Genomic DNA, 57,671 nt, shown 5'->3' on the forward strand with positions numbered 1-57,671 from the left:
ACAGGACTGTTCACTCCGCCCGGCATCAGCCCTTGAGCTTCTGCGAAGGCCTTGCCTGATTTTTCATAACTGCGCATTTGACTTCTCCTCCTGCGATTAGTGTTGTTCCTTCAGCCAGCGTGCACAATCCTTGGCATGATACGTCAAGATCATATCCACGCCTGCGCGTTTCATGCTGATCATCATTTCCATCACGATTGCCTTTTCATCGACCCAGCCGTTTTGTGCGGCTGCCTTGATCATGGCATATTCCCCGCTTACGTTATAGGCAACAATCGGCACGTTAAAGTTATTTTTCACATCGCGGATGATATCAAGGTAAGACAGGGCAGGTTTCACAATCAGGAAGTCCGCCCCTTCCATCATGTCCGATTCTGCTTCTCTGAGCGCTTCAAGGCGGTTTGCAGGATCCATCTGATACGTTTTGCGGTCTCCAAACTGCGGAGTGCTGTGGGCAGCATCCCTGAACGGACCGTAAAAGGCGCTTGAGTATTTAATTCCGTATGACATAATCGGCACATCTTCAAATCCCGCTTCATCCAGGCCATGGCGGATAGCAGCCACAAACCCGTCCATCATGTTTGAAGGCGCGATAACATCGGCACCCGCTCTTGCCTGGCTGACCGCAGTGCGCGCCAGCAGATCAAGCGTCGGGTCATTGAGGACTTTTCCCTCTTTCACAATTCCGCAGTGGCCGTGGTCTGTATACTGACAAAGACACGTATCGGCAATCACAACAAGCTCAGGGAAATTTTCTTTGATCTGTGCAATCGCACGCTGAACGATGCCGTGGTCATGGTAAGCCTGTGTGCCAAGCTCATCCTTATGATCAGGCACTCCAAAGACGATAACGGATTTGATGCCGAGATCGCTTACTTCCTGCATTTCTGCATTCAGGTAATCAAGCGAAATCTGTTCAACGCCGGGCATTGATTTTACCTCATTGCGTTTTTGCTCGCCTTCAACAACGAAGATCGGATAAATAAAGTCTTCTGCGTGCAGATGTGTTTCGCGGACGAGTGACCTCATGCTGCCTGTGCTCCGGAGTCTGCGGTGTCTGTTAAATTGAATGTCCATAGCTTATTCCTGCCTTTCAGCGTGTGTTTGGATACGGTCAATCATGGCATCGATGGTGTACGGATCTGACACAATGCCGTCATAGCCGTACTTCTTAAGCGTTTTATGTGTGATCGGTCCAATGCTCACAAGCGTAACGCCCTTGAGCAGAGTATCCAGATTTTTGTTTTTCATGACCTTCATAAAGGCATCAACAGTGGATGAGGAGGTAAAGGTAATGTAATCGAGTTTTTGCTCCTCAAGCAGCTGCTCAATCCTGTTTCCATCCTCTGTATTATGTATTGTTTCATATAGCGTAAGGTCTGTCACGGAGAAGCCCTTGAGAGTCAATTCTTTCATGAGAATTTCCCTGGCAAGATTCCCCCTGAAGAGATAAATATGCTGGGACGGCCTGATGCTCCCCGCGATTTCTTCAGCAAGCCTTTCAGCTACATACTCCTTCGGCATGATTCTGACCGTATAGCCCCTGTCTTCAATCAGCTGCCTTGTTTTCCGCCCCACGGCGGCAAATGTGCAGTGCGACAGGAAATCAGAAGGGAAGCCGTGCTCTTTCAGAAAATCAAAAAAGAAAAGCACCCCGTTCATGCTCGTAAAGACGAGGCAGTCTTCAGCCTTAATACCTCGAACTGCCTCTTTAAGTTTATGTATATCCTTCGCTTTTTCAAAGGAAATCAGCGGAGCAGCAACAGGAACTCCGCCGGCTTTTTTAATTTTCGCTGCAAAAGTGGTTGCCTGTGTTTCTTCTCTCGTAATCAGAATGGTCTTTCCTGAGAGACCGCCGGCCATTAAAGGTCTAGCTCCTCTTTTACCTTGTCGATCAGCTGCTTTGCTCCCTGCGCAATCAGTCTTTCAGACACTTCTTTTCCCATGGCTACGGGATCTTTGCCTGTGATTCTTTCTTTATAAATCTCTTTTCCGTCAGGAGAGGCAATCAGTGCGGTAAGCGAAATTTCTTTGTCAAAAGCGACTTCTGCATACCCTGCAATCGGTACCTGGCATCCTCCCTCCATCACGTGAAGGAAGGTGCGCTCCGCCTGAACGGCAAGCTGTGTCGCTTCATCTGTAAAATGAGAAAGCAGCTCAAGTAGCTCATGATCGTCTGCGCGGCATTCGATGGAAAGCGCTCCCTGGCCGACTGCCGGAACGCAGTCTTTCACATCAAGAAACTCTGTCACAACGTCCTGGCTCCAGCCCATTCTCGCAAGACCCGCTGCAGCAAGGATGATCGCATCGTAATCTTCGTGCTGAAGTTTTGCCAGGCGCGTGTCGATATTGCCTCTGATCCACTTGATATCAAGATCAGGCCTCATGGCAAGGAGCTGTGCGCTTCTTCTTAAACTGCTTGTTCCCACCACTGCACCCGCAGGCAGATCAGCAAGACTGACGTGATTTTTAGAAATAAAAGCATCCCGCGGATCTTCACGGTGCGGAATGCAGCCAATTGTCAGCCCTTCCGGCAGAACAGCAGGCATATCCTTCATGCTGTGAACAGCCATATCAATCTCGCCGTCAAGCATGGCCTGTTCAATCTCTTTTACAAAAAGACCTTTTCCTCCCACTTTCGAGAGGGTGACATCAAGAATCTGATCGCCCTTTGTCACGATTTCCCGGACTTCAAAGTCAAAAGGCAGCCCGATTTTTTTAAGCTGGTCAATCACCCAATTCGTCTGGGTCAAAGCCAGTTTGCTACGTCTGGATCCTACAATGATTTTGCGCATAATGAGTTCCTCCAACTAGGATGTATCTTGCATTAAGAGTCCCAAATATGAAACCTTGAAAGGCTTCCGAATAAAAAGAAATTAATTAATAAAATTAAAAAGGCTGCTGCGTTATAATAAGCAACCTGTTTTCCATGCCATTCCTTCACGATCCGGCTGTATAAATAATAGCCGTACACAAGGAGCATCATGAACGAACCGGTTACCTTCGCGTCGTACCAGTGGAAGTTCGGGATTTTTAAATATGCCCAGATCATCCCGAGTATTAAGCTCAATAACAGCATCGGTACACCGATCACATTTAATACATATGACATGTGATCAAGCTTGGTCAGGTCGTCAATCCGGATAAGCTGCTTGCCCCATTTTTTCTTCTTCAGCAAATTGTACTGAATCAAATACAGAATGGAAAAAACGAAAGACAGGGTAAAAGCCCCGTAAGACAGGATGGCCATTGTGATGTGTATAAACAAAAGCTCCGAAATCAGCTGTCCGGAAACCGCTGCCGATTCATATTGTGATGGCGCGAATGTGTGGATGCTGAGCATGATAAATCCGAGCACATTTGTGAAAAAGATGATAAAATCCGCTTTCAAAAAACGGTTTAAGACGACTGACAGCGTCACAAGCACCCACGAATAAAAATAAAGCCCTTCTGATATGTTCAGGACTGGAAATCTGCCGGTCTCAAACATTTGATAAAACAAAAAAATTGTTTGCAGCAGCCAAACAATAGAAAGCAACCAGAAGGCAATTTTGTTAGCCTTCCGGTTGTTATGAATAAAATCTATGAAAAAAAAGAGAACACTGAATGCATAAAGAATAATAATCAGTTCATTAATTCTAGGTAAACTCATTTCTGGCATACATCAAATTCCTCTCACTTACGTTTGAAGTGAAGCTCTTGCCTGCCCAGGCAGTGCCTGAGAGCTGCTTAAAGAAACCGAGTTTTCTCTGCGTTTTTGCTCTTCAACTGCTTCTTCAATATCAAAGATCTTCATGAAAAGCTCCAGATTTTGTTCTGCGTCCGAATCAGCAGCAAGCTCTTTCACCTTAAGAATCGGATCGCGGAGCATCTGGTTAATAATGCTTTTGGTGTGCTTGTTCAGAAGCTTCAGTTCACGGTCAGTCAGATTAGGCATTTTGCGCTCGAGGCTTTGCATCGTTTCCGCCTGAATGCCAAGCGCTTTTTCGCGAAGCGCGGAAATGACAGGAACAACTCCGAGTGTGCCAAGCCATTGCTTGAAAGCGACAATTTCCGCCTCTAGCATTAATCCGATTTCCTCAGCTGCTTTTTGGCGCTCCTGAAGGTTGGCGTCCACAATTCCCTGAAGATCGTCAATATCATACAGAAACACACTTTCAAGTTCATCTAGAGCAGGGTCAAGGTCGCGGGGAACCGCAATATCCACCATAAACAGCGGCTTGCCCTTTCTCATTTTTTCAGCAGGAGCCATCATCTCTTTTGTGATGACAAAATCGCTTGAACCGGTTGAGCTGATCAGAATATCAGCTTCAACAAGCGCGCACTGAAGCTCATTTATCCCTTTTGCATGGCCGCTGAATTTCCTTGCCAGAACCTCTGCTTTTTCAAACGTGCGGTTAACAACCGTCACTTTGCGCACTCCGCTGCCATGAAGGTTCTGTGCAGCAAGCTCGCCCATTTTGCCGGCACCGAGAATAAGCACATGCTTGTTCGTCAGGTCGCCGAATATTTTCTTCGCAAGTTCAACAGCCGCATAGCTGACAGAAACTGCGTTAGCTCCGATATCAGTCTCAGAGTGTGCTTTTTTGGCAAGAGTCACTGCCTGCTTAAACAGATGGTTAAATACCGTTCCGATCGTACCTTCTGTTTGTCCGAGCATGAAGCTTGTACGCACCTGGCCGAGAATCTGTGTTTCTCCGAGGACCATTGAATCCAGTCCGCATGAAACACTGAAAAGATGCTCAATGGCACCATCATTTTCATACATAGTTAAAAAAGGAGAAAAGGAATCCTTATCAAGGCCGAACCACTCGGCTAAAAATGCTTTAATATAATAACGGCCAGTATGAAGCTGGTCCACAACCGTATAAATCTCTGTCCGGTTACATGTCGAAACAATGATGTTTTCAAGAATGCTCTTCTGCTCTTTCAGTGCTTTCATGGCATCTCCGAGTTCATTCGGCTGAAAGGTCAGTTTTTCACGGATTTCGACAGGGGCAGTTTTATAATTTAAGCCTACAGCTAAGATATGCATAATGTCATACACCCCACATACAAGAATTCTATTACTATTATACCATGTCTCTGTTTTTTCTCTTTTTACAAATGTGAACAGTTCTTGAAAGCTTGCCGGACTGTGATATCATACTAGTTAAACAGCCGGCATGATTCCGCATGACAATGCGGATTCGTGCTGATTTGTATTTTAAACAGCAAAAGCTGCAGCAAATTCGTCCACCTTGAACAATACCAAAAAAAGTGCTTACAATCAAGGTAATCGTCTTAATTCAGAGGTGACTGAAATGAAAAAATCGACAAACTTTTCTGCCTATGCCCTGCTTGCGATCGGTTTTTACTATGCTCTGGAAACCTTTCAGATCAAGCTTTTTGACCAGCAGCAGTCATGGCAGACACTGCTCATTCTTTTTGGGCTCGCTTTTCTGATCGGAGGCCATTTTGATCAGGATGAAAATGCCATACTTCCAGGCATTTTGCTTGGAGGACTCGGCGTGCACTTTCTTTGCTTCGGGCAGTTCCCCGACTGGCCTGAACACGCGCCTGCCATCACCTTTATCATCGGACTCGGCATCATACTCCGGTCGGCCAAAACAAAAACAGGATCCATACAAGGAATCATTCTACTCCTGCTCGCCGCATTTCTCCACTTTTTCGACTCGATCATTAACGGTCTCGGGTGGGTCGAACAAGGCGTTCAGGTCGTCCAGAAATTCTGGCCTGTTCTGTTAATTCTTGGCGGTTTTTACTTATTGTTTCTGAAAAAGAAGTAAATATGTAAGAAAATCCTTATAAAAGGGAAAGGAGTTTCATCTCCTTTCCCTTTTGTGTGTTTTCCAAACAAGTTCACACTGCACGCATCCAGAACATATACTAAGGTATTACAGCAGGAGAAATGGAGGATTGGATTGTGCCGGTATCTGTCGTATTCAATATGATCAATGTTGTAAGCATGGCTGCAAATTCCATCATTTCTTCGGGGCAGAACAGCCAGCCGGACTGGAATGCCCAGGGGAAATTCAATTCAGGAAACGGGAACTTCATCAATTCGGGTGCAATTGGCTGCACAAATATTATCAACGATCAGGATCTGGCCGATATGGCGATTGCCCAGCCTGAAAATATCAACCCTCAGCCTGTTTCACAGATTTAGATGAAAAGTTTATCTATACAGTTCACCAATATAAATGTGACCTCCCTTTCCGGAAACTCCGGAATTTTCACAGGGACGAATACTCAATATGACTGGACAGTGAGCATGAAGAGCAATTATGGATTCGGGAAAATCATGGGTGCGAATAATCTGGCGGTAGATACAGTGAATATTATTCATGATGATGATTTTATGGATTCGGATTTTACCCAGAATCAGGGTTCCAATGATCAGCCTGTCTATCAGAGCTGACTGAAAACCACCGCAAACGGTGGTTTTCTTTATGCCGCGGTCATACTTCACCGGAGATTCTATATACATGTAATAGGGGAAAATCGTGTGCAGAGTTTGAGAGAGGGGCCCGGAATTGGCAAACATCCATTTTCATTCAATAAATGTCTACCAGATAAAGCATAGCTCAGGCATGTTTTATGGAGAGAACTTTCAGTACAAATGGACAAATCGCTCCGGCGCCCATGAGGGATTTGGACGAGTACGCGGAAATTCCAATACCATTCATCATACAATCACATTGGCAAACGTTCAGAAAAAGAAAACAGACGGCGAACAGAATTAGGGCGCCCCGCTTCCTTTGTCCGTCTGCTGAGACCCTTTTTCTTTTTTTACATGCTCATGCAGGACAAGATGTATCGTATGGGCGATTTCATTTTCATTGCCGGAGATTCTGCCGAAACCGGAGTAACTGCCTGCCGCAGTATTCCACTTGACCTGCCTGTTTCTTCCTATAAAAACACCAGAGTTGTTAGCTATTTCAAGAACGTTAAGGTCCGAAAAAGATATTTTAGAGGATCTGATTTTCATTGCATCTGCCTCCAATCAAAATTCCGGTTTGCCTCCTATTTTATTCACCAGTCAGGCGAACGTGCTAAAGGGGTGAAACGGTATGACGCTTGAGGATGAGTCTTTCCTGACACTTCTTCGCAAAATTGAAAAAAGGCTGCATGCATTAGAGGAAGCGGTTAACGCTCAAAACCTCAGCCGCCAAACCTTTCACATAGACCGGGTACAAACTATGAATGTTCATGAGCTTGTTTACAGGCTTGAAAATATAGATGTAAAGCAAGTGAACGGAACGATGAATATAGGAAATACCTTTCTTTCAAAATCACGTCAGCAGCCAAAGCGGGAAAATGATATTTCCATTATCGTTAATGGAAAACACATTCCTTACGAAATAAACGAAAAGAAAAGCAGTCAGCCTCTGCCTGATCATGATCAGGCCCTGTCCTCATCTTTTAGAATCGGAGATATACACATCGGCACAGTGGAAGGTGCCTCAGCCGTGAACTTCGGCAATAACTTTCCTTCCAATTTCAAAAACAGCAGCAAGCTGAATCAGGGGTTTGGCAACATCCTTGGAAACGGAAATGATATCCACGATATCTTTTCGCATCAGGATGAAAGGGATACAATTAAAGTTTTCAGCGAGGGCCCCGATCAGCCTCAGCCAGAATGGCTGAAATCGCTGAAAGAGGTGCAGAATGATGACACCGATGATGAGAAAGAGGCAGAAAAATAAAAAAACCTGTGCAGATTGTTCTGCACAGGTTTTTGCGTTTAGACTCCAGTGTACTGTCTGATGACAGCCCAGGATTCTTCTTTGCCGAGCCCTGTTTCGGATGAGAAGCAGATCATCGGGTCTTCAGGGTCCTTATTCAGCGTTTCTCTTACGACTTTCATGTGTTTTTGCCATTTGCCTTTAGGGATTTTATCTGCCTTTGTGGCAACGACCATGACAGGAATATCATAATGCTTCAAAAACTCATACATCATGACATCGTCTTTTGACGGTGCGTGGCGCAGGTCGACAAGAAGGACGGCTGCACGGAGCTGTCTTCTTTTCGTAAAATATGTTTCGATCATTTTTCCCCAGGCTTCGCGCTCGGTTTTTGAAACCTTTGCATATCCGTAGCCGGGCACATCCACAAAATGCATGATTTCATTGATGATGTAGAAGTTCAGGGTCTGGGTTTTGCCGGGCTTTGATGACGTTCTGGCAAGGTTCTTCCTGTTAAGCAATTTGTTGATAAACGATGATTTTCCTACGTTTGAGCGTCCTGCCAGTGCAATTTCAGGCAAATCAAGATCAGGGTACTGATCCGGCTTTACTGCACTGATGACGATCTCGGAACTTGTGACTTTCATTTACTCTCTCCCGTTAATGCATGCTGCAGCACTTCATCAAGATGTGATACAGGCACAAAAGTTAATTCACTCCGTACACTTTCCGGAATATCTTCAATATCCCGTTCATTGTCTTTTGGCAGGATGATTTTTGTCAGCCCTGCACGGTGAGCGCTTAGCGTTTTTTCTTTTAATCCGCCGATAGGCAGCACTCTGCCTCTAAGGGTAATTTCCCCTGTCATGCCTACTTCTTTTCTGACCGCCCGTCCGGTGAGTGCTGAAATTAAGGCAGTTGCCATGGTAATCCCTGCAGATGGCCCATCCTTCGGCACAGCGCCCTCCGGCACATGAATATGAATATCATTTTTCTCGTGAAAATTCTCATCAATGTTCATTTCTTTAGCGCGCGAACGGATAAAGCTGAAGGCTGCCTGTGCAGATTCTTTCATCACATCGCCAAGCTTTCCGGTCAAAATCAGCTTTCCTTTGCCCGGTGAAAGCGACACTTCTATTGAAAGGGTATCTCCGCCGACAGTCGTATAGGCAAGGCCTGTCGCTACTCCAACCTGATCCTCAAGTTCTGCCTGCCCATACCTGAATTTATTCTTGCCGAGATAATCAGACAGGTTTTTGTCAGTGATGATCAACTTCTTTTTCTCTTCAGATACAATTTGCTTCGCAGCTTTTCTGCAGATCGATGCAAGCTGGCGTTCAAGGCTGCGGACTCCCGCCTCGCGCGTATGATAGCGCACGATGTTGCGGATCGCAGACTCTCTTATTTGAAGATGTGATTTTTTCAGCCCGTGATCTTTCAGTTGCTTTTGCAGCAGATGATCTTTGGCAATGTGAATTTTCTCAAGCTCTGTGTATCCGGCGATAGTGATAATCTCCATCCGGTCACGAAGCGGGCCCGGTATCGTGGCAAGATTATTGGCTGTTGCAATGAACATGACCTTCGACAGATCATACGTCTCTTCAATGTAATGATCGCTGAATGTATGGTTTTGTTCAGGGTCAAGCACTTCCAGCAGGGCTGAAGAAGGGTCTCCCCTGAAATCATTGGACATTTTATCGATTTCATCAAGCAAAAAGACCGGATTAATCGTTCCCGCTTTTTTCATGCCCTGAATAATGCGACCCGGCATTGCCCCTACGTAGGTTCTGCGGTGGCCGCGAATTTCTGATTCGTCTCTCACTCCGCCGAGGGAAATGCGGACAAAATGACGGTCAAGTGATTTTGCCACTGACTTTGCCAAAGATGTTTTTCCCACTCCGGGAGGTCCTGACAGACAAAGAATCGGACCTTTAAGCGAATTGGTCAGTTTTTGGACGGCAAGGTATTCAAGTACGCGGTCTTTTACTTTTTCAAGGCCGTAATGGTCTTCATCAAGAATTTTCTCGGCGCGCTTTAAATCAAGACGGTCCTCTGTCGCATTTGACCACGGCAGGGAAATGAGCCAGTCGAGATAATTACGGATAACCGAGCTCTCAGCAGAAGTTGAAGGCACTTTTTCGTACCTCTCAAGCTCTTTAAGTGCTGTAAGCTTTACATGGTCAGGCATTCCCGCTTCCTCAATCCTGCTGTTCAGGATGTCCACTTCTCCGGTTTTGCCTTCTTTATCGCCAAGCTCTTTTTGGATGGCTTTCATTTGTTCGCGGAGATAGTATTCCTTTTGCGTCCGTTCCATTGACCTTTTAACACGCTGGCCGATCTTCTTTTCAAGCTGAAGAACTTCTTTTTCATTGTGAATAATCTCAATGACCTTGTTCAGCCGCTCTTTAATGTCCAGGGTTTCAAGCACTTCCTGCTTTTCTTTGAGCTTAAGCGGCAGGTGGGAAGCAATGATGTCAGCCATTCTGCCGGGTTCATCAATATCAGAAACGGTCGAGAGCGTTTCTCCGGAGATTTTTTTTGACAGCTTTATGTACTGATCGAAATGATCAAGCAATGTTCGCATCAGCGCTTCATCTTCAGCATCCTTGCTGTCTCTTTCATCCAAAGGAAGAGCGGTTACCGAAAAATAGTCGCCTTCATCTGTATATTTGGTCATTTCTCCGCGCTGCATGCCTTCAACCAGGACTCTGATTGTCCCATTAGGGAGCTTCAGCATCTGTTTTATTTTCGTGAGCGTACCTACTTTGAAGATATCCTCTTCAGAAGGTTCATCAATAGAAATATCCCGTTGTGTCGTTAAAAAGATTATGTGATCATCCATCATCGCTTTCTCAAGCGCCTGAACGGATTTTTCGCGTCCTACATCAAGGTGAAGTACCATTGTCGGGTACACTAACAATCCTCTAAGAGGTAGGAGGGGGACGATTTTCTCTTCTTTTTTCGCCAACTTTAAAAGCACCTCCATGACTAAGTATCAATCATTATAATATAAGAGCTTCGTTCTTGTACAATCCTATTCTGCAGGCAGAGTCATCTGTAAAGCATATAGGTTTACCTTATGTAGTATACCCTTTCCGTGACCAGAAGACTAAAGAAATTACTTCTTAATGACAAATTAGCATATGTTCAAATCGTACCCGTTCCCTTTCGCTCCAGTCACAAGATTACCGCGGGGAGAACCGGGAGCCTCCTCACTGCGTTTGCGGGGTCTCCCGTGCCCTCTTCATCCCGCAGGAGTCAAGTGCCTTCCGCTGCAGTCCACTGGAATTTTATAGGGTGAACACGAAATACTCAGCATATTTTCCCCATAAAAAAACCCCGAGATATTACCCGAGGTCCTGTTTTATAAGTGTAACCGGGTTTTCCTGCTCAGTTGGCGGGTTGACGAATGCAAGGTCAAAGACTTCCTGCAAGTGAGCGACCGGTATGATGCTGATGCCTTCAATGGTCTTTAAAATAGACTGCATGTTTTCAGCAGGAATAATTACGGTTTTTGCGCCTGCAAGCTTGGCTGCTTTAATCTTAGGCACTACTCCGCCAATCGGCTTTACACTTCCGTGAATGCTGATTTCCCCTGTCATGGCTACTGTGTGATCGACCGGTATTTTATGAATGGCTGAGAAAATTCCCGTAGCCATCGCTATGCCGGCTGATGGACCGTCAACAGGAATGCCGCCTGGGAAATTGACATGAATGTCATAGTCATTGGCGTTGATGCCCATTGAGCGAAGGACCGTTATGACATTTTCAATCGATCCTTTTGCCATACTTTTTCTTCTGACGGATTTTCCTCTGTCGCCGATGCTTTCTTCTTCAACAATGCCTGTAATGTTTATTGTGCCTTTATCCTTTGCATAAATAACGGTTACCTCGATTTCAAGCAGTGAGCCTGAATTTGGACCGTGCACAGCAAGTCCGTTTACAAGACCGACCCTGGCGTCTTCATAGATTTTTTTATCATGCCGCGGCGTCAGCTGGCTTGAACTGACAACCCATTCAATATCCTGCATGGTGATTTCGCTGCGGTCTTCCGTCATGGCCATCCCGGCTGCAATCTGCATCATATTGACAACTTCGCGGCCGTTCCGCACATAAGACGTCAATGTGGCAATGCTCTTGTCGCTGACGTTCATATTCACTTTTACTGCTGCTTTTTTAGCAACAATGGCCAGTTCCTCTGACTCCAAATCCCTGAAAAAGACCTCAAGACATCTTGAGCGGATGGCCGGCGGAATTTCGTTCGGTGTTCTTGTTGTCGCACCGATCAGCCGGAAATCAGCAGGCAGTCCATTTTGAAAAATGTCATGAATATGGTTTGGAATTTGTGTGTTTTCTTCGCTGTAATAAGCACTCTCTAAAAAGACTTTTCTGTCTTCAAGCACTTTTAGAAGTTTGTTCATCTGTATAGGATGAAGCTCTCCGATTTCATCAATGAACAGCACACCGCCATGTGCATTCGTGACGGCTCCTTGCTTCGGCTGGGGAATCCCCGCTTGTCCCATGGCTCCTGCTCCCTGATAAATAGGGTCATGAACAGAACCGATTAAAGGATCTGCAATGCCCCTTTCATCAAATCTCGCCGTTGTGGCATCAAGTTCAATAAAGACTGCCGAAGGCTTAAATGGGGACTTGGCATTGCGTCTTGCTTCTTCTAGAACCAATCTCGCAGCCGCGGTTTTCCCCACTCCGGGCGGACCATATATAATCACGTGCTGCGGGTTGGGTCCGCACAGGGCGGCTTTAAGGGCCTTAATGCCGTCCTCCTGCCCCACGATATCTGTAAAGCTTTTAGGACGCACTCTCTCAGATAAAGGCTCTGATAACTTAATTGATCTCATTTTCTTCAGCTGTTCCATTTCTTTTCGTGATTCGCGGTCAATTGAAACTTTCTGCGTACGCTGATTTTTTAATAAGTTCCAAAAGTACAAGCCAATGATGACCCCGAAAAAAAGTTGTACAAACAAGGCAATGCCAGTCCAGCTCATAGTGGTCCCTCCTACTGCGATGTCATTTTATCCCGCATAAACGTGCAGTAATCACCCGCCGGCTTTCCTGTCCGCACATGCCCGGTCTGTTCCACTCGTCATCTATTGATGAAAGTTTCACTGTACAAGCTAGTATCTCCGAGGGGTAATTTTAATAAACGTAAATATGCCAACTATAATTGCTCCGTTTATGTATAAAAACAATTGAAAACGAGAAAGGAAATAACAGCAAAAACCCCTGGAATACAAATTCCAGGGGTGTAAAATACAGGTTATGCAGATGTTTTGGTATCTTCGACGATAACCGTTCCATCTGTCAGCACTAGCTTAGGAGGAACTTTGTCTGTTACCGTTTCTGCCGTAATGACACACTTCGTAATATCGTCGCGGGACGGCAGCTCAAACATTACTTCAAGCATGATTCCCTCAATAATCGAACGGAGTCCGCGTGCGCCTGTTTTGCGTTCAATCGCCTTTTTGGATATTTCCATAAGGGCATTGTCTTCAAATTCAAGCTCTACGCCGTCAAGATCAAGCATTTTTTGATACTGCTTAACAAGCGCATTTTTAGGCTTTGTCAGAATTTCAACAAGGGCTTCTTCATCAAGCGGCTGAAGGCTTGCAATAACCGGCAGACGGCCAATGAACTCCGGAATAAGCCCGAAGCGGAGAAGATCCTCCGGAAGTACTTTAGACAGAAGCATTTTTTGGTCCAGATCATCATCCTTCTTATCGGATCCAAAGCCGATGACCTTCTGGCCAAGACGGCGTTTTACGATTTGCTCGATGCCGTCAAACGCTCCGCCGCAGATAAAGAGAATGTTTGTTGTATCGATCTGGATGAATTCCTGATGCGGATGCTTGCGTCCGCCCTGCGGCGGAACACTTGCAACGGTTCCTTCAAGAATTTTAAGAAGGGCCTGCTGCACACCTTCACCTGACACATCGCGAGTGATGGACGGGTTTTCGGATTTGCGGGCCACTTTATCGATTTCATCGATATAGATGATCCCTTTTTCAGCCTTTTCTACATCGTAATCAGCAGCCTGGATCAGTTTTAGAAGGATGTTTTCAACATCTTCCCCGACATATCCGGCTTCTGTAAGCGATGTTGCGTCGGCAATCGCAAACGGTACATTCAGGATGCGCGCCAGGGTCTGGGCAAGAAGGGTTTTACCGCTTCCCGTAGGCCCGATCATGGCGATGTTGCTTTTTGAAAGCTCAACTTCATCAATTTTGCTGTTGGAGTTGATGCGTTTATAGTGATTATAAACCGCAACTGCCAGGCTTTTCTTGGCCTGTTCCTGACCGATGACATATTCGTCAAGAATTTCACGAATCTCTTTCGGCTTTGGAACATCCTTAAATTCTACTTCTTCCTCTGTTCCAAGTTCCTCTTCAACGATCTCTGTGCACAGCTCTATGCACTCGTCACATATATAGACACCCGGTCCAGCAACTAATTTACGGACTTGGTCTTGTGTTTTACCGCAAAACGAACACTTAAGCTGACCTTTTTCGTCGTTAAATTTAAACATGTCTTCACCCCTTATTTCTTTGTATCATCAGCGGGCCACACCTTTACCGGACGGGACAGCAGCATCATGCATGCTTATCCTCAGGCAGAAAGGAAATGGGGATGACGATTGCGCAACTGACTTGCCGCAAGAAGCGGAAAAAGTCTGAAAAAATTGGTATGTATTGCATTGTACCATAAGTATGTAGACTACTGGAAATAAAACAGCTTTACCTAAAAGAGGAGTATATTATAGTATTCGCTCTTCCCGGCCAAAATCCTTGCTGGGGTAAAAAATGAGTTCATTTCTTACCTCTATATGTATGTAGCATGCAGTAATTATATAGTACCCAAAGAGCGGAAAAATAAATCCGGACGGGCACATCGATTTGCGCCGAATCGCCTCATAGCTCTTTATTTTGCAAAACAAGGCACGAATGAACTCGCGCCTTGTTTCATTTTATCATTATTAAGCTGCTTCTTTGCTGTTTTCAACAAGGAAGTCGATTGCTTTGCGTACTTTAAGATCTTCTTTCAGTCCTTCAAGAGATCCAAGAGCCTGCTTGATGTTTTCAACCGGCATGTTGTACATTTCTGCCATTTTAGCAATTTCAGCTTCCACTTCTTCATCAGTAGCTTCGATGTTTTCAGCTTTTGCGATTGCTTCAAGAGTCAGATTGTACTTCACGCGTTTAGATGCATCTTCTTTCATTTGCTCTTTAAGTGCATCTTCGTCCTGACCTGAGAACTGGAAGTAAAGTTCAAGGTTCATGCCCTGAGCTTGAAGACGCTGCTCAAACTCCTGCATCATGCGGTTTACTTCATTGTCGATAAGCACTTGTGGGATGTCAACTTCTGCATTGTCAGAAGCTTTGTCAACAAGTGTGTCGCGAAGTGTATTTTCAGCTTCTGCTTTTTTAGCTTCTTCTAAGCGAGTTCTTGTTTTAGCTTTAAGAGCTTCAAGGCTTTCAACTTCTTCGTCCACATCTTTAGCGAACTCATCGTCAAGAGCTGGAAGTTCTTTCGCTTTGATTTCGTGAAGCTTCACTTTGAATGTTGCAGGCTTTCCTGCAAGGTTTTCAGCGTGATATTCTTCAGGGAATGTTACTTCAACATCCTTTTCGCCGCCAGCTTCCAAACCTACAAGCTGATCTTCAAAGCCAGGGATGAATGAACCTGAGCCGATTTCAAGCGTGTAGTTTTCAGCAGTGCCGCCTTCGAATGCTTCGCCGTCAGCGAATCCTTCGAAATCAATAACAACTGTGTCGCCGTTTTCAACAGTGCCTTCTTCTTTCACAACAAGCTCTGCGTGACGCTCTTGAAGTGTTTTAAGTTCTGCATCAACATCTTCATCAGATACAGATGCGTCCATTTTTTCAACTTCAAGGCCTTTGTATTCGCCAAGTTTCACTTCAGGCTTTACAACCACTTTTGCAGTGAAAATAAGGTTTTTGCCTTTTTCGATTTGCTCAACGTCGATCTCCGGACGGTCGATCGGATCGATTCCCGCTTCTTCAACCGCTTGAGGATAAACCTCAGGAAGAAGGATATCAAGCGCATCCTGGTATAGTGATTCGATGCCAAAGCGCTGTTCGAACATTGCGCGAGGCACTTTCCCTTTACGGAATCCAGGTATATTTACTTGCTTTGATACTTTTTTGAATGCTTCGTCAAGGGCTTGGCCGAACTTTTCAGCTTCAACTTCTACTGTAAGAACGCCTTGGTTGCCCTCAAGCTTTTCCCATTTTGCAGACATTAGTTTCCCTCCAAAAAATCTATTTGAAATAGTGACATAATCTAGGTTAGGTTTTGACAGAGGATACCTGTCCATTGTTGACAAACAGCTTCTCTGCTATACCCCTATGTAGATGACTTACTAAATCGTCCAGTGTATGGCTGATGTCTGCACGCACAGGGATGTGTTCCCTCTTGTACGGCTGATCATCAATTTACAACCATTTCATTATAACATAGAAAAAATTCCTTTCAACATATACGTTAGATTTGCAAATAAGAAATTTCTTCTATTTCGTAGATTTTTTTCACAGCCTGCACTAGCTCATCCTGCGCGATATCATATGAATCACATACCTCTTCTGCAGGTGCCGAGATCCCGTGCATCTCATAGCCTGTATAATGAAGGGCAGCGGCCCATAGCCTTGCTTCTGACGGTTCCGGCAAAAATGGAAACAGCACATACAGGTGCCTGATCCAGATTTCTTTCACCGCTTCATACAGCGACGGGTTTTCCTGTCCGAGAATGTCATCAAGGGCATTCAGCACTTTTTTCGTAAAAGGCATCTCGGATAAGTCCTCGAGCTCTGACGGAACAACCGCCATCATGTGGCCGAATTTTGCAACTTTCACTTCTTTTGCTGTCTCATTTTCCATAAGAAGATGCAGGATCATGGACTGTACGACAGGATGGCTTTCAGGATTCTTCAGAATCGTCTGCAGCTTCTGCATATGCCTTGAAACATTCCTGTCCTTCAGCGACTGTATATAAGCCACCTGCTGGTTTATCGTATCAAGCAGCAGTTTAGGTTCACCGGGTTCGCTTTCATCATCATCCTCTTCAAAAATGGACCCTTCATCTTCATTCATTTTCCTGCTGAAATCAAGAAGCTTGTAAAAATGCTCCGCCTGATCGTGGGGAAGATGATTCTCCTGAAGGACAGCCTCGATTGTCTGCTGCACTTCCTCGTACTGTCTCAGCTGAATTAAGATGGTCAAGTAGACCTGCAGGACCGTAAAATAGTCTCCGATATCTTCATGAAGCATTTTTTTGCAGACCGTCTTTGCTTCATCCAGATCGCCAAGCTCCATCAGACAGAGCGCAATGCCAAGATGAATTTCCGCTCTGTCCTCGCCAAGCTCAAGCACTTCATAAAAGAGAGGCAGCGCCTCTTTGAACCGTTTATTTTTTAAAGCGTCCAGTCCTTTATCAACCAAGCGCTCACTTAAGTTAGGGAATGGAATGACTTTTCTCTGTTTCTTCTCGCTCATTCAATCATCTCCGCTGTGCATTTGCCTTCAAGTTTACCAATGCAATGAAAAGAACACAAGAAAAGCCTGGACTATCTTAACCAGGCTTTTCTTGTGTTTTCGAAATTTGAAATCTGCTCTTCATACATAAAGGTGAGGGAAATTTCATCGTGGCCGTTTAAAAGCATATCCTTCCAGTATGGGTCAATGTCAAAATGGCAAAGAACATTTTCACCTTCGCGGATTTCCTGCTTTTCAAGATCCACCGTACACTCGAAGGCTCCCTTTTCAACCAGCTGCTGATGAATCTTTTCTTCTACTTTAATAGGAAGAAGACCGTTCTTCAGACAATTCTGATGGAAGATATCGGCGAAAGAAGGAGCAATAATCACTCTGAATCCGAAATCTGAAAGCGCCCACGGTGCATGCTCTCTTGAAGATCCGCATCCGAAGTTCTCCCCTGCAATCAGAACGCTTGCCCCCTTTGCCTCAGGCTTGTTCAGTTCAAACTCAGGATTTTCAGTATGATCGCTTGTATAACGCCAGTCAAAAAAAGCGAAGCGTCCGTATCCAGTGCGTTCTATTCGTTTCAGAAACTGTTTGGGGATAATCTGATCGGTGTCCACATTTGATCTGTTCAGTACCGCTGTTTTACCCTTGTGCACTTGAAATGCTTCCACTTGCAGCCCCTCCTATCCATTCTCTTACATCAACAAATTTCCCGTTAAGCGCCGCTGCTGCAGCCATTGCAGGACTGACAAGGTGCGTTCTTGCTCCTTTTCCCTGACGGCCTTCAAAGTTCCGGTTGGAGGTAGAAGCACAGCGCTTTCCTTCCGGCACGACATCATCATTCATGCTCAGGCACATGCTGCACCCTGATTCCCGCCACTCAAAGCCCGCTTCTTTAAACGTATGGTGAAGCCCTTCAGCTTCCGCCTGGAGCTTTACATTTTGCGAACCGGGAACAACGATTGCCCTTACGGAAGGATTCACTTTATGGCCTCTGATTACTTCTGCCGCCTGACGCAGGTCTGTGAGTCTCGAGTTTGTGCAGGAGCCAATAAAGACATAGTCTATTTCTATCTCTTTTATCGCGGTATCCGGCTCCAGGCCCATATAAAAATAAGCCCGCTCTGCCTCCTGTTTTTCCTCCTGTTTTGAGAACATGCCTGTGTTCGGCACTCTCTCATCTATTGACACAGCCATTCCGGGATTTGTTCCCCATGTGACCATCGGGGCAATGTCAGATGCCAAAACGATAATCTGATCATCATATTCCGCACCCGGGTCGCTGTGGAGTGTGCGCCAGTATGCAACAGCTTCTTCAAATTCCTCTCCCTTTGGAGCATAAGGTCTTCCCTCAATGTACTTGAACGTTGTTTCATCAGGTGCAATCAGTCCAGCTCTGGCGCCTGCTTCAATTGACATGTTGCAGACCGTCATTCTCTCATCCATCGACATATTTTCAATGGCTTCACCTGTAAATTCGATCACATACCCTGTGCCGAATCTCACTCCGAAGGAACCGATAATGGAGAGAATGACATCTTTAGCCGTCACGCCTTTTTTCAGGGATCCCTTAATGTGAACATTTAATGTTTTCGGCTTCTGCTGCCAAAGCGTTTGAGTGGCGAGGACATGCTCTACTTCACTTGTTCCGATGCCGAATGCCAGAGCTCCGAATGCTCCGTGTGTCGATGTATGGCTGTCTCCGCATACGATGGTTTTGCCCGGCTGTGTCAGGCCAAGTTCCGGTCCGATGACGTGAACAATTCCCTGATCTGAGCTGTTAAGGTCAGCAAGCCTGATGCCGAATTCTCTGCAGTTTGTTTCAAGGGCGCTTACCTGGAGCCGCGCTGTTTCGTCTTTAATATCAAACCGGTTGACGGTCGGAATGTTATGATCCATTGTGGCAAAAGTGTTTTCAGGCTTTCTCACCTTTCTCCCATTTTGTCTTAAGCCCTCAAACGCCTGGGGAGACGTTACTTCATGAATCAGGTGCAAATCAATATATAATAGGTCCGGCTGATGATCTTTTCTGTATACTACATGATCATCCCAAATTTTTTCGACGATTGTTCTTGCTTTCAAGACTGATACCTCCCTGCACGTATTTATATAGAAGGAAAAGAGGGGCGCTTTTCATCGAAATGAAAAGCGCCGGTTTTTTATGCGTAAGCTTCCATAATGTTAAAGATGGCGTGGTCGTCAGCCAAAGCAGCTTTCACTTCTTCAACCAGAGCCGTTGTAGAAAGAGGAGCTTCTCCTTTTTTCGCAAGGTCTGCTGTGCGCTTCCCTGAATCAAGCACATGTTTTACGGCATTTTCAACAGCTTCTGCCTCTTCATTCATACCAAAGGAATGTCTGAGCATCATCGCGGCGGATAAAATCATCGCCACTGGATTTGCTTTATCTTCTCCTGCAATGTCAGGTGCAGAACCATGGACCGGTTCATACAGATGGAGACCGGTTGAGCTCAGGCTTGCCGATGGCAGCATGCCGAGCGAGCCCGTCAGCATTGAAGCTTCGTCACTTAAAATGTCGCCGAACATGTTCTCTGTTACGATGACATCAAACTGTTTTGGATTATGAATGAGGGCCATGGCTGCATGGTCGACAAGCATGTGCTGCAGTTCAACATCCGGATACCTTGCAGCTACCTCTTCAGCGACTTCCCTCCACATTCGGCTCGATTCTAAAACATTTGCCTTATCAACTGACGTCACCTTTTTCTGCCTGCCCTGGGCAAGCTCAAATGCCTGTTCAATGATCCGCACCATCTCATCACGCTTATAAAATAGGGTATCGACAACCGTCTCTTCACCGCCGTAAACCTTGCGCTCGCTCGGTTTTCCAAAGTAAAGGCCACCCGTAAGCTCTCTTACAATCATGAAGTCGACGCCTTCCACAAACTCCCGCTTCAAAGGGGAAGAATCAAGGAGACTTTCCACTGTCTCTACAGGACGAAGATTTGCATACAGATCAAGCTCCTTCCTGAGAGCCAGAAGCCCCCTTTCAGGCCTTAAATGCGAAGGATTCTGGTCCCATTTCGGGCCTCCTACAGATCCGAGCAGGACTGCATCAGCCTCTTTGCACATGTTCAGCGTTTGTTCAGGAAGCGGAGAATTGGTTTCATCAATTGCCGCCCCGCCGATCAGTCCATACTGAAAGTGAAAACGATGGTAGTAATGCTCTTCAATGGCCTTCAGAATCTCTACAGCACCGTTCATCACTTCTAATCCGATGCCGTCTCCCGGCAATAATGCAATTTTCTTCTCCATTTTTTCTGCCTCCTTCATGATTTTTAATCTGGTTTTTCTTCTATTAGACAGTCGCCTTTAATTGTTCCTGTGCCTGTGCATTCAGAATGAGAATCCGGTTGACAGCGTTCAGGTAGGCTTTCGCTGATGCTTCAAGAACATCCTGCGCCATACCCCTTCCGCTTGATTCCACCCCGCCAACAGTGACTCTGACAAAAACCTGTGCAAGAGCATCCCGGCCGCTCGAATTAGACTGGATCCGGTAGTCAAGAAGTTTAATAGTAAAGCCGGTACAGCGCTCAAGCGTATTGTAGATCGCCTCTACACTTCCTCCTCCGGTAGCAGCCTCCTGTACAAGGACCTGCTCCTGGTTTTTTAGAGTTACAGTGGCAGTCGGCACTTGTGAGGTTCCGTACTGAACTTGAAGCGATACAAGTTCAAACATATCCTCGCTCTTTTCCACTTTTTCCTCTATGACAAGTGCTGCAATATCCTCATCCGTAAATTCTTTCTTTCTCTCAGAAAGGGTTTTGAATGTTTTAAAGATTTTATGTGTCTCTTCTTCAGTTACATTGAAGCCAAGCTCAGCCACTTTGCTCTTGAAAGCATGGCGGCCTGAATGTTTGCCGAGCACCATCGCATTGGATCCGACCCCGACCAGTTCTGGAGAAATAATTTCATAGGTTGTTTTTTCTTTCAAAACGCCGTCCTGGTGAATGCCTGATTCGTGCGCGAATGCATTTTTCCCTACAACCGCTTTGTTTGGAGGAATCATCATGCCGGTCAGTTTGCTGACCAGATCACTCGTTTTTTTGATTTCATCAAGCTTCATGTTTGTTTTGGCCCCAAAATAATCTGAACGGATGTGAAGCGCAACGCCGATTTCTTCAAGTGAAGCATTTCCTGCCCGCTCTCCGATTCCGTTGATCGTTCCCTCAATCTGTCCCGCCCCGTTTTCAATGGCAGCAAGAGAATTGGCTGTTGCCATTCCAAGGTCATCGTGGCAATGGGCGGATAGAATGACATTTTCTATCCCTTTTACATTTGATTTTAAGTACTGAAAGATCTCCCCGTATTCCTTCGGGTTAATATAGCCGACCGTGTCGGGAATGTTGATGACATTTGCTCCAGCTGCTATGACCCGCTCAACAATCTTGGCCAGAAACGGCAATTCGCTCCTGCAGGCATCCTCTGCAGACCACTGAATAAGCGGAAAGAATTTAGATGCGTATTTGACTGATTCGACCGCTGTCTCAATAACCTGGTCCGGAGTCTGTTTCAATTTGTATTGCATGTGAATCGGTGATGTTGCCAAAAACACATGCAGCCTTGGATTTGCACCGTCTTTCAAAGCTTCCCACGCTGCATCAATATCTGTTTTGACCGAACGCGCAAGACCTGTGACGGAGCAGTTTTTAATGGTTCGTGCAATCTCCTGCACGGCTGAAAAATCACCCTTTGAGGAAGCCGGGAAACCGGCCTCCATAATATCAACGCCAAGACGTTCAAGCTGAAGGGCAATCTGCAGTTTTTCCTTTGCATTCAAATTCACTCCGGCTGATTGTTCCCCGTCTCTCAGTGTTGTATCAAAAAGGTTAATTTTTCGCACTGGCGACCACTTCTTTCCGTTTTGGTTTTACAAATGGCATCATTTCGCGCAGCTTTCTGCCGACTGTTTCAATCTGATGCTCACTTTCTCTGTTGTTGATTGCGTTGAACTGCGGGCGGTTCACCTGATTTTCTACGATCCAGTCTTTAGCGAATTTTCCTGATTGAATGTCATTGAGCACTTCTTTCATGGATTCTTTTACTCTTGCATCTACTACTCTAGGTCCTGACACAAAGTCTCCCCACTGGGCTGTATCAGAGATGGAGTATCTCATGCCCGCCATGCCGTCTTCATACATAAGGTCTACGATGAGCTTCAGTTCGTGCAGACATTCGAAGTAGGCAAGTTCCGGCTGATATCCCGCTTCCACCAGTGTTTCAAACCCTGCTTTCACAAGGGAAGTAAGTCCACCGCACAGAACAGCCTGTTCTCCAAATAGATCTGTTTCGGTTTCTTCTTTAAATGTTGTTTCAAGAACTCCCGCACGCGCTCCTCCGATTGCCTTTGCGTATGCAAGAGCAAGATCTTTCGCCTGGCCAGTAACATCCTGATAGACCGCAAACAATGCTGGAACACCGGCACCGTCTTCGAAGGTTCTTCTTACAAGGTGACCCGGTCCTTTAGGAGCTACAAGAAATACGTCAACAAATTCCGGAGGAACGATCTGGTTAAAGTGAACATTAAATCCGTGTGCAAAAACCAGCGCATTTCCCGGTTGAAGCTGATCTTTGATTTCTTCTTCGTATACCTTCTGCTGCTGCTCATCCGGCAGAAGCACCATCACGACATCAGCCTGTGCTGCAGCTTCTTTAACTGTTGTTACCTCTACTCCGTCTGATGCTGCTTTATTGAAGGATTTTCCTTTGCGGACGCCTACTACAACATCTGCTCCGCTTTCTTTTAAGTTCAGTGCATGTGCATGGCCCTGTGAGCCGTAGCCGATTACTGCGATCTTTTTGCCTGATAGTACTTCCTCATTTACATCACCGTTATAATAAACTTTTACCATGTTCATTCTCTCCTTTTAATTTCCATTTTTTATTTGATTTGTAATTGTATACGTTCCATCCGTTCATTGCCATCTTCTCTTTATACAATTGAATATGTTTTCGAGCTTGACGGCCGCTGTGTTCCTCTTGGGAACGCTGTTGTGCCGGTTCTGGCTATTTCTTTGATGCCATAGGGTCTGAGGAGATCGATGATGGCTTCTATTTTGTCAGATTCCCCCGTTACTTGAACGACCAGGCTGTCACGGCTGACATCTATGATGGCGGCCCGGAACGGTTCAATGACGCCCTGCACTTCCATTCTGACTGCCGGTGCAGCGATCACTTTGATCAGCGCTAGCTCTCTTGCAACAATTGATTGATTGGTAATGTCCTGAACCTTCAGTACATCGATTTGCTTGTTGAGCTGTTTTGTAATTTGTTCTACTTCTTTTTCGTCTTCAACATGAATGACGAATGTCATGCGGGATATGCCTTCAATCTCTGCATGCCCGACTGTGATGCTTTCAATGTTATAGTGTCTTTTCGTAAACAGTCCGGTAATTCGGTTGAGTACGCCGGACCGGTTGTTTACGGTTAATGTCAATATTCGCTTCATTCCTTAACACCCACCATTTCATGCAGTCCTTTTCCTGGCGCAATCATTGGATACACATTTTCCATCTGGCTTACATTTACGGAAATCAGGACTGGTTCTCTGGATTTAAGCGCTTCTTTAAAGGCCGGGAAATCACTTTCAGTCTGAATATTCAGTCCTTTCATGCCGTACGCTTCCGCAAGTTTCACGAAATCAGGCTGTGATTGAAAGACCGACTGGGAATATCTTTCTTCATAGAAGATTTCCTGCCACTGCCTTACCATTCCAAGCACGCCGTTGTTTAAAATAATGACCTTAACAGGAAGGTTCAGTTCGTGAATAACAGAAAGCTCCTGAAGGGTCATTTGGAATCCGCCATCACCAAGGATCGCCGCGACAGTCGCGTCTTTTTCAGCAAGCTGCGCCCCAATCGCCGCCGGAAGTCCAAAGCCCATTGTTCCAAGACCGCCGGATGTGACCCATCTGTTCGGCCGCTGCATCCGGTAATACTGAGCCGCCCACATTTGATGCTGTCCGACATCAGTTGTTACGATCGCTTCTCCATCCGTCCATTCATGGATCAATTCAACCATGTGCTGCGGCTTCAGCTCTTCATTTGAAGGCTTATACCAGAGAGGCAGCGTCTTTTTGTTTGTTTGAAGAGCTGCATACCACTCATCATGCTCGCTTCTTTTCCCGTTTTGATGAATGAGCTGTTCAAGAACCAGCTTCGCATCCCCGACAACCGGAATCTGCGTTTCGACCACCTTGCCGATTTCGGCTGGATCAATGTCGATATGAGCAATGACAGCCTTCTTAGCAAAGTGATTTAAGTTCCCTGTCACCCTGTCGTCAAAGCGCGCTCCCACGCTGATCAGCAAATCACAGTCATACAGCGACATATTGGCGGTATACGTTCCGTGCATCCCTGCCATTCCGAGGAACAGCGGATGATCTGCCGGGAAACTGCCAAGCCCGAGAAGGGTGCTTGCAACCGGAATTTGCTGCTGTTCTGCATATTCTTTCAGCTTGTCGCTTCCTTTAGCGTGAATAACACCTGCACCAGCGAGAATCACTGGTTTTTTAGCACGGCTTACAGCTTCTACAAGCTTTCTGATTTGGAGGTAATTCGGCTCTGTCTTCGGCTGATATCCAGGAAGGTGTACAGGTTCGTCATAGTTGAAAATCCCTTCAGCTACAGCGATATCCTTCGGCACATCTATCAGTACTGGTCCCGGTCTGCCGGTTGTTGCAATATGGAATGCTTCTTTGATGATGCGCGGAAAGTCGTTGACATCCCTTACTTGATAGTTGTGCTTTGTAATCGGCATTGTGATTCCGAGTATATCTGCTTCCTGAAAAGCATCGGTTCCAATCACAGAAGTCGCAACCTGTCCGGTAAAGACAACGAGCGGAAGGGAATCAATCATCGCGTCTGTGAGTCCGGTAATTAAGTTTGTAGCTCCCGGTCCAGAGGTGGCGATTACGACTCCAGGTTTACCTGAAACCCTTGCATAGCCTTCTGCTGCATGAATGCCTCCCTGTTCGTGTCTCGTCAAAACGTGAAACATGCCTGAGCTGTACAGCTTGTCGTAAATCGGAAGGACAGCTCCTCCGGGATAGCCGAAAATCACCTCTGTGTTTTCCCGTCTTAGAGCTTCAATCATCATCATGGCACCGGACATCGTTTTCGTACACTTGGCAGAATCAGCGTCCAATTGTACCTTCATATTCATCGATTTTTGCCTCCTTTTTTCCCGCTATCATCTAAAAAGCCCTGCTTCTCTAGTTACTATTGAAGCTTTATCCAGCGCAAGACTGGTCTTTTTGCCTTAAAATCCACATAAAAAACCTTCCCGCCCCAATATTGCCCACTAGTTGTGAGTCAAAGGGGCGAAAAGGTTTGAAAACACTTTTCGCGGTACCACCCTTGTTCATGGCCTGAAATCAGGCCACCTTATGAAAGCTTAAAGCTTTCTTTTGGTAACGGGTGGTGTGAAAAATAGCACCCGGCTGATCCTACTTCATTTCAAATCAGCACTCAGAGGCGAGTTCACGCTGGAAGGGAACACCGGCTTTCAGCAGCCGCCGGCTCTCTGTGGATCCTTGTTTCCATTGCTACTTATCCTCTTCAAAGTTTTCACTTATTAACTTACACTTAAGCTTGAATTGCCTGTTTCAACTTTCACGCCGTCTTCAATGACTTTTTTCCTGAATTGCTCAAGCAGGCGGTTTGTGTGCTCGCCCGGCTTGCCGTCACCGATTTCCCTGCCGTCTACCTTTACAACGGCAATGACTTCTGCTGCTGTTCCTGTCAGGAAAACCTCATCAGCTGTATACACATCGTGGCGGGTAAATGGTTCTTCCCGCACATCATAGCCAAGTTCTGCCGCGATTTCGATGATGACGTTTCGCGTCACTCCTTCAAGGGCGCCAAGATATCCCGGCGGAGTCAGGAGTTTGTTATTTTTATAGATAAAGACGTTGTCTGCAGATCCTTCTGCGACATAGCCCTGATCATTCAGCATGAGCGCTTCGCTTACATTTGCCAGATGAGCTTCAATTTTTACAAGAACGTTATTTAAATAGTTGAGTGATTTTACTTTCGGACTGAGAACGTCTGGACGGTTCCGTCTTGTAGGGACTGTCACAATATCAATTCCTGTTTCATAAAGATGTTTAGGAAAGATTGAGAGCGGCTCTACTATAATGACGACATTTGCCTCTTTGCATTTATATGGATCAAGCCCAAGATCTCCTACTCCTCTTGAGACTACCAGTCTGATATAAGCATCATCCAGTCCGTTTTTTTCAACCGTTTTCACCGTCAGGTCTGTAAGCTCTTCCTGGGTGTACGGCATAGTGAGCAAAATGGATCTCGCTGATTCATACAGTCTTTTCATGTGCTCTTTTAAACGGAAGATGTTGCCGCTGTAGACTCTGATTCCTTCGAAAATCCCGTCTCCATACAAGAATCCGTGATCATACACCGAAATCTTCGCATCTTCTTTTCTTACAAATTCCTTGTTCAAAAAAATCCATTGGTCACCCATAAAGAGCACACCTTTCTTTTAAAGTCTAAACGCGTTAATCAGCTGAATTCCAGTGTGTAAAAAAAATCCTTATAACGTTAGTTATGGACTCTTTTAAAAGATATAAAGTGATCTTGCTGCCGCAGCTAAACGGCCTGTTATATTTTTCTTTTAATGAACCTCACATGTTCATGTAACTTATATTTGAGCCTATCTTACGCCCATTAAAAAGCGGTGTCAACCGTCTTTTTTCGAATTGTTAGATAATTTAGATTTGTTTGTTAATTTGTATACGCTTACATGCCTGTCATTATAGGAATTGTGTTTTTAAAAAATTTTTTTTGAAGTTTTTTTCTGTGAGATTGTCTGACAGGGTTTTGGGTGATTTCAACTGGGGAAAAGGAACTTTTCGAGGGTGGATCCGGAAAGAGATTCTTGATGAAAACGCGTAAGGTGCTGAGGGAAAATTATGAACATTTTTTGAACAAATGGGAGATGGCACATTTACCCGTTCCCTTTCGCTCCAGGAACTTGCTTTCCGCGGGGAGGGCCGGGAGCTTCCTCGCTGCGCTTGCGGGATCTTCAGTGCCCTCTTTATCCCCCAGAAAAGCGGAAGCGCCCGTTTTGCTCCGGCAGTCAGAACAAAATCCCCCAAAAAGTCCGGGTTTGACTTTTTGGGGGATTTTGTTCTGACAGAGGAGTTGGGCGCTGCAGCTGGACATGGAGTCAAGTGCCTTCCGCTTCAGTCCACTGTTGTTTTACGCATAAGTCAGCGAAATACAGAAAACAACAAAATCAAACAAAAAAACTTCTTTCATTTTCAGAAAGAAGTTTGTATGTATAAAGTATGGCGTCCCAGGAGAGATTCGAACTCCCGACCAACGGCTTAGAAGGCCGTTGCTCTATCCACTGAGCTACTGGGACATGTTTTTTGTGACAATCGCGATTATGTATCAGCGACATTTTTTATTATATGTGCGATCAGCTATAAAGTCAATAACTTTTTCTAAAAAGTTTTGAAAGAGGGAAGAAATTCCCCCTTTCCTTTTTAAGACAGCTCAAACCTCTGCGCCATGCCTTTTACAGGCGTTCCGTCCTGCTGATAAAATGTTACAGCTGCCGACCCGTTTTGTATTTCTAATATAACATATGTTTTTTCGGTGCGCATCCTCGGCAGCCTGATGCTGCCAGGATTAATGAAGAGGATGCCGCCGGCAGATTCTGCGCCTGCAACATGGGAATGCCCGAAACAGACAATCTTTGCACCGTGGTCCTCTGCGGCATATTTCAAGTTCATCAGTGTGGACTTCACATTATGCATATGGCCATGCGCAATGAAAAAACGAAACCCGCCTGCTTCTTCAATCAGTTCCTCCGCATATTTCTGTTCATAATCGCAGTTTCCCCGGACTGAAACAAAGCCCTGCATAGAAGGGTGATCAGCAGGCAGTTCTGAATCGCCGCAGTGAAACATTGCTTCTGTTTCGGATTCATGCCTGTTTCTGATCTCCTGAAGCTCGTCTGTCAGCCCGTGACTGTCGCTGATAATTAGAACCTTCATGACTCAAAACTCCCTGTAATCAGGCTTGGAGCAGCTCAGACAGCTTCTTTAGAGCCGCTGCCCTGTGACTGATTTTGTTTTTCTCTTCTTTCGACAGCTCGGCCATTGTTTTTGCTTTATCCTTGACGAGAAAAATCGGGTCATATCCGAACCCGTTTTCTCCAGCCGGCTCTTCTGTTATATACCCTTCGACAGATCCTTCAACCGTTACCGTTTCGCGTCCGGGCTCAGCAAGTGCAAGTGCGCAGCGGAATCTCGCGGTGCGCTCTTCCTTTTCTGCGTGCTTCAGCTCTGCCAGCACCTTTTGGATATTGGCTGCGTCATCTTTCTCCGGACCTGCATATCTTGCTGAAAAAATACCCGGCTCTCCGTTCAGGTAATCAATCGACAATCCTGAGTCGTCAGCAATCGCCATTTTTCCGTAAAGCTTCGATATTGCCTCCGCTTTTAAAATGGCATTCTCTTCAAATGTCGAACCGGTTTCATCTACATCAGGTGCATCGTCAATATCAAGCAGCGAGATGCAAGTCAAATCGTATGCAGATAGAATCGTCTGAAAATCAAGAAGCTTTCCTGCATTCTTTGTAGCAATAATGACTTCCTTCATCAGGTTCATCCCTTTCCGTTTTTTTGATCCATAATTTTAAGAGCCAAATCACCCAGCGCTTCCATTTGGATCGTAACCAAAGACTGAATTCCTTTTTCTGCAAGATTTAAAAGTTCATTCAGCTCTTCGCGTGAGAATGTTGCTTCTTCTCCTGTTCCCTGCAGCTCTACAAATCGTCCTGAGCCTGTCATGATGACATTCATGTCCACTTCTGCCGATGAATCTTCAATATAGTTTAAATCGAGAATCTCGCCAAGCTTTGAATCCATGCCGACAGACGTTGCGGCAAGGAAATCTGTGATTGGCAGCGAACTGATTTTCTTTTCTGACAGAAGTTTTCCAAGAGCAATCGTCATGGCCACAAATGCACCTGTAATGGATGCTGTTCTTGTACCGCCGTCCGCCTGAATCACATCACAGTCGATCCAGATCGTACGCTCGCCAAGCTTGTCCAGGTCTACCACTGCACGGAGAGCTCGTCCAATCAGGCGCTGAATTTCCATTGTTCTGCCGGTAATTTTCCCTTTTGACGATTCTCTGATCGTTCTTTGTTCAGTTGCCCGGGGCAGCATCGAGTATTCTGCTGTAATCCAGCCTTTTCCTTCTCCGCGCATAAACGGCGGCACACGGTCTTCAATGCTGGCATTGCAGATGACCTTTGTATCTCCCACACAGATCAGAACAGATCCTTCCGGGTGTTTCACATAATCTGTAACTATTTCTACTCGTCTGATTTCATCTTGCTTTCGTCCGTCATGTCTCATTATGATTCCTCCGATCATTCCTGATCCTGATTGATTTGCTTTTTCGTTATATGTATAGGGCTTGTCCCGGCTTTATTCAAAAAAGACATAAGGTCCGGAGGCAATAAAGAAGAGGCAGTGCTAAAGACTACCTCTTCGTTTCACTTTATAGTATATCAAAAATCACCGATTAAAAACTACCTGTGTTGACATTCACTGGACGCGCAACAGGTTCTGTCATCTTTTTGCCGTCCTCGTTTACAAGGTCTGCCTTGCCGTCCACTGTCAGCACAACGTTTTCAATTCCCGCCTGCTCAGTCAGAGACAGAACAAGTGAATTTACGACGTGGGAGGATACCATCTTTTTCTCTTCATCCGCACTTCCGTAAATGGATTCGTTAAAATTAAGCGTAACAGTTCCGTCTTCAAGCTTAGGCTCTTCAAGCAGTTTTACATCTTGTGAAAAATCACTGAGGAGCGCAGTATTTGCGGACGGCCCTTCTGTCAGTTTTTTAACAACAGCGGCAATCGGATCTTCTTCATCATTGCTCACACGTGTTGTAACAGGCACATAATACGTCTTGTCATCGTGCTGCGCTGTATAATAAACCGTAAGCGGTTTTGTATCTGTAATATCCATGACACCTGCAGTATCCAGGTTGATGCCGTCAGCTCTGCTCAGCTCGCTGCTGATCGGCGTGCCCCCGACAGGCATTTCGTTTTGCTCATGGCCGTTAATCATGATTTTGACCGTTTTGACTGAATCAAACTGAGTAAGCGTCCATGTGATTGACTGAAGAATCTTCAGCTCATCTTCTTTTTGATAATTTTTAAATTCTTTTGAAAAATCAACAACGGCAACGCCGTCTTTCACATTGACGCTGACCTGAGTATCCTGCGGAATAACCGCTCTGAATCCGTCAGGCAGCATATTTGTCACAGGCCCGCCTTCAACAAGGTAGTCAAGAACCTGCTTTGCTACACCTTCCTGTTTTGGCAGATCAAATGTCTGGGCGACGACAAGTCCATTGCTGTCAATTAAATATAACTGCCTGGAGTATGTTTGTGCCGCCTCTTCCCCTTTTTTCCCTTCTGCTGTTGTTTTCTCCTCTTTTACTGTTTCTTCAGCAGCTTTATCTCCTTCATCCACATACGATACGTCTTGTGGAGGATCGATTTCCTTGGCCTTCTCCCCGCCGAACAATCCGCAGCCGGACAATAACAGCGCCGAAGTCATTACAGTAGCAGCAATCTTCACGTTTCTCTTTTGAGACATACATTTCCCTCCTAAGGCAGTTTGTACTACTATGTATACGAGCTGTTAATTGAATTAGACCGAAATCAGGAAGAAATTTTTAATAGAGCGTGAGAGGAAAGAAATTGACTGCTGTAAAACAAGTTCTTGATGAAATGAATGTAAAACAAAGAGGCTGGGTAAAAACATGTTAGTAAGGTTAGAGTCGGAAGATTAATAAAAAACATTTTTTGATGTCATTTCTTGAGACAACGCCACAAATATGGATTCAGCCCTCATAAAAGTGGCAGCACTCAGGTGAATGGCGCCACAAATGTGGATCAACTTCCGATTAAAGTGGCACCACTCTGGAGAATGACGCCACAAATGTGGATCAACTTCCGATTAAAGTGGCACCACTCTGGCGAATGACGCCACTAATGTAGATCAACTTCCGAATAAAGTGGCACCACTCTGGCGAATGACACCACTAATGTGGATCCACTTCCGATAAAAGTGGTACCACTCTGGCGAATGATGCCACAAATGTGGACTTACCTCTTATAAAAGTGGCAGCACTCCGTCTGTATCAGCAAAATTAAGTATCTATTTCTAATTCCAGTTGTATGGTCCAACACCATAAAAAAAACCGAACTAGTTATACCCTAGTTCGGTTTTAGATGGCTAACATATTTATGTCACAGCCTCTGCCTTAATTAAAGCGCAATAGACTGAACATTTTTCACCGGCTCTTCAAACAGCTGCGAAGCGATGCGCTGGAAGAGATCCTTCGATCCGGTTGTCAGGAAGAGGTGATGATTTTCCTCCTGCGATTCATTCAATGCTTTCTTATATGACAGGATCGTACTTACCTCACGGGCAGTTTCGTCTCCTGAACTGATAATCTTTACTTTTGGTCCCATATAGTTCTCGATCAGGTCTTTAAGAACCGGATAATGCGTGCAGCCGAGAATCAGTGTATCGATCGGATGGTCCTTCAGCGGAAAAAGGGAATCCTCTACAATTGAAACCGCATAGTCATTATCAAAGTCCCCGCTTTCAACAAGCGGAACAAATGCCGGACAGGCAAGGCTTTCAACCGTCACTGACTTCTTGATGGTCTTCAGAGCCTTTTCGTACGCGCCGCTTGAGACCGTGTTGACCGTTCCAATGACGCCGATGCGGTTGTTTCTTGTCACTTTAATGGCTGTGCGGGCACCCGGGAACACAACGCCGACAACAGGAATATCAAGCTCATCCTGAATTTCCTGAAGGGCAATGGCTGTTGCCGTATTGCACGCAATCACAAGCATTTTAATATGATGGTTAGAGACGAGGTAATTCGTCATCTGCCATGTAAAAGCCCGAACCTCTTCAATCGGTCTTGGACCATAGGGACATCTTGCTGTATCACCTAAATAGATGATGTCTTCATTTGGTAGCTGCCTCATAATTTCCCGTGCAACGGTCAGGCCGCCGACACCGGAATCAATGACGCCGATTGCTCTGTTCAAAAAATCGCCTCATTCTTCTCTCATTTCTAGGTGCAGTTTCGTCAATGAGCTTTCAAGCTGAATTATTTCCTGCATATCATAATTTCTGATTACGTTTTTTAAGTATTCTTGCCGCTTATGAATGACTTCTTCAATAATGCGCTGCCCTTCTGCCAGAAGGTGCACTCTTACCACTCTGCGGTCATTTGGATCTTTCACGCGCACGACAAGTTTGTTTTTCTCCATCCGGTCAACCAGATCAGTCGTAGTGCTGCATGCTAGGTACAATTTGTTGGATAATTCACCGACTGTCATGTCGCCGTGTTCAGAAAGCCATTGCAGCGCCACAAACTGGGGCGGTGTAATCGGGAATTGACTCAGGATCTCCCGGCCTCTCTGCTTCACCATCACAGAAATATGCCTCAAGGATTTTTCCAGGTCAGCCACCATTTTATCACTTAATACATCATTATGAACTGTCATCAGCAACCCTCACTCATTCAATCTGACCGCACGGAGCAGAATGTACACTAGTATTGTGCGTATCATATCCATTTTCTATGTTTTCACACAAAAATGCAAGTTTGATATTTTAGCTGACAGTCATTTCAGGAAAAAATCCCGGCAGAAATAATAACCGGCCAGCCTAGAATAAGGTCAGCCGGTACGTATTAGAGCTCAAGTTCACCCATACGAAGAAGCTCAACAACTGCCTGTGATCTTCCTTTTACTCCAAGCTTTTGCATCGCATTGGAAATATGGTTCCGAACTGTTTTTTCACTAATGAAGAGCTCGCCCGCTATTTCTTTCGTCGTTTTATCCTGTACTAATAATTCGAAAACTTCTCTCTCTCTTTTCGTGAGTAGTGGCTTTGATTGAAACTCTTTCTCTTTCAAGAATGGTAACCCTCCTTGCTAGGTGCGAGCCGGTCTAACGAATGGGTATAAGATTAGTCAACATATAGTATGTGCACTCTGTATTGGCGGTGACTGTTACTTTAGCTGATTCGTGAAATTCGGTGTCTATTTTTTTATGTGGCAAAGACCTCAGAACCTATGAGCATTTTCTTTTCCGCATTCAGAAATGGTACACTTTTTCCATTGTATTTCGATATCTGCACAACGGTTCCTCGTCCTGTAAAGCAGACTTCCCTTTTTTTATTTACCGCGCAGTAATGGAGCTCGGCAGACGAATTTCCAACAGATGCAGCTTTGACAAACAGCAAAAGCTCCTCATCAAAAAACACCTGCCTGATGTAATCGCACTGGATGTCGGCCACAACAGGAATCAGTTCCCCGTCCTTCTTCAGCCAGTTCTCCATCAGACCTGCATGTTTAAAGAACTCGATCCTCGCTTCTTCAAAATATGCAATTGGAGCTGTGTTGTTCATATGCCCGAACATATCTGTTTCGGAAAAGCGAACCTTTAAAGGATGATGAAAAGCAAATGTATCCTTCCACTCCTGAAGAGGCATTGTGATATATGGAATTTTGTTCATGGCTGTTCCTCTTTTCTTTAATGATTTTGATGATATGTAAAAAAACACCTCTTATTTAAAGAGGTGTTTTCCTTCTTACTGCTTAGACTTGATCGCTTCCGAAGAAATTGCGGAATGCCTGGAACGTTGTATCTCTGTTCAGCGCAGCAATAGAAGTCGTTAAAGGAATTCCTTTAGGACATGATTGCACGCAGTTTTGAGAGTTTCCGCAGTTTGCAAGTCCTCCGTCACCCATAATCGCTTCAAGACGCTCGGATTTGTTCAATGAACCCGTTGGATGGGCGTTAAACAAGCGAACCTGTGAAAGAGGAGCCGGTCCGATGAAATCAGAATTGCTGTTAACGTTCGGGCATGCCTCTAGGCAAACTCCGCACGTCATGCATTTTGAAAGCTCATATGCCCATTGGCGTTTTTTCTCAGGCATACGGGGGCCAGGTCCAAGGTCGTATGTTCCGTCAATCGGAATCCACGCTTTTACCTTCTTAAGGGAATCAAACATTCTGCTGCGGTCAACCTGAAGGTCGCGCACAACAGGGAATGTCTTCATCGGCTGAAGGCGGATCGGCTGTTCAAGCTGGTCGACAAGTGCTGTACATGACTGGCGCGGCTTGCCGTTAATCACCATAGAACAGGCTCCGCATACCTCTTCAAGACAGTTCATATCCCAAGTGATCGGCGTTGTTTCTCTACCCTCAGAATTCACAGGATTCCTTCTGATCTCCATCAGCGCGGAGATCACGTTCATATTCGGACGGTAAGGAATTTCAAATGTTTCATCATAAGGGGCGGCACCGGGCTCATCTTGGCGAGTAATAATAAAACGAACTACTTTCTTTTCACTGTTCATTTCTTATTCCCCCTTTTTCTTCTTCGAGTAGTCGCGTTTGCGCGGTTCGATTAAGCTGACGTCCACTTCTTCGTAGTGGAACTTAGGAGCAGCAGTCAGACCGGCAAACGTAGCCATCGTCGTTTTAAGGAAGTCTTCATCATTTCGTTCAGGGAATTCAGGCTTGTAATGCGCTCCGCGGCTTTCGTTGCGGTTATAGGCGCCCAATGTCACGACGCGGGACATTTGAAGCATGTTCTGAAGCTGGCGGGTAAACGTAGCACCCTGGTTGCTCCATTTCGCCGTATCATTAATATTGATATTCTGATAGCGTTCAATCAGCTCTTGGATTTTCTCATCGGTTTTCAGAAGCTTGTCGTTGTAGCGGACAACCGTTACATTGTCAGTCATCCATTCGCCAAGCTCTTTATGAAGCACGTAGGCATTTTCAGTTCCGTCAAGGTTCATGATGTTCTGCCATTTTTCTTCTTCCTGCTTCACATGAGCGTCATATACAGCAGATGAAAGATCTTCAGCAGAAGCATCTAAGCCGCTGATATAGTCAACCGCTTTCGGACCTGCCACCATTCCGCCGTAGATGGCTGAAAGAAGGGAGTTCGCACCAAGACGGTTTGCGCCGTGCATGGAGTAATCACATTCTCCCGCAGCAAATAAGCCGGGAATATTCGTCATCTGATTATAGTCAACCCACAGACCGCCCATTGAGTAATGAACAGCAGGGAAGATTTTCATTGGAAGCTTGCGCGGGTCATCACCCATGAATTTTTCATAAATTTCGATGATGCCTCCAAGCTTAATGTCAAGCTCTTTCGGATCTTTATGAGACAGATCAAGATAGACCATGTTCTCGCCATTGATGCCGAGCTTTTGAGAGACGCACACGTCGAAAATTTCGCGTGTTGCGATATCACGCGGAACAAGGTTTCCGTATGCCGGATATTTTTCCTCAAGGAAATACCATGGCTTCCCGTCTTTATACGTCCAGACGCGTCCGCCTTCTCCGCGGGCTGATTCACTCATCAGGCGAAGCTTGTCATCTCCCGGAATAGCTGTCGGGTGAATCTGAATGAACTCGCCATTTGCATAGTGAACGCCCTGCTGATAGACGATGGAAGCTGCTGATCCCGTGTTGATGACAGAGTTTGTTGATTTTCCGAAGATGATTCCAGGTCCGCCCGTTGCCATGATGACAGCGTCGGAACGGAATGACTTGATTTCCATGCTTGTTAAATCCTGACCGGTGATACCTCTGCATACACCATCGTCATCGACAACGGCTCCAAGGAATTCCCAGCCCTCGTACTTTGTAACAAGACCTGCCACTTCATAGCGGCGGACCTGCTCATCAAGCGCATACAGAAGCTGCTGACCTGTTGTTGCACCGGCAAATGCCGTGCGGTGATGCTGCGTTCCTCCAAAACGGCGGAAGTCAAGAAGCCCTTCCGGTGTACGGTTGAACATGACACCCATGCGGTCAAGCAAGTGAATGATTGACGGAGCCGCCTCGCACATCGCTTTTACAGGAGGCTGGTTGGCAAGGAAATCCCCGCCGTAAACGGTATCATCAAAATGCTCCCACGGAGAATCGCCTTCTCCTTTTGTATTTACAGCGCCGTTGATTCCGCCCTGTGCACAAACGGAATGAGAGCGCTTAACTGGTACTAACGAAAATAAATCTACATGAACGCCGGATTCTGCTGCTTTGATGGTTGCCATCAGGCCTGCCAAACCGCCTCCGACGACAATAATTCTACCTTTACTCATCTGGCCCACTCCCTTTGATTCTAGTACTCATCAAACAAATGCAAAAATAGTGCTGACTCCAACGTAGGACAGTGCAAGGAAAAGTGCGATTGTCACGTAAGTGGAGATCAATTGTGATCTAGGAGTGACTGTAATTCCCCAGCTCACAGCAAATGACCACAGGCCGTTTGCAAAGTGGAAGATTGTTGATACTACACCAACTACGTAGAAAACAATCATGAATGGATTGCTGAAAATAGAGGCCATCATATCAAAATTCACTTCTGCTCCAAAGGCAGCTGCAATTCTTGTTTCCCACACGTGCCATGAAACGAAAATCAGTGTAATAACACCTGAGATTCTCTGAAGCATGAACATCCAGTTGCGGAAGTATCCGAACTTGCTGACGTTGTTTTTCGCTGTAAACGCAATGTAAATTCCGTAGATTGCATGGTATAAAAGCGGGAGGAATATAATAAATGTCTCCAGAACAATTCTAAACGGCAAGCTTTCCATAAAATGTGCAGCATTGTTAAATGCTTCTTCTCCTCTTGTTGCAAAGTTATTTACAACAAGATGCTGAATTAAGAAGACGCCAACCGGAATCACTCCAAGCAAGGAATGAAGTCTTCGGTTCAAATACTCTCTGTTTCCAGCCATCTCAACATAACCCCCTAGTAATCTTAAAATCTTTTTTTTAATGTTTCTCCTATTCCCCGGCAATCTTTTAAAAAAATAAACATTGTATGATAAAATGTGACAAATTTATTGTACTCCTCACGCGGTACAGCGTCAAGAAAACGTGTTCATAAATTTTAATTTTGTGACAAATCTCTTTTTCAAACAATTTTTATTTTCTTAAAATACTAATCTAGCGCTTATCGGTCAGATAATTTACTTTTATTGCATGTGCCTCATGCCGCATCTTGATATATAATAAAAATCAGAAAGAGGGGAAGAATGTGAAAAAAACGAAAGAACAAATTGACACGGCACAGCTCAGAGATATGCAGGTGCCTGCGTTTGCATATGAACTCCTTAGAGAAGTGCTTATTCCTGACATTTTGGGGAACGAGTCCGCTTCCATGATGTACTGGGCAGGCAAGAGCCTTGCGCGGAAGTATCCGGCAGAATCCATCGACGAGCTGATCGCTTTCTTTTCGCTCGCAGGCTTTGGAAACCTTTCACTTGTACATAAGAAAAAAGACGAAATGGAATTTCAGCTGCAAAGCGAACTGATCCAGGCAAGATTTAAAACGATGAAAGAACCTTCGTTCCAGCTTGAAGCAGGTTTCATCGCCCAGCAGGTGCAGCGCATGAACAAGCAGATCACCGAAACATATGAGCATGTTAAAAAACGTGCGGACAAAGTTCACTTTACTGTGAAATGGGACTACAAAGACATGGAGTTTGAAAACGAATAAAGGACGGGTACTCATGATACCCGCCCTTTTTTTTATTTTCATCAAAGCTCTCAGTTGGCGCCAAGGACACCTGCCGGCTGCTCTGAAAGTTCAAATGCGTCGTGCAGCGCTTCTACCGCTTTCACCATATCAGCATGGCCGACTACCGTTGAAACTTTTATTTCTGACGTGCTGACCATTTTCACCTCAATCTGTTCCTTCGCAAGAACATGGAACATTTCCGCGGCAACTCCCGGGTTTGAGACCATTCCGGATCCTACGATCGAGACTTTGGCCAGGCCGTTTTCAAATTCGATCCGTTCAAATCCGAGTTCCTCCTTATACGTTTCAAGAACGTGCACGGTCTCTTCGACCTCACCTGTTTTAACAGAGAATGAAAGAGAAGCAATCTGTGCGTTTGCTGTACTTTGAATAATAATATCCACATTGATTCCGTGGCTTGCGAGTGTTTTGAAAATGGTGGAAAGAGCCATCAATCCGTTTTGCAGCCCGCAAACCGTCACTTTTGACACCTGATCTTCAAATGCAATGCCTCTTACAATTAAATTCTGTTCCATATCTGTTTCCTCCTCAATAAGCGTGCCCCGTTCGGCTTCTGTGCTGGATCTGACTTCAAGCGGTACTCCGTAATTTTTGGCAAATTCAACTGCACGCGGATGCAGGACACCCGCTCCCAGGTTAGCGAGCTCAAGCATTTCATCATAGGAAATTCCCTCAAGCTTTCTTGCCCCTTTTACAAAGCGCGGATCGGTTGTGTAAACACCCGTCACATCTGTATAAATATCGCATTTGTCCGCTTTCAGCGCCGCTGCTAAGGCAACTGCTGTTGTATCGGATCCTCCGCGTCCAAGAGTCGTAATCTCGCTGCCGTCTGCAAAGCCCTGAAATCCGGCAACAACGACGATTTTCCCTTCAGAAAGCCGTTTTTCTATTTTCTCTGTATCAATTCCGGAAATTCTCGCATTTCCATGGACGTGCTCTGTGCTGATGCCGGCCTGCCAGCCTGTATAGGAAACAGCGTCATAGCCTTTCGCCTGCAAAGCCATTGTCAGTAGAGAGATGGTCACTTGCTCTCCTGTTGAAAGCAGCATGTCCATTTCGCGCTTGCTTGGTTTTTGTGTGATTTCAGCTGCAAGTGATACTAAATGATCCGTTGTTTTCCCCATTGCCGATACAACGACAACAACACTGTTGCCCTTTTGGCTTTCTTCAGCTGCACGGTTGGCAGCATTCATGATTTTCTCCGAAGAACCAACTGATGTGCCCCCAAATTTTTGTACAATTAAACCCATATCGCCTCTCGCCTTTCAAGTCTTATTTGATCGTCAGCAAGTAAAAGGGAGAATCCCGGAAAACGCAAAAAAAGCAATGAGATTCTCTATCTCATTGCTTGCATAAACGAATAATGGAACTTCATTCATACAATGAGATAGCGCTCCAAGAAAAACATCTTCTTGACAATCCTGCGTCTCTTAAACGCAAAACCAGCAAAGAGAAGAAATGGGTCTTTCTTTGCTTCGGCGGCGCTCCCCTTTCACGCGTCTTCAAAGGAATCCATTTTCCTCTGACGCGCTACTCTTGAAGTCCGCACCTCTACCGTCATTTAACGAACTAAACGATCTGATTTATGAAATTAGTTAAAATTTTAGCAAACCTTACTGCTTAAAGCAAGAACATTTTATGCTTCTTCTTTTTCCTGCAGTTTTTCATAGATTAATTCTGCGGTATTTGAAGGCATGCCTGCAGCGATAATGTCCTCAATACTTGCCTCTTTCATTTTTTTCACAGACCCGAAATGTTTCAGCAGGACCTTCCTGCGCTTTTCGCCAACGCCGGGTATGTCATCCAGAATCGATTGAAAAGCGGTCTTTCCGCGCGTCTGCCTGTGGAAAGTAATCGCAAACCGGTGAACCTCATCCTGAATGCGCTGGAGGAGATAGAACTCCTGGCTGTTTCGTTCAAGCTCCACAATTTCAGGCGGACTGCCGACCATGAGGTTGGATGTTCTATGTTTGTCGTCCTTTACAAGGCCTGCTACAGGTATGGTCAAGCCAAGCTCATTTTCAAGCACATCCTGAGCTGCTGCAAGGTGGCCTTTTCCCCCGTCAATAATAATCAAGTCAGGAAGCGGAAGTTCTTCTTTCAGGACGCGCGTATATCGTCTGCGGACAACTTCCCGCATCGACTCATAATCATCAGGGCCTTTAACGGTTTTAATTTTATACTTTCTGTATTCCTTTTTAGCAGGCTTCCCGTCAATGAAAACGATCATGGCCGATACCGGATCTGTACCCTGAATGTTTGAATTATCAAAGGCTTCAATTCTTGCAGGCGTATAAATACCCATTTTTTCACCCAGCTGGTCGATCGCTTTTATCGTTCGTTCTTCATCGCGCTCAATCAGCGAGAATTTTTCTTTAAGGGCAATTTTCGCATTTTCATGTGCAAGCAGAACGAGATCCTTTTTCTTTCCCCGCTGAGGCTGCGTCGCAGTGACTCCGAGAAGCTCAGCAGCCATCTCCCGGTCAACGCTGTCCGGAAGCAGTATTTCTTTAGGAAGAATGTGATTGCTCTTTGAGTAAAACTGGCCGAGGAAGGTTAAAAACTCTTCTTCCGGTTCCTGATAAAGCGGGAACATGGCAATATCCCGTTCAATCAGCTTGCCCTGTCTTACAAAAAACACCTGAACGCACATCCACCCCTTGTCGTACGAATAACCGAACACATCACGGTCGACAAAGTCATTCATCGTCATCTTTTGCTTTTCCATCGTGGCGTCAATATGGGCAATCTGGTCGCGGAATTCCTTCGCACGTTCAAAGTCAAGGTTCTCAGATGCAGCCAGCATTTTCTTTGAAAGTTCCTCTTTAATCTGCTTAAATCCGCCTTTAAGAAAGCGCGTCATTTCGTCCACCATCTGCCTGTTCTGTTCCTGGGTCACATTGTAGACGCAGGGTGCAAGGCATTGTCCCATGTGGTAGTAAAGGCATACACGATCAGGGAGTGTAGAACATTTTCTAAGAGGATAGAGGCGGTCAAGCAGCTTTTTCGTTTCCCTTGCTGCCTGCACATTCGGATAGGGCCCAAAGTATTTTCCTTTATCCTTCTTTACATTCCGGGTAACAATCAGCCGCGGATGTCTTTCACCGGTGATTTTGATAAACGGATAAATTTTGTCATCCTTCAGCATGATATTGTATTTTGGATCATGCTTTTTTATCAGATTCAGCTCTAAGATTAGCGCTTCTATATTTGAAGAGGTTACAATGTATTCAAAATCCCTGATTTCACTCACAAGCCGCTGCGTTTTCCCGTCATGCGAGCCTGTAAAATAAGAACGGACACGATTCTTCAGCACTTTTGCTTTTCCGACATATATAACGGTGCCGAAACGGTCCTTCATCAAATAGCAGCCCGGCTGATCCGGCAAAACGGCCAGCTTTTCTTTTATCAATTGCTCCATTGCGGACACTCCATTAATAAGGTTTATTCCAATATTGTACCATTTTCCTGTCTGTGAGTCGTGCGGAGATATGCATGCTAATTTGCAGACGCAGTCAGAGGAGAATTCGTGCCTGTTTTACAGGCAGCGGGGCAATCATTTCCTGAGCAATAATTGACATATTTTTCGAATCGGAGAGGAGCTTTTTCTCCTTTTTGAAAGAGAAACGAAAAACCCAAGCTCGTAAGCCTGGGTTTTCATTTTGAAAGATCCAGCCGAATGATCTCAGGCAGGTTTTCGAATTATGCGTGTTTGTTAAGTAGTTCAGCTAAAGCTTCTTTAGGCTGGAATCCAACCGTTTTGTCTACAACTTCGCCGTTTTTGAATACAAGCAGAGTCGGAATGCTCATAACTCCGTATTTGCCTGCTGTTTCCTGGTTTTCATCAACATCAAGCTTAACAACTTTCACTTTGTCGCCCATTTCCTGATCAAGTTCTTCAAGAACCGGAGCAATCATTTTACAAGGTCCGCACCATGGAGCCCAAAAGTCAACGAGGACTACGCCTTCGCTAGTTTCTGCTGTGAATGTTTGATCTGTTGCATTTGTAATTGCCATTGTAATTTCCTCCTAAAATCGAGTAATAACTGAAGTATAGCATTAAAGAATTGGGTCTGCGAATTTTTTGCTCACATTTACTTTTCCCCAACTTTATGAGGAAAAACATATCCAGACTGGAAAAAATAAAAACACGACGGGCAAGGTCGTGTTTTTATGGTTTTTTAAGAATGTACTTTAAGCTTTTTGAATTCTTCCGTCAGAAGCGGAACGACTTCAAAGAGGTCACCCACAATACCGTAATCGGCCACTTTAAAGATATTTGCTTCCGGATCTTTGTTGATGGCAACAATGATTTTCGAGTTGGACATACCTGCTAAATGCTGAATGGCTCCGGAGATGCCGCAGGCAATGTACAAGTCAGGAGTGACAACTTTTCCTGTCTGGCCGATCTGCAGGGAATAATCGCAGTAATCCGCATCACATGCACCGCGGGAAGCGCCAACCGCTCCGCCAAGAACATCCGAAAGCTCTTTAAGAGGGTTAAAGCCGTCTGTGCTTTTCACTCCGCGTCCGCCTGCGACAATCACTTTTGCTTCTGAGAGATCCACGCCTTCAGTTGCTTTGCGCACCACTTCTTTTACAACTGTGCGAAGATCTTTGATATCAGCTGTTACTGAAGATACTTCGCCGCTTCTTGATTCATCCTTTTCAAGAGGAGCAATGTTATTTGGACGAATTGTAGCAAAAATTGTTCCGTCAGTCACAATTTTCTTTTCGAACGCTTTTCCTGAGTAGATTGGTCGAGTGAACACGGCATTTCCGCCTGTCACTTCTAAATCCGTTGCATCTGAGATCAGGCCTGAACCGATTTTCGCAGCGATTTTAGGCGATAAATCTTTTCCAAGAGCTGTATGGCCAAAAACCAGACCTTCAGGTTTTTCCTGTTCAATTACAGCCAGAAGAGCCTGTGAATAACCGTCAGGCGTATATGTTTTCAGCTTTGCGTCTTCCACCGTAATTACACGGTCCGCACCGTAATGGATCATTTCCTGTGCAAGTGAAGCAACGCTTTCCCCTAAAAGAACAGCTGTTACTTCCCCGCCTTCTGAAATCGTTTTGCCTGCAGCAATTGCTTCAAAAGAAACATTGCGGAGTGATTGATCACGTACTTCTCCGAGTACCAGTACTTTTCGTGCCATTATAGAGTCCCCCTGTTATACGTTTGATAGAAAGTAATTCCGTGCTGGTCCAGATTGTCAGATGACTTTCGCTTCGTTGCGAAGAAGTGATACCAGTTCTTTTACCTGGGCATCAAGCTCGCCCTGAAGCACTTTTCCTGCTTCTTTCTTTGGCGGCATATAAATTTCGATTGTTTTCGTTTTCGGTTCAACGTCATCTTCCTCTAGATCCAGATCATCCAGTTCCAGCTCTTCAAGCGGCTTTTTCTTTGCTTTCATGATTCCAGGCAAAGATGGGTAGCGCGGCTCGTTCAGTCCCTGCTGTGCTGTTACAAGCAAAGGAAGTGATGTTTCGATTACTTCTGAATCACCTTCTACATCACGGACAACGGTAGCCTGATTTCCATTGATTTCAAGCTTAGTAATTGTCGTAACATAAGGAATATCAAGAAGTTCTGCAAGACGTGGGCCTACCTGGCCTGAACCGCCGTCAATCGCAACGTTTCCGCCGAGAATCAAATCTGCATCCTTGTCTTTAAAATATTCAGCAAGAATCTTTGACGTTGTAAACTGATCTCCGTCTTCAAGATCGTCTTCCGTATTAATAAGAACAGCCTTGTCACACCCCATGGCAAGAGCTGTGCGCAGTTCCTTCTCAGCCTCTTCGCCGCCGATTGTCACAACTGTTACTTCCCCGCTGTTTGCATCGCGGATCTGAATCGCTTCTTCAATCGCATATTCATCGTAAGGATTAATAATGAACTCGGCGCCGTCTTCGTTGATTTTGCCGTTTTGAAGCGTTATTTTTTCTTCCGTATCAAACGTTTTTTTCATGATTACATAAATATTCATGTCCATCCCCCTATTTACGTTAAGCATTCAAATTGTATAGAAAAAACGTATGTAACGTTTAATCAGTGACGTTTATTCGCCTTTGAACTGCGGCTGTCTTTTCTCAAGGAAAGCACTTATGCCTTCTTTGGCGTCCGCACTTTCAAAAACGGTGCCGAAATATCCGGCTTCCTTCTTTACTCTTTCATGGTAAGGAAGAGTTTTAGAAGCGTTGATCAGATCAATGGCTGCCGCAACGGCTATCGGACTTTTCGCTGCAAATTTCTTTGCAAGCTTCATTGTCTCTTCAGCGAGAGAGTCTTCAGGAAAAGCATGGTTTGCAAGTCCATAGGACACCGCTTCCGTACCTGAGATCGGTTCGCTCGTCAGCAGCATTTCAAGCGCTTTCGCTTCTCCTACATATTTAGGGAGGCGCTGCGATCCTGCAAATCCCGGAATCAGGCCAAGCTGCAGTTCAGGCAGTCCAAGCTTTGCGTTTTCAGTGACAAGCCTTACGTGGCAGCTCATTGCGAGTTCAAGACCGCCGCCAAGGGCAGCTCCATGGATTGAAGCGATGACCGGCTTTGGAAAGGTCTCGATTCGTTCAAAAAGCTCCTGGCCGTTTGCGGCAAGTCCTGAAAATTCTTCGCCGTTTTTCACTGCCGTAAATTCCTTAATGTCAGCTCCTGCAGAGAAGAAACGTCCTTCTCCGTGAATGACAATAACTCTTACCTCTTTGTTTGATTCAAACTCATCCATCAGTGATGAAAGCTCTTTCAAAACATAGGACGATAATGCGTTTGCGGGAGGTTGGTGTATGGTTACGTCCGCAACATAATCTTCTACTTTGACTTTTAAATAACTCACAGCTCAGGCCTCCTTTTGTGCATGTTGGCGCAGAGGGTGACGCTACACCCTGCCGCAGCCGTTGATTAAAAGTTTGTGAACATTTCCCGCAAGTGCAGGCAGGTCAAACTTCAGGTCGTTCATAACCCAAGTTGTGACTGTTTCGTCAATCGTTCCGAAAATCATTTGCCTTGCAAGTCTTGCATCGAGATCCTCGCTGAATTCAGAGGTATCTTTCCCAGTCTGAATAATGGAGTCAAGGATATTCAGGTACCCTTTGAGTATCTCGTTGATTCTCAGGCGAAGTTCCTTATTGGACTGCCTGAGTTCAAGCTGGGTCACAACAGCCAGGTGATGGTCTTCTGCCAATAGAGAAAAATGCTTTTCTATCAACATATATAATTTCTCCGCAGCCGTGTCTTTTCCTGCTATTTCTTGTTGAATTTTTTCGATGAACACGCCCATCTTTTCCTGAAAGAGGGAGATAAGGATATCTTCTTTGTTCTTAAAATACAGATAGATGGTGCCATCAGCTACTCCAGCCTGCTTGGCAATCTTTGATACCTGTGCGTGATGGTAGCCGTTTTCGGCAATCACGATGACAGCTGCATCAATGATCTGGAGGTATTTTGGTCGTTTTTGCTTCAAAGTTCATTCTTCCTTTCAAATAATGAATGAATCATCATTCATATTTTCATCATAAAATGACAAAGCTCTTCTGTCAAGAAAAAGATGCAGCCCGGCAAAAGGTAATAGAAGTGTCTCTTCATCATAGCGTGAAAAGACCCCCGCAGCAACTCGGGGGGCCGTTTCAAGTTATTCTTGCCTGTTGCAATGTACCCGTTCCCTTTCGCTCCAGTCACTTGCTTTCCGCGGGGAGTGCCTGAAGCTTCCTCGCTGCGCTTGCGGGATCTTCAGTGCCCTCTTCATCCCATAGAAAAGCGGAAGCGCCCGTTTTGCTCCGGCAGTCAGATAAGAAATCACCCGAAAAGTCCGGGTTTGACTTTTTGGGGGATTTTGTTCTGACAGAGGAGTTGGGCGCTGCAACTGGACAAGGAGTCAAGCGCCTTCCGCTTCAGTACACTGGAGTCTTAATGCTTAATAAATAATGATGAATCAATTCGCATTTTTCAGCTTCTCTTTTTCCTCTTCAACAAGAGATCGTCTCAAAATTTTCCCGACAGCTGTCTTTGGAAGCTCCTGACGGAATTCATAGATTCTTGGAATTTTGTAAGCTGCCATATGTTTGCGGGCAAACTCGTCAAATTCCTGCTCGGTTGCCTCTTCTCCCTCTTTTAGGACGATGTAGGCTTTGACCGTTTCCCCTCTGTACGGGTCAGGTATGCCTGCGACGACCACTTCCTGCACTTTTTCATGCTCATAAAGCACTTCTTCGATCTCGCGCGGATAGATATTAAATCCGCCCGCTATAATCATATCTTTCTTTCTGTCGACAATATAAAAATAGCCTTCCTCATCCATATAGCCGATATCACCTGTAAGCAGCCAGCCATCCTTGATGACGGCAGCCGTCTCTTCAGGCTTTTTCCAATATCCCTTCATGATCTGGGGACCTCTGACAGCAATTTCCCCGAGCTCGTTAAACGCGGCCGGTTTTCCGGTTTCAAATGAGAGGATCACAGAATCTGTGCTGGGCCACGGCACACCGATGCTTCCTTTTTTTCTGTGTGACCAGAGGAAGTTGGAATGTGTAACAGGAGATGCTTCAGAAAGACCGTATCCCTCCACAAGTTTTCCTCCGGTTTCCCGTTCAAATTGCTCCTGAACCTCAACCGGAAGCGGAGCGGATCCGCTTATGCAGGACTCAACGGAAGAAAGGTCATATTTTTTAAGATCGGGATGATTCAACAGGGCTATATAAATAGTCGGAGCGCCAGGAAACAGGGTTGGCTTCAGCTTGTCGATTGCTTTCAGCGTATCTGTCGCATCAAACTTCGGCAGCAGAATCATCTTATATCCCTGCATAATGGACAGGTTCATGACCGCAGTCATTCCGTATACGTGAAAGAACGGCAGGATGCCGAGAACAGATTCTTCGCCGCGCCTGCACTGATACATCCAGGATGTGCACATGGACGTATTTGCCACAAGATTTTCATGCGTCAGCATAACCCCTTTTGGAAACCCTGTTGTGCCGCCTGTATATTGAAGAAGAGCCACGTCCTCTTTTGTATTCACTTCAAATGCTTCTACTTCCGTGCTCTCCCTTTTCATAATTTCTTTAAACTGGTGTGTATGTCCGCCATGCTCGATTTTGACGACAATCTGGTTCTGTTTTTTCTGCACGAACGGATAAAGCAGATTTTTAGGGAATGGAAGATAATCTTTGATGCTTGTTGCGATGATGTGTTCAAGAACTGTTAACGCTTTCATTTTTGAGACCCTTGGATAGAGAAGATCTAGCGTAATGATGTATTTGGCGTCAGAGTCATTCAGCTGATATTCAAGCTCTCTTTCCATATACAGCGGATTTGTCTGAACGACTATTCCTCCGGCAAAAAGGACGCCGTAGTAGGCAATGACTGCCTGAGGGCAGTTCGGGAGCATGATCGATACGCGCTCATCTTTTTTCAGTCCCAGCTCCTGAAGGTAGGCTGCAAGTTTCAAAGATTGTTCATGGACTTCCCTGAACGTCAGCTCCTTTCCCAAGAAGTGAATGGCGGTTTTTGCCGGAAACTCATCTGCTGCTTTTGTAAGATAGGCTTGTAGAGGCAGGTTGTCAAATTCTGTGTAGTGGGGTATTTCGTCAGGATATAGATGAAGCCATGGTTTTTGCACTTCCATTTTCATTCCTCCCTTTTGCTGCCATTATGACTTTTGGCTTATATAGAAAGTATACCAAAGATATATTCAGAATATAGAATATTTTTTATTAATTTAACTATATGAAAAAAACCTGGATTCATGTTATGAAATCCGGGTTCTCTTCTGGGACTGGTTTTTGGGAGCGTTTTGTCTGAAGACGCTCCCTTCCGCTGCAGTCCGCTAATATTCGATTACAGCCAATTTCACAAACTTAAGCAAAAAAGACCAGAAAGATAATTCCCACTGCGATGAAAAGGCCGCATACGGCGAGCAGTACTTTCGCTAATGTTTCCACTGTTTTCTCCCCTTATATCCCTGCGCCGATCACGTAGGACAATCCGATGGAAATGACCATTGAGATAAACCCTACAGCACGGTTGTCCTTTTGGATTTCATCATCGATTCTGAATTTCGGCGTTAAAAATTCATAGATAAAATAGCCCAGCAGCAGCAGGACGAATCCAAACATGCCCCAGCCGATCATTTCAAACAGCGAATCATGCTGACCGATGGAAAAACGGAAGACGTTGGCAATTCCGAAGATTTTGCCTCCTGTTGTCATCGCAACCGCTAGATTCCCTTTTTGAATTTCATCCCAGTTGTTGTACTTTGTCACAATTTCAAATATCGCCAAAAAGACAACAATGCATAAGATGACCACGCTGTAATACGCAGCTGTTTGAACGAATTCATTCTCCCAAAATTGATTCATTGAAGATCTCCTAATGTCTATTTTAATTCAACAATCGTTACACCCGTTCCGCCTTCTCCTGCTTCTCCGTAGCGTGTGCTTTTTACGTTCCTGTGTTTTTTCAGGTATTCCTGCACCCCTGTGCGAAGGGCTCCGGTACCTTTTCCGTGGATAATGGAAATCCTCGGGTAGCCTGCAAGAACAGCATCATCCATATACTTCTCAACCCTCATGAGGGCATTTTCGTAGCGTTCTCCCCTGAGGTCAAGCTCAAGTGATACGTGATAATCCTTACCCTTCACCACAGCAAGCGGCTTTGTTTCAACCGGTTTAGGCCTGCTGATGTATTGGAGGTCCTTTTCGTTCACTTTCATTTTCAGGATGCCGATCTGAACCTGCCATTCGCTCTCTCCTACTTTGGAAAGAAGATGGCCTTTTTGATTAAAGCTGATGACTTTGACTTCGTCGCCTTCTTCAAACCGGTGTTTCTGAGGAGCGGTTTTCACAGGTTTTTTGCTCTTTTCAAATTCCGGAACAGCTTCTTCCAGGCGTTTTTTTGCATCGATCAGCTCATGCTCTTTAATGCCTGTACGATGTTCTTTCTGCATTCTTCTCAGCTCGCGGATAATCGATTCTGCTTCCGCTTGTGCAGCTTCCACTTTTTCAGCTGCTTTCTTTTCTGCTTTTTCAAATAGTTTATCACGTTCTTCATTGAATTCCAGTATTTGTTTTTGCAGTTCAGCATGCAGATCCTCTGCATCTTTTCTCAGCTGCTCTGCCTCTGTAAGCTCAAAGTCCGAACGTTTTTTGCTCTCTTCAAGCGAGGCAATCATAGAATCTACTTCATTGCTGTCTTCGCTCATATGAGATTTCGCCCGGTCAATCACTGAATTCATGAGACCAAGGCGCTTTGAGATTTCAAATGCGTTGCTTCGTCCCGGCACACCAATCAGCAGCTTGTATGTCGGGCTCAGTGTTTCCACATTAAACTCGACACTTGCGTTCACGACGCCTTCGCGGTTGTATCCATAAGCTTTCAGCTCAGGATAATGGGTCGTAGCGATGACCCTTGCCCCCCTGTGATGAACTTCATCCAGGATGGATATCGCAAGCGCTGCGCCTTCCTGAGGATCTGTTCCTGCACCAAGCTCATCAAACAGCACGAGACTTTCAGAATCAACCCTTTTCAGAATATCCACAATGTTGACCATATGGGAAGAGAACGTACTCAAGCTCTGTTCAATCGACTGCTCGTCCCCGATATCGGCATACACATTTTCAAAAACAGCCATCTCCGATCCGTCAAGCGCAGGAATCTGAAGCCCTGACTGGGCCATCAGCGTGAACAGGCCGACGGTTTTAAGCGTGACGGTTTTTCCCCCTGTGTTAGGTCCTGTAATCACAATCGTGGAAAAATCTGTCCCGAGCTCAATGTCGTTTGGGACTACTTCGTCAGGATTTAAAAGAGGATGGCGCGCTTTGAACAATTTGATTCTTCCGCTGCCGTTCATTTCCGGCTTGGATGCTTTGATTTTTTTGGCGTAGCCTGCTTTTGTAAACATAAAGTCCATTTCGCTCAAAGCTTCGACATTGACTAGAAGTGCTTCAGACTCTTCGGCCACTTTAAGTGACAGATCCGTTAAAATCCGGTCAATTTCTATTTTTTCTTTCATTCGCGCCTGCTGAAGCGTGTTGTTCAAATCAACAATGACCTGAGGCTCAATGAAAAGCGTAGCTCCTGATGATGACTGGTCATGGACAATGCCGCCGTATGCGGAGCGGTATTCCTGCTTAACGGGAATGACATACCGTTCGTTCCGGATTGTAATGATGGCATCAGAAAGCATCTTTTGGGCAGATGACGACCTGATCATCGATTCTAATTTCTCTCTTATCCGTGATTCAGTTGTTCTAAGGGACGTTCGGATCGACCGCAGTGTGTCGCTTGCCCCGTCAAGCACCTCTCCGTTATCTCCAATGCAGTGCGAAATTTCCTGCTCAAGTTCCTGCAGAGGTTGTATTTGGGCTGCAAACCCGTCAAGGTGAGGCAGTTCAATCCCGCCATCAATCATATCCTCAATAAACCGCTTCATCTGTTTCCCGGCATAGAGGGTCCCTGAAATCTCTGTCAGTTCATAGGGATTCAGCATGCCGCCGATTTGAGCGCGCTTGATGCTGCTGCGGATATCGGTCAGCCCGCCAAGCGGAACATTGCCTTTAAGTCTCAGCACTTTAGCTGCTTCATCGGTTTGCTCCTGCCATGTTTTCACTTCTTCAACATTTGTTGAAGGAACCAGCTTGTCTGCTTTTTCTTTCGCCAAAGATGACGACGCATGCTTCACAAGCTGTTCTTTTACTTTATGAAATTCCAATACGTTCAACACTCGCTGCTGCACGGTATACAGCCTCCTTGCTGTCTTTTAGACCCATTAGACCGCGTTTATCTGCTGCCTTCTTTTTTCAAAAAGGATTGCAGCTTGTCCAGGTCCCAAGTATTTATCACATTTTCAGCTTTCACCCAGCCTTTAATGGCCGTTGAAACGCCTGTTTTCATATCTTCAAGCATGTCCAGGTTATGGGCGTCCGTATTGATGGCAACCTTGACTCCTGCCTCATGCGCTTTTCTGATGTGTTCTGCACTCAGATCAAGCCTGTTTGGGTTGGCATTCAGCTCAAGAACCGTATCTGTCTCTTTTGCAAGCTGAATCAGCATCTCAACATCAGGTTCATATCCATTCCGTTTGCCGATCAGTCTCCCGGTAGGATGTGCAATCATATGGACACGGTGGTGGTCCAGCGCCGTTTTCAGCCGTTTCATAATCACATCCTGAGGCTGGGAAAAACTAGAATGGATGGAAGCAATCACAAAATCCATGCCATCCAGCACATCGTCGCTGTAATCAAGCGTTCCGTCCGGCAGAATATCCATCTCTACACCTGCAAGAATCTTAAAATCATCGTACTGCTCATTCAGCTTATCAATTTCCTCCCGCTGTGCTTTTAACCGTTCGGGAGTCAGGCCGTTTGCAACCTTCAAATACTGAGAATGATCCGTAATGGCCATATAGTGATAGCCCCGGAGCCTGCACGCTTCCGCCATTTCACTGATGGTAAACGCACCATCGCTCCATGTGGAGTGCATATGGAGATCTCCTTTTATATCCTGGAGTGAAATCAGTTTTGTATCTTTGCGGTATTTTTCAACCTCTGTTCCGTCCTCCCTGATCTCGGGCGGAAAGTGAGGCAAATCAAAATGTGCATAAAACTCTTCTTCCGTTGAAAACGTCTTGATTTCGCCTGTTTCGGTATTTTCAACTCCGTACTCGCTGATCTTTTCTCCGCGCTCTTTTGCAAGCTGGCGCATTTTCACATTGTGATCTTTTGATCCCGTGAAATGATGCAGCGTTGAGGCAAATTCCTTTAATGTAACTAAACGGAAATCGACGCCAATTTCATATTCATATAAAAGCTCGACAGATACCTTCGTATCTCCGCTTGCAATGACGGAAGAAATGTTCGGCATCTTAAGAAGCTGCTCTCTGACAAACTGCGGATGATCTGTCGCGATGATAAAGTCCAGATCTTTTACTGTTTCTCTCATGCGCCTTAAGCTTCCGGCCCTGCTGTATTTCAGAATTTCCCCGCACGACTCAATATATGTCTCAATTTCATCTGCGATCGGCAGGACAAAAGAAAGCGGAAGCCTTTCAGGGCGTGTGCCCATTTCCTTGATGGCCTCAAGGATTTTTTCTTCCGTTTTCTTGCCGAAGCCTGCCAGCGCCTGCACTTTTTCTTCTTCACATGCCTGTTTAAGAGATTCAGCATCCGTAACGCCGAGCTCCTTATACAGCTTCGCTATTTTCTTTCCGCCGAGTCCCGGCAGCTTTAACAGCGGGATAAGCCCTTGAGGCACCTCTTCCTGCAGCTGCTTCAGCGTTTCTGATTCTCCGGCTTCCATATATTCTTTAATGACAGCAGCCGTCCCTTTTCCGATGCCTGCAATCTTTGTAAAATCATCAATCGCAGTAAGACTGCGGTCATCTGTTTCCAGAGCGTTTGCCGCTTTTCTGAAAGCTGCGGTTTTAAACGGATTTTCTCCTTTAAGCTCCATATGAACGGCAATAAGCTCAAGCAGTTTAATGACATCTTTTTTATGTATAGTCAACGTTTTTCACCTCATGTACGTGATCAAATCATCTAGTTAGAATGATACAAATAATTGAAGCAAATGTACAATCGTCTACTTGCGCCAAAAAAACTTCTCCTGATTGGAGGAGAAGTTATTTTGGTGCATATTGGATCCACAGTTCCTGAACTTTATCTGAAAAATACGGTGTATGGTGGACAATCACTTTGGCAATTCCCGAATCCCCCATCGCCGACTGTACTTCAGGGATGGGCAGAAGACCTCCGATAAAAAGGAGAATGAATAAAATCAAATAGACTTCTAGAAAACCAAGAATGGCACCGGCCCATTTATTCAGCTGCTTTAATACAGGAAGGTATGTAACAAAATCAAGCATAGATCCGACAATCTGAAGCACGATCTTTGTTCCGATGAACAAGATGACAAATGCAACAGCGCGGTAGTAGGCATTCTCAAGGTTTCCGCCTGTAAAGAACGAAATGCTGGAGCTGCTATCCCCAAAGCTCGGGTATGGCACCCACAGCTCAAGCTTCGGCGCCAGAACCCCGAAGTATTTATAAGCTACAATGTAGGCGATAATGAATCCTGCAAGGTGAATGAACTGAAGGATGAATCCCCGTTTCAGTCCGACGAGCAGACCCATGATCAAAATAATTAAAAGGGCAATATCAAGCATTAACTGCGTCAATCCTTTTCTGTAATTTGTCTCTCTAGTCTTTCAAATTCATCTCTTAATTTCAGGTAGTCATGAACAACATTGACCGCCGTCAGAACGGCAAGTTTATTTATATCAAGATTAGGACTTTTACTGCTGATTTCCCGCATTTTATCATCAACAATAGAAGCCACCAGACGCACATGACTTGTGCTTTCTGTGCCTACTATTGAAAATTGCTGTCCATATATATCAACTGTCGTTTTCTTTTTTGAGTGGTTATCCAACGAAAAATCCTCCATTCTTGAGAATCCTAATCTTTATCATAACATGATATTTAGTATAATGGAAAGATAATGCCAATCAATCCCCTACCCAATAATACTATAGAAGAGGTGTCTTCTCTTGTCCAATGCCGTTATAAAAATTGATCAGCAGACCATGCTGAAAATGAAAACCTATTATTCTTCCGGACTCGGATCAAAGCTTCCACCGGGTGCCGTTTTTACTGCAAAAGCAAACGGCTGCTCCATCACCGCCTACAAATCAGGGAAAGTTCTTTTCCAGGGAAATCTTGCAGCAGAAGAGGCTTCCAAATGGTCCGAACCCGAGAAAAAGGCTACTAAGAAACCTTCGCAGCAAAAGACCATTTTCAGTCCGCCGCCAAACATTTCATCTCTTTCGATCATCGGATCAGATGAAGTCGGCACGGGTGACTTTTTCGGCCCTATTACGGTCGTTGCCGCCTATGTAAAAAAGGAGCAGATTCCGCTCCTTCAAGAGCTTGGAGTAAAGGATTCAAAACACTTGAATGACACTCAGATCATTGCGATTGCGAAGGACCTTCTTAAAGTCATTCCATACTCCCTGCTGATCCTGCACAATGAAAAATACAACCAGCTCCAAAGCACGGGAATGTCCCAGGGGAAAATGAAAGCCATTTTGCATAACCAGGCGATAAACAAACTCTATGACAAGATTGCACCAGAAGAACCTGAAGGCATATTAATTGATCAATTTGCAGAGCCTTCTCTGTATTTCAAGCACTTATCTGGAAAATCCTTCAAAAGAGAAAAAACATTTTTCAGCACTAAAGCAGAAGGAATCCACCTGGCTGTTGCGGCCGCCTCGATTCTTGCACGCTATGCCTTTTTAAAGGAAATGGACCGCCTGTCAGAAAAAGCAGGAGTTACCCTTCCAAAAGGAGCGGGAGCTAAAGTAGACGAGGCTGCCGCCGCCATCATCCTGAAAAAAGGCAGCCCGGCACTGAAAGAACTTACGAAGTTTCATTTTGCAAATACCGAAAAAGCGGAAAAAATCGCCGCAAAGAAAAGAAAAAGATAAAAAAGAGCAGCCGGACCTTGATGGTCAGCTGCTCTTTTCCTGTTCTCGCTGCGATTAGCCTCTCAGCACGGCGGCAAATTTTTCCTCGACCGTGCGGAGAACTTTTTCATGCGCCTTTGTTACTTCTTCGTCTGTCAGTGTTCGCTCAGGATCAAAGTAGCGAAGAGAGAAGGCCAGTGATTTTTTATTTTCATCAAGCTTATCGCCTTCGTATAAATCAAAAATGGAAACGTCCTTCAGCAGCTTTCCTCCAGCCTCTGAAATAGCGCTCTGCAAATCGCCCGCTACAACGTCTTTATCAACAACGAGGGCAATGTCTCTCGTCATAGACGGAAAGCGCGGAATAACAGAGAATGTTAATGGTTCTGCTTCTGTTTGAAGAAGCTCCTGAAGAGCAAGTTCAAACACGTACGTCTCAGTCAGATCCATTTGCTTTTGAAGCTTCGGATGCACCTGTCCGATAAATCCTGCAGAAACGCCGTTCAAAAGAATTTCTGCTGTACGTCCAGGATGAAGACCGTCGCGTTTTGTCTGCTGGTAAGTGATGTGTTCTTTTAAGCCTAAACGATCGAACAGGCCGTCAAGAATTCCCTTTACCACATAGAAATCGACCTGTTTCTTCTCAGCCTGCCACTGGTTAAGGTGCCACAGCCCTGTTACAGCTCCGCTTAATCGTTCTTTTTCCAGAGGCTGTTCACCTGGTCCGTTTGAAATGAACACAGAGCTCATTTCATAAAGAGCAGCCTGGTCATTTTGACGGGCAAGATTGTATTTCAGCGTCTCGAGCAAATGAGGGATTAAGCTCAGGCGAAGAACGCTGCGCTCTTCACTCATCGGCATGGACAGGCGTGTCAGATCTGAAGGCTGAAGCGCAAACTGAGAAGCTTTGTCTTCACTCGTCAGTGAGTATGTGATTGCCTGATGCAAGCCGGCTCCTTCTAAGAAGCGGCGGGCCATCCGGCGTTTTTGCTGATAATCAGTCAATTTGCCCGGTGCGGATGCGCTGACAGGGAAAGTAGACGGAATGTTGTCATAGCCGTACAGTCTTGCAACTTCTTCAATCAGATCTTCTTCTATTGTAATATCTCCGCGTCTTGTAGGAACTGTAACCGTGAAGGCACCGTTATCCTCCTGCACTTCAAACCCAAGGCGTGTAAAGATGGACTGCATTTCATTCCCTGAAATATTCATGCCGAGCACACGGTTGATTTTTTCAATGTGAACGGTCACGACTGCAGGTTCAGCTTCTAGATAATTCACTTCTGCCGATCCTGAAAGCACCTCTCCCCCCGCAAGCTCTGCCATCAGCTGGGCAGCGCGTTCGGCCGCGGCACGAACCCGGTTTGGATCGACGCCTTTTTCAAAGCGCGCACTTGCTTCACTTCTTAGGCCGTGATCTTTAGACGATTTTCTCACAGTCTGGCCGTTAAAATACGCGGACTCAAGAAGAACAGTCGTTGTATCAGAATGAACTTCTGAATTCTCCCCGCCCATCACACCTGCGAGTGCAACCGGCTCCGTTCCGTTTGTAATGACAAGGTGCTCCGGAGTAAGGGTGCGTTTTTGTCCATCCAGTGTTACGATTTCTTCGCCGTCTTTTGCCATGCGGACAAGGATTTCTTTTGATCCTAAGCGGTCATAGTCAAAGGCATGAAGCGGCTGACCGTATTCAATCAGTACGTAGTTTGTAATATCCACCACATTGTTGTGCGGACGAATGCCTGCGGCCATCAGTCTTGTCTGCAGCCATAGAGGAGACGGAGCGACCTTTACATTCCGAACCACTTTCGCAACATACAGCGGATTTTCTTCTTTTGCTTCAACAGCGACAGAAATGCTCTCAGATGCCTTCTCCGAACCTTCATCGTGCGTCAGGTCAGGGTACGTTACGCTTCTGCCCAAAATAGCCGCTACTTCATGCGCAACTCCAAGCATGCTCAGGCAGTCTGAACGGTTTGGGGTAAGACCAAGCTCAAGAATCTGGTCATCACGCCCAAGTTCTGCAAGAGCATCTTTTCCAGGCTCAGCATTATTTGGAAAGACAAAGATGCCTTCAGCGTATTCTTTTGCCACCGTCTTTGATTCAAAGCCCAGTTCCTGAAGAGAACAGATCATTCCGTTTGACTCTTCGCCGCGAAGCTTTGCCTTTTTGATTTTAAAATTACCAGGAAGCACCGCGCCTACTGTTGCCACAGCTACTTTTTGTCCTTTATCGACATTTGCAGCACCGCAAATAATTTGAACAGGGTTCTCGCCGCCTGTATCGACCAGACATTTGTTGAGCTTATCTGCATTCGGGTGCTGCTCTTTTTCAAGCACATGCCCGACGACTACACCGCTCATCCCTTCGTTTAAAACCTCTACACCCTCTACTTCAATCCCGCTTCGGGTGATTTTTTCTGCCAGTTCTTCTGCCGGGATTCCGCTGAGATCCACGTAATCCTGCAGCCATTTATAGGAAACAAACATTTGGAACCCTCCTTTTATGCTCTTTTAAATTGTTTAAGGAAACGCATGTCGTTCGTGTAAAAATGACGGATGTCATCAATGCCGTATTTCAGCATGGCAATTCGCTCCGGTCCCATGCCAAAAGCAAACCCGCTGTATTTCTTCGAATCAAACCCGGCCATCTCAAGAACATTCGGATGAACCATTCCTGCACCTAGAATTTCAATCCATCCCGTTCTTTTGCAAACACTGCAGCCATTGCCGCCGCAAACGAAGCATGAAACATCGACTTCAACTGAAGGCTCAGTAAACGGGAAAAAGCTTGGGCGCAGACGGATTTCGCGCTCTTCGCCGAACATCTTTTTAGCAAAAACTTCAAGTGTTCCTTTCAAATCGCTCATGCTGATGTTCTCGTCAATGACAAGTCCTTCAATTTGCGTGAACTGGTGTGAGTGTGTCGCATCATCATTATCACGGCGGTATACTTTGCCTGGACAAATGATTTTGACCGGTCCCTGCCCTTTAAATTTCTGCATCGTTCTTGCCTGGACAGGTGATGTGTGAGTCCGAAGCAGCGTTTCTTCCGTTATGTAGAAAGAATCCTGCATATCACGTGCCGGATGTCCTTTTGGAAGATTCAGCGCTTCAAAGTTGAAATAATCTGTCTCTACCTCAGGGCCTTCTTCAACGGAATAGCCCATGTTAAGGAAAAGGTCTTCGATTTCCTCAATGACAGACGTGATCGGATGATGATTCCCTGTGCGCACAGGTCGCCCTGGAAGTGTCACATCAATTGTTTCAGCTGCCAGCTTCTCTTCAACTGCCGCTTCCTCAAGTCCTTCTTGTTTAGCTGAAATGCTTGTGGCAATGCTC

The 57,671-nt window shown here is 45.4% G+C and carries 54 protein-coding genes, 1 tRNA gene, 1 riboswitch and 1 other annotated feature (2 of these 57 running past the window's edge); of the genes, 7 read left to right on the top strand and 48 right to left on the bottom strand.

All coding sequences use genetic code 11. From position 1 onward, the window contains the following. The 6 genes in view from hemL to hemA are tightly spaced (at most 32 nt apart) and all read right to left on the bottom strand, a layout consistent with a single transcriptional unit that may run on beyond the window. On the bottom strand, positions 1-77 hold the start of the coding sequence (hemL, locus tag ACK1LH_RS15290) for a glutamate-1-semialdehyde 2,1-aminomutase (RefSeq protein WP_411333530.1). Its footprint begins 1,210 nt before the window's first position; only the first 77 of its 1,287 coding nucleotides appear in the window; its start codon is at positions 75-77; its stop codon lies off the left edge, out of view. A 19-nt stretch (positions 78-96) separates the two neighbouring features. Beyond that, the gene (hemB, locus tag ACK1LH_RS15295; RefSeq protein WP_203288290.1) at positions 97-1,077 is read right to left on the bottom strand and encodes a porphobilinogen synthase; all 981 of its coding nucleotides are present in this window, start codon (positions 1,075-1,077) and stop codon (positions 97-99) included. 3 nt (positions 1,078-1,080) lie between these two features. Then, positions 1,081-1,863: a uroporphyrinogen-III synthase gene (locus ACK1LH_RS15300; protein WP_029279321.1), complete on the bottom strand. Its 783-nt coding sequence runs from the start codon at positions 1,861-1,863 to the stop codon at positions 1,081-1,083. After that, positions 1,863-2,795 carry a hydroxymethylbilane synthase gene (gene hemC, locus ACK1LH_RS15305; RefSeq protein WP_411333531.1) on the bottom strand — a complete coding sequence of 311 codons (933 nt, stop codon included), beginning with the start codon at positions 2,793-2,795 and terminating at the stop codon, positions 1,863-1,865. Before hemC ends, ACK1LH_RS15300 begins: the two co-directional genes overlap by 1 nt. 32 nt (positions 2,796-2,827) lie before the next feature. Further along, positions 2,828-3,661 (bottom strand): inner membrane protein YpjD, encoded by an 834-nt coding sequence (locus ACK1LH_RS15310; protein ID WP_411333533.1) that lies wholly within the window; start codon positions 3,659-3,661, stop codon positions 2,828-2,830. Between the two features lie 18 nt (positions 3,662-3,679). After that, positions 3,680-5,035: a glutamyl-tRNA reductase gene (hemA, locus tag ACK1LH_RS15315; protein ID WP_411333534.1), complete on the bottom strand. Its 1,356-nt coding sequence runs from the start codon at positions 5,033-5,035 to the stop codon at positions 3,680-3,682. Between the two features lie 268 nt (positions 5,036-5,303). Here hemA and ACK1LH_RS15320 point away from each other — a divergent pair, with 268 nt between their 5' ends. The 4 genes from ACK1LH_RS15320 to ACK1LH_RS15335 all read left to right on the top strand — a co-directional run bounded on the left by ACK1LH_RS15320 (position 5,304) and on the right by ACK1LH_RS15335 (position 6,746). Then, positions 5,304-5,789, top strand: coding sequence for a LiaF transmembrane domain-containing protein (locus ACK1LH_RS15320; protein WP_029279315.1), 486 nt, complete (start codon positions 5,304-5,306; stop codon positions 5,787-5,789). 122 nt (positions 5,790-5,911) lie between these two features. After that, complete coding sequence (locus ACK1LH_RS15325; protein ID WP_234703411.1) at positions 5,912-6,169, top strand: hypothetical protein; 258 nt, start codon at positions 5,912-5,914, stop codon at positions 6,167-6,169. A gap of 105 nt (positions 6,170-6,274) precedes the next feature. Next, positions 6,275-6,421: a hypothetical protein gene (locus ACK1LH_RS15330; protein ID WP_161781208.1), complete on the top strand. Its 147-nt coding sequence runs from the start codon at positions 6,275-6,277 to the stop codon at positions 6,419-6,421. Between the two features lie 115 nt (positions 6,422-6,536). After that, positions 6,537-6,746 carry a hypothetical protein gene (locus ACK1LH_RS15335; RefSeq protein ID WP_029566809.1) on the top strand — a complete coding sequence of 70 codons (210 nt, stop codon included), beginning with the start codon at positions 6,537-6,539 and terminating at the stop codon, positions 6,744-6,746. Here the strand turns inward: ACK1LH_RS15335 and ACK1LH_RS15340 are convergent. After that, positions 6,743-6,991 (bottom strand): hypothetical protein, encoded by a 249-nt coding sequence (locus ACK1LH_RS15340; RefSeq protein ID WP_029566810.1) that lies wholly within the window; start codon positions 6,989-6,991, stop codon positions 6,743-6,745. The two genes, ACK1LH_RS15335 and ACK1LH_RS15340, sit on opposite strands and share 4 nt — an antisense overlap. 82 nt (positions 6,992-7,073) lie before the next feature. Between ACK1LH_RS15340 and ACK1LH_RS15345 the strand changes: the two genes are divergently transcribed. Continuing rightward, complete coding sequence (locus ACK1LH_RS15345) at positions 7,074-7,709, top strand: hypothetical protein (protein ID WP_203288296.1); 636 nt, start codon at positions 7,074-7,076, stop codon at positions 7,707-7,709. Positions 7,710-7,747: 38 nt separating this feature from the next. Here ACK1LH_RS15345 and yihA read toward each other — a convergent pair whose 3' ends face one another. The 26 genes from yihA to ACK1LH_RS15475 form a co-directional block, all read right to left on the bottom strand. After that, complete coding sequence (yihA, locus tag ACK1LH_RS15350; protein WP_029279293.1) at positions 7,748-8,335, bottom strand: ribosome biogenesis GTP-binding protein YihA/YsxC; 588 nt, start codon at positions 8,333-8,335, stop codon at positions 7,748-7,750. Next, a complete protein-coding gene (lon, locus tag ACK1LH_RS15355; RefSeq protein ID WP_029566812.1) occupies positions 8,332-10,656 on the bottom strand; it encodes an endopeptidase La in 2,325 nt (774 codons plus the stop codon). The genes yihA and lon overlap by 4 nt, the downstream gene beginning before the upstream one ends. 379 nt (positions 10,657-11,035) lie before the next feature. After that, a complete protein-coding gene (gene lonB, locus ACK1LH_RS15360; RefSeq protein ID WP_411333536.1) occupies positions 11,036-12,694 on the bottom strand; it encodes an ATP-dependent protease LonB in 1,659 nt (552 codons plus the stop codon). A gap of 272 nt (positions 12,695-12,966) precedes the next feature. Beyond that, a complete protein-coding gene (clpX, locus tag ACK1LH_RS15365; protein WP_029279286.1) occupies positions 12,967-14,232 on the bottom strand; it encodes an ATP-dependent protease ATP-binding subunit ClpX in 1,266 nt (421 codons plus the stop codon). Positions 14,233-14,679: 447 nt separating this feature from the next. Further along, the gene (gene tig / locus ACK1LH_RS15370; protein WP_029279285.1) at positions 14,680-15,966 is read right to left on the bottom strand and encodes a trigger factor; all 1,287 of its coding nucleotides are present in this window, start codon (positions 15,964-15,966) and stop codon (positions 14,680-14,682) included. Positions 15,967-16,208: 242 nt separating this feature from the next. Further along, the gene (locus tag ACK1LH_RS15375; protein ID WP_411333538.1) at positions 16,209-17,216 is read right to left on the bottom strand and encodes a tetratricopeptide repeat protein; all 1,008 of its coding nucleotides are present in this window, start codon (positions 17,214-17,216) and stop codon (positions 16,209-16,211) included. Positions 17,217-17,287: 71 nt separating this feature from the next. After that, the gene (gene leuD, locus ACK1LH_RS15380) at positions 17,288-17,875 is read right to left on the bottom strand and encodes a 3-isopropylmalate dehydratase small subunit (RefSeq protein WP_411333539.1); all 588 of its coding nucleotides are present in this window, start codon (positions 17,873-17,875) and stop codon (positions 17,288-17,290) included. Further along, entirely contained in the window at positions 17,847-19,286 is a 1,440-nt protein-coding gene (gene leuC / locus ACK1LH_RS15385) for a 3-isopropylmalate dehydratase large subunit (RefSeq protein ID WP_411333540.1), read from the bottom strand. Before leuC ends, leuD begins: the two co-directional genes overlap by 29 nt. A gap of 77 nt (positions 19,287-19,363) precedes the next feature. Further along, positions 19,364-20,476 (bottom strand): 3-isopropylmalate dehydrogenase, encoded by a 1,113-nt coding sequence (gene leuB / locus ACK1LH_RS15390; RefSeq protein ID WP_029279274.1) that lies wholly within the window; start codon positions 20,474-20,476, stop codon positions 19,364-19,366. Positions 20,477-20,519: 43 nt separating this feature from the next. After that, positions 20,520-22,064: a 2-isopropylmalate synthase gene (locus ACK1LH_RS15395; RefSeq protein ID WP_029566818.1), complete on the bottom strand. Its 1,545-nt coding sequence runs from the start codon at positions 22,062-22,064 to the stop codon at positions 20,520-20,522. Further along, positions 22,051-23,073 (bottom strand): ketol-acid reductoisomerase, encoded by a 1,023-nt coding sequence (gene ilvC, locus ACK1LH_RS15400; protein WP_029279270.1) that lies wholly within the window; start codon positions 23,071-23,073, stop codon positions 22,051-22,053. The genes ACK1LH_RS15395 and ilvC overlap by 14 nt, the downstream gene beginning before the upstream one ends. An 80-nt stretch (positions 23,074-23,153) precedes the next feature. Beyond that, positions 23,154-23,669, bottom strand: a complete 516-nt coding sequence (gene ilvN, locus ACK1LH_RS15405; RefSeq protein WP_029279266.1) for an acetolactate synthase small subunit — start codon at positions 23,667-23,669, stop codon at positions 23,154-23,156. Then, positions 23,666-25,384: an acetolactate synthase large subunit gene (gene ilvB, locus ACK1LH_RS15410; protein WP_411333541.1), complete on the bottom strand. Its 1,719-nt coding sequence runs from the start codon at positions 25,382-25,384 to the stop codon at positions 23,666-23,668. The genes ilvN and ilvB overlap by 4 nt, the downstream gene beginning before the upstream one ends. A 150-nt stretch (positions 25,385-25,534) precedes the next feature. Then, positions 25,535-25,792, bottom strand: a binding site (T-box leader). A 3-nt stretch (positions 25,793-25,795) separates the two neighbouring features. Then, a complete protein-coding gene (ilvE, locus tag ACK1LH_RS15415; protein WP_029279264.1) occupies positions 25,796-26,701 on the bottom strand; it encodes a branched-chain-amino-acid transaminase in 906 nt (301 codons plus the stop codon). A gap of 827 nt (positions 26,702-27,528) precedes the next feature. Further along, a tRNA-Arg gene (locus tag ACK1LH_RS15420) sits at positions 27,529-27,604 on the bottom strand. Positions 27,605-27,728: 124 nt separating this feature from the next. Continuing rightward, positions 27,729-28,241, bottom strand: a complete 513-nt coding sequence (locus ACK1LH_RS15425; protein WP_411333543.1) for a metallophosphoesterase family protein — start codon at positions 28,239-28,241, stop codon at positions 27,729-27,731. Positions 28,242-28,260: 19 nt separating this feature from the next. Further along, positions 28,261-28,848: an XTP/dITP diphosphatase gene (locus tag ACK1LH_RS15430; protein ID WP_411333544.1), complete on the bottom strand. Its 588-nt coding sequence runs from the start codon at positions 28,846-28,848 to the stop codon at positions 28,261-28,263. A gap of 5 nt (positions 28,849-28,853) precedes the next feature. Further along, positions 28,854-29,612, bottom strand: coding sequence for a ribonuclease PH (gene rph / locus ACK1LH_RS15435; protein ID WP_411333545.1), 759 nt, complete (start codon positions 29,610-29,612; stop codon positions 28,854-28,856). Between the two features lie 169 nt (positions 29,613-29,781). After that, positions 29,782-30,867 (bottom strand): GerMN domain-containing protein, encoded by a 1,086-nt coding sequence (locus ACK1LH_RS15440; RefSeq protein WP_029279257.1) that lies wholly within the window; start codon positions 30,865-30,867, stop codon positions 29,782-29,784. A 674-nt stretch (positions 30,868-31,541) separates the two neighbouring features. Continuing rightward, positions 31,542-32,339 carry a glutamate racemase gene (gene racE, locus ACK1LH_RS15445; protein WP_029279255.1) on the bottom strand — a complete coding sequence of 266 codons (798 nt, stop codon included), beginning with the start codon at positions 32,337-32,339 and terminating at the stop codon, positions 31,542-31,544. 9 nt (positions 32,340-32,348) lie between these two features. Next, positions 32,349-32,801 carry a MarR family winged helix-turn-helix transcriptional regulator gene (locus tag ACK1LH_RS15450; RefSeq protein ID WP_029279254.1) on the bottom strand — a complete coding sequence of 151 codons (453 nt, stop codon included), beginning with the start codon at positions 32,799-32,801 and terminating at the stop codon, positions 32,349-32,351. Between the two features lie 188 nt (positions 32,802-32,989). Further along, positions 32,990-33,214, bottom strand: a complete 225-nt coding sequence (gene gerE, locus ACK1LH_RS15455) for a spore germination transcription factor GerE (protein WP_029279253.1) — start codon at positions 33,212-33,214, stop codon at positions 32,990-32,992. Between the two features lie 134 nt (positions 33,215-33,348). Beyond that, the gene (locus ACK1LH_RS15460) at positions 33,349-33,816 is read right to left on the bottom strand and encodes an acyl-CoA thioesterase (RefSeq protein ID WP_029279251.1); all 468 of its coding nucleotides are present in this window, start codon (positions 33,814-33,816) and stop codon (positions 33,349-33,351) included. An 82-nt stretch (positions 33,817-33,898) separates the two neighbouring features. Then, positions 33,899-34,663: a succinate dehydrogenase iron-sulfur subunit gene (gene sdhB, locus ACK1LH_RS15465; RefSeq protein WP_342823687.1), complete on the bottom strand. Its 765-nt coding sequence runs from the start codon at positions 34,661-34,663 to the stop codon at positions 33,899-33,901. Between the two features lie 3 nt (positions 34,664-34,666). After that, a complete protein-coding gene (gene sdhA / locus ACK1LH_RS15470) occupies positions 34,667-36,427 on the bottom strand; it encodes a succinate dehydrogenase flavoprotein subunit (protein WP_029279247.1) in 1,761 nt (586 codons plus the stop codon). Between the two features lie 30 nt (positions 36,428-36,457). Then, entirely contained in the window at positions 36,458-37,066 is a 609-nt protein-coding gene (locus tag ACK1LH_RS15475; RefSeq protein ID WP_029279245.1) for a succinate dehydrogenase cytochrome b558 subunit, read from the bottom strand. A gap of 347 nt (positions 37,067-37,413) precedes the next feature. Between ACK1LH_RS15475 and ACK1LH_RS15480 the strand changes: the two genes are divergently transcribed. Further along, entirely contained in the window at positions 37,414-37,830 is a 417-nt protein-coding gene (locus ACK1LH_RS15480; RefSeq protein WP_051827337.1) for a YslB family protein, read from the top strand. 50 nt (positions 37,831-37,880) lie between these two features. On the opposite strand, the gene ACK1LH_RS15485 is transcribed toward ACK1LH_RS15480, so the two are convergent. The 13 genes from ACK1LH_RS15485 to zapA all read right to left on the bottom strand — a co-directional run bounded on the left by ACK1LH_RS15485 (position 37,881) and on the right by zapA (position 53,308). After that, positions 37,881-39,122, bottom strand: coding sequence for an aspartate kinase (locus ACK1LH_RS15485; protein WP_411333548.1), 1,242 nt, complete (start codon positions 39,120-39,122; stop codon positions 37,881-37,883). A 130-nt stretch (positions 39,123-39,252) separates the two neighbouring features. Continuing rightward, a riboswitch (Lysine riboswitch) is annotated at positions 39,253-39,434 on the bottom strand. Between the two features lie 74 nt (positions 39,435-39,508). Beyond that, positions 39,509-41,293 carry an excinuclease ABC subunit UvrC gene (gene uvrC / locus ACK1LH_RS15490; protein WP_029279239.1) on the bottom strand — a complete coding sequence of 595 codons (1,785 nt, stop codon included), beginning with the start codon at positions 41,291-41,293 and terminating at the stop codon, positions 39,509-39,511. A gap of 281 nt (positions 41,294-41,574) precedes the next feature. Continuing rightward, on the bottom strand, positions 41,575-41,889 hold the full coding sequence (gene trxA, locus ACK1LH_RS15495; protein ID WP_029279237.1) for a thioredoxin: 315 nt from the start codon (positions 41,887-41,889) through the stop codon (positions 41,575-41,577). A 164-nt stretch (positions 41,890-42,053) separates the two neighbouring features. Further along, positions 42,054-43,031 carry an electron transfer flavoprotein subunit alpha/FixB family protein gene (locus ACK1LH_RS15500; RefSeq protein WP_029566825.1) on the bottom strand — a complete coding sequence of 326 codons (978 nt, stop codon included), beginning with the start codon at positions 43,029-43,031 and terminating at the stop codon, positions 42,054-42,056. 57 nt (positions 43,032-43,088) lie between these two features. Beyond that, on the bottom strand, positions 43,089-43,862 hold the full coding sequence (locus ACK1LH_RS15505; protein WP_029279233.1) for an electron transfer flavoprotein subunit beta/FixA family protein: 774 nt from the start codon (positions 43,860-43,862) through the stop codon (positions 43,089-43,091). Positions 43,863-43,934: 72 nt separating this feature from the next. Then, positions 43,935-44,708 carry an enoyl-CoA hydratase gene (locus tag ACK1LH_RS15510; RefSeq protein WP_029279231.1) on the bottom strand — a complete coding sequence of 258 codons (774 nt, stop codon included), beginning with the start codon at positions 44,706-44,708 and terminating at the stop codon, positions 43,935-43,937. A gap of 42 nt (positions 44,709-44,750) precedes the next feature. Then, positions 44,751-45,335 carry a TetR/AcrR family transcriptional regulator gene (locus tag ACK1LH_RS15515; protein WP_029279229.1) on the bottom strand — a complete coding sequence of 195 codons (585 nt, stop codon included), beginning with the start codon at positions 45,333-45,335 and terminating at the stop codon, positions 44,751-44,753. A 468-nt stretch (positions 45,336-45,803) separates the two neighbouring features. Then, positions 45,804-47,492 (bottom strand): AMP-binding protein, encoded by a 1,689-nt coding sequence (locus ACK1LH_RS15520; RefSeq protein ID WP_029279227.1) that lies wholly within the window; start codon positions 47,490-47,492, stop codon positions 45,804-45,806. 328 nt (positions 47,493-47,820) lie between these two features. Next, positions 47,821-48,225 carry a DUF350 domain-containing protein gene (locus tag ACK1LH_RS15525; RefSeq protein WP_029279225.1) on the bottom strand — a complete coding sequence of 135 codons (405 nt, stop codon included), beginning with the start codon at positions 48,223-48,225 and terminating at the stop codon, positions 47,821-47,823. Positions 48,226-48,242: 17 nt separating this feature from the next. Further along, the gene (locus ACK1LH_RS15530) at positions 48,243-50,600 is read right to left on the bottom strand and encodes an endonuclease MutS2 (RefSeq protein ID WP_029279223.1); all 2,358 of its coding nucleotides are present in this window, start codon (positions 50,598-50,600) and stop codon (positions 48,243-48,245) included. Positions 50,601-50,644: 44 nt separating this feature from the next. Continuing rightward, a complete protein-coding gene (gene polX, locus ACK1LH_RS15535; protein WP_029279222.1) occupies positions 50,645-52,369 on the bottom strand; it encodes a DNA polymerase/3'-5' exonuclease PolX in 1,725 nt (574 codons plus the stop codon). Between the two features lie 115 nt (positions 52,370-52,484). Beyond that, positions 52,485-53,027 carry a CvpA family protein gene (locus tag ACK1LH_RS15540; RefSeq protein ID WP_029279220.1) on the bottom strand — a complete coding sequence of 181 codons (543 nt, stop codon included), beginning with the start codon at positions 53,025-53,027 and terminating at the stop codon, positions 52,485-52,487. Between the two features lie 8 nt (positions 53,028-53,035). Next, positions 53,036-53,308 carry a cell division protein ZapA gene (gene zapA / locus ACK1LH_RS15545; protein WP_035207236.1) on the bottom strand — a complete coding sequence of 91 codons (273 nt, stop codon included), beginning with the start codon at positions 53,306-53,308 and terminating at the stop codon, positions 53,036-53,038. Between the two features lie 103 nt (positions 53,309-53,411). Between zapA and rnhC the strand changes: the two genes are divergently transcribed. Beyond that, positions 53,412-54,350, top strand: coding sequence for a ribonuclease HIII (gene rnhC / locus ACK1LH_RS15550; RefSeq protein WP_029279216.1), 939 nt, complete (start codon positions 53,412-53,414; stop codon positions 54,348-54,350). 54 nt (positions 54,351-54,404) lie between these two features. Here rnhC and pheT read toward each other — a convergent pair whose 3' ends face one another. Both pheT and pheS read right to left on the bottom strand, forming a co-directional pair. Beyond that, on the bottom strand, positions 54,405-56,819 hold the full coding sequence (pheT, locus tag ACK1LH_RS15555; RefSeq protein ID WP_029279214.1) for a phenylalanine--tRNA ligase subunit beta: 2,415 nt from the start codon (positions 56,817-56,819) through the stop codon (positions 54,405-54,407). A 14-nt stretch (positions 56,820-56,833) separates the two neighbouring features. After that, positions 56,834-57,671 carry the 3' portion of a phenylalanine--tRNA ligase subunit alpha gene (pheS, locus tag ACK1LH_RS15560; protein ID WP_029279212.1) on the bottom strand. 197 nt of this gene lie beyond the right edge of the window, so 838 of the gene's 1,035 nt are visible here — the last part of the coding sequence; its start codon lies beyond the right edge, outside the window; it ends in the stop codon at positions 56,834-56,836.

Source organism: Metabacillus indicus (assembly GCF_046603695.1).
GTDB classification, from domain to species: domain Bacteria; phylum Bacillota; class Bacilli; order Bacillales; family Bacillaceae; genus Bacillus_P; species Bacillus_P indicus.

What these genes read in the sequence shown, in the direction of transcription:
- leuB (WP_029279274.1), bottom strand. Translation starts at nt 20,476, where the DNA reads ATGGAGAAGAAAATTGCATTATTGCCGGGAGACGGCATCGGATTAGAA.
- ACK1LH_RS15310 (WP_411333533.1), bottom strand. Translation starts at nt 3,661, where the DNA reads ATGCCAGAAATGAGTTTACCTAGAATTAATGAACTGATTATTATTCTT.
- ACK1LH_RS15375 (WP_411333538.1), bottom strand. Translation starts at nt 17,216, where the DNA reads ATGAGCGAGAAGAAACAGAGAAAAGTCATTCCATTCCCTAACTTAAGT.
- ACK1LH_RS15330 (WP_161781208.1), top strand. Translation starts at nt 6,275, where the DNA reads ATGAAGAGCAATTATGGATTCGGGAAAATCATGGGTGCGAATAATCTG.
- yihA (WP_029279293.1), bottom strand. Translation starts at nt 8,335, where the DNA reads ATGAAAGTCACAAGTTCCGAGATCGTCATCAGTGCAGTAAAGCCGGAT.
- hemA (WP_411333534.1), bottom strand. Translation starts at nt 5,035, where the DNA reads ATGCATATCTTAGCTGTAGGCTTAAATTATAAAACTGCCCCTGTCGAA.
- ilvC (WP_029279270.1), bottom strand. Translation starts at nt 23,073, where the DNA reads ATGGTAAAAGTTTATTATAACGGTGATGTAAATGAGGAAGTACTATCA.
- ACK1LH_RS15500 (WP_029566825.1), bottom strand. Translation starts at nt 43,031, where the DNA reads ATGGCACGAAAAGTACTGGTACTCGGAGAAGTACGTGATCAATCACTC.
- ACK1LH_RS15320 (WP_029279315.1), top strand. Translation starts at nt 5,304, where the DNA reads ATGAAAAAATCGACAAACTTTTCTGCCTATGCCCTGCTTGCGATCGGT.
- ACK1LH_RS15480 (WP_051827337.1), top strand. Translation starts at nt 37,414, where the DNA reads ATGCAGGTGCCTGCGTTTGCATATGAACTCCTTAGAGAAGTGCTTATT.
- clpX (WP_029279286.1), bottom strand. Translation starts at nt 14,232, where the DNA reads ATGTTTAAATTTAACGACGAAAAAGGTCAGCTTAAGTGTTCGTTTTGC.
- ACK1LH_RS15345 (WP_203288296.1), top strand. Translation starts at nt 7,074, where the DNA reads ATGACGCTTGAGGATGAGTCTTTCCTGACACTTCTTCGCAAAATTGAA.
- ACK1LH_RS15325 (WP_234703411.1), top strand. Translation starts at nt 5,912, where the DNA reads ATGGAGGATTGGATTGTGCCGGTATCTGTCGTATTCAATATGATCAAT.
- ilvB (WP_411333541.1), bottom strand. Translation starts at nt 25,384, where the DNA reads ATGAATATGAAGGTACAATTGGACGCTGATTCTGCCAAGTGTACGAAA.
- tig (WP_029279285.1), bottom strand. Translation starts at nt 15,966, where the DNA reads ATGTCTGCAAAATGGGAAAAGCTTGAGGGCAACCAAGGCGTTCTTACA.
- ilvE (WP_029279264.1), bottom strand. Translation starts at nt 26,701, where the DNA reads ATGGGTGACCAATGGATTTTTTTGAACAAGGAATTTGTAAGAAAAGAA.
- ACK1LH_RS15505 (WP_029279233.1), bottom strand. Translation starts at nt 43,862, where the DNA reads ATGAATATTTATGTAATCATGAAAAAAACGTTTGATACGGAAGAAAAA.
- ACK1LH_RS15300 (WP_029279321.1), bottom strand. Translation starts at nt 1,863, where the DNA reads ATGGCCGGCGGTCTCTCAGGAAAGACCATTCTGATTACGAGAGAAGAA.
- rph (WP_411333545.1), bottom strand. Translation starts at nt 29,612, where the DNA reads ATGAGACATGACGGACGAAAGCAAGATGAAATCAGACGAGTAGAAATA.
- ACK1LH_RS15525 (WP_029279225.1), bottom strand. Translation starts at nt 48,225, where the DNA reads ATGAATCAATTTTGGGAGAATGAATTCGTTCAAACAGCTGCGTATTAC.
- sdhA (WP_029279247.1), bottom strand. Translation starts at nt 36,427, where the DNA reads ATGAGTAAAGGTAGAATTATTGTCGTCGGAGGCGGTTTGGCAGGCCTG.
- ACK1LH_RS15520 (WP_029279227.1), bottom strand. Translation starts at nt 47,492, where the DNA reads ATGGAAGTGCAAAAACCATGGCTTCATCTATATCCTGACGAAATACCC.
- ACK1LH_RS15425 (WP_411333543.1), bottom strand. Translation starts at nt 28,241, where the DNA reads ATGAAGGTTCTAATTATCAGCGACAGTCACGGGCTGACAGACGAGCTT.
- pheT (WP_029279214.1), bottom strand. Translation starts at nt 56,819, where the DNA reads ATGTTTGTTTCCTATAAATGGCTGCAGGATTACGTGGATCTCAGCGGA.
- ACK1LH_RS15430 (WP_411333544.1), bottom strand. Translation starts at nt 28,848, where the DNA reads ATGAAGGAAGTCATTATTGCTACAAAGAATGCAGGAAAGCTTCTTGAT.
- ACK1LH_RS15340 (WP_029566810.1), bottom strand. Translation starts at nt 6,991, where the DNA reads ATGAAAATCAGATCCTCTAAAATATCTTTTTCGGACCTTAACGTTCTT.
- ACK1LH_RS15460 (WP_029279251.1), bottom strand. Translation starts at nt 33,816, where the DNA reads ATGAACAAAATTCCATATATCACAATGCCTCTTCAGGAGTGGAAGGAT.
- ACK1LH_RS15540 (WP_029279220.1), bottom strand. Translation starts at nt 53,027, where the DNA reads ATGCTTGATATTGCCCTTTTAATTATTTTGATCATGGGTCTGCTCGTC.
- uvrC (WP_029279239.1), bottom strand. Translation starts at nt 41,293, where the DNA reads ATGGAGCAATTGATAAAAGAAAAGCTGGCCGTTTTGCCGGATCAGCCG.
- ilvN (WP_029279266.1), bottom strand. Translation starts at nt 23,669, where the DNA reads ATGAAGCGAATATTGACATTAACCGTAAACAACCGGTCCGGCGTACTC.
- zapA (WP_035207236.1), bottom strand. Translation starts at nt 53,308, where the DNA reads ATGGAGGATTTTTCGTTGGATAACCACTCAAAAAAGAAAACGACAGTT.
- hemB (WP_203288290.1), bottom strand. Translation starts at nt 1,077, where the DNA reads ATGGACATTCAATTTAACAGACACCGCAGACTCCGGAGCACAGGCAGC.
- lonB (WP_411333536.1), bottom strand. Translation starts at nt 12,694, where the DNA reads ATGAGCTGGACTGGCATTGCCTTGTTTGTACAACTTTTTTTCGGGGTC.
- ACK1LH_RS15440 (WP_029279257.1), bottom strand. Translation starts at nt 30,867, where the DNA reads ATGTCTCAAAAGAGAAACGTGAAGATTGCTGCTACTGTAATGACTTCG.
- sdhB (WP_342823687.1), bottom strand. Translation starts at nt 34,663, where the DNA reads ATGAACAGTGAAAAGAAAGTAGTTCGTTTTATTATTACTCGCCAAGAT.
- ACK1LH_RS15450 (WP_029279254.1), bottom strand. Translation starts at nt 32,801, where the DNA reads ATGACAGTTCATAATGATGTATTAAGTGATAAAATGGTGGCTGACCTG.
- hemC (WP_411333531.1), bottom strand. Translation starts at nt 2,795, where the DNA reads ATGCGCAAAATCATTGTAGGATCCAGACGTAGCAAACTGGCTTTGACC.
- ACK1LH_RS15475 (WP_029279245.1), bottom strand. Translation starts at nt 37,066, where the DNA reads ATGGCTGGAAACAGAGAGTATTTGAACCGAAGACTTCATTCCTTGCTT.
- ACK1LH_RS15485 (WP_411333548.1), bottom strand. Translation starts at nt 39,122, where the DNA reads ATGGGTTTAATTGTACAAAAATTTGGGGGCACATCAGTTGGTTCTTCG.
- trxA (WP_029279237.1), bottom strand. Translation starts at nt 41,889, where the DNA reads ATGGCAATTACAAATGCAACAGATCAAACATTCACAGCAGAAACTAGC.